Origin of the sequence: Streptomyces telluris (assembly GCF_024519335.1) — a bacterium.
GTDB classification, from domain to species: domain Bacteria; phylum Actinomycetota; class Actinomycetes; order Streptomycetales; family Streptomycetaceae; genus Streptomyces; species Streptomyces telluris.
The window spans coordinates 1-57,671 of sequence record NZ_JANIID010000037.1 but is presented as its reverse complement, the minus strand read 5'-3'; the positions used below and the strand labels follow the sequence as shown (position 1 = coordinate 57,671).

General features: G+C 72.3%; 46 protein-coding genes and 1 pseudogene (1 of these 47 running past the window's edge). 24 read left to right on the top strand and 23 right to left on the bottom strand.

Translation table 11 applies throughout. From position 1 onward, the window contains the following. The 3 genes from NQU55_RS30430 to NQU55_RS36960 form a co-directional block, all read left to right on the top strand. Positions 1-249, top strand: the 3' portion of a protein-coding gene (locus tag NQU55_RS30430; RefSeq protein WP_168096055.1) for an NUDIX domain-containing protein. 222 nt of this gene lie to the left of the window's left edge; 249 of the gene's 471 nt are visible here — the last part of the coding sequence; its start codon lies beyond the left edge, outside the window; it ends in the stop codon at positions 247-249. 408 nt (positions 250-657) lie between these two features. Further along, positions 658-1,071 (top strand): hypothetical protein, encoded by a 414-nt coding sequence (locus tag NQU55_RS30425; RefSeq protein WP_168096054.1) that lies wholly within the window; start codon positions 658-660, stop codon positions 1,069-1,071. Continuing rightward, positions 1,068-4,835, top strand: a complete 3,768-nt coding sequence (locus NQU55_RS36960; protein WP_256791536.1) for a caspase, EACC1-associated type — start codon at positions 1,068-1,070, stop codon at positions 4,833-4,835. The genes NQU55_RS30425 and NQU55_RS36960 overlap by 4 nt, the downstream gene beginning before the upstream one ends. Positions 4,836-4,970: 135 nt before the next feature. On the opposite strand, the gene NQU55_RS30415 is transcribed toward NQU55_RS36960, so the two are convergent. Both NQU55_RS30415 and NQU55_RS30410 read right to left on the bottom strand, forming a co-directional pair. Beyond that, on the bottom strand, positions 4,971-5,216 hold the full coding sequence (locus tag NQU55_RS30415; RefSeq protein WP_240976715.1) for a PIN domain-containing protein: 246 nt from the start codon (positions 5,214-5,216) through the stop codon (positions 4,971-4,973). Positions 5,217-5,242: 26 nt separating this feature from the next. Next, positions 5,243-5,578 (bottom strand): GNAT family N-acetyltransferase, encoded by a 336-nt coding sequence (locus tag NQU55_RS30410; RefSeq protein ID WP_240976713.1) that lies wholly within the window; start codon positions 5,576-5,578, stop codon positions 5,243-5,245. Between the two features lie 223 nt (positions 5,579-5,801). Here NQU55_RS30410 and NQU55_RS30405 point away from each other — a divergent pair, with 223 nt between their 5' ends. Then, on the top strand, positions 5,802-6,281 hold the full coding sequence (locus NQU55_RS30405; RefSeq protein WP_256791534.1) for a very short patch repair endonuclease: 480 nt from the start codon (positions 5,802-5,804) through the stop codon (positions 6,279-6,281). A 49-nt stretch (positions 6,282-6,330) separates the two neighbouring features. On the opposite strand, the gene NQU55_RS30400 is transcribed toward NQU55_RS30405, so the two are convergent. Together NQU55_RS30400 and NQU55_RS30395 are read right to left on the bottom strand one after the other, a co-directional pair. After that, positions 6,331-7,479 carry a hypothetical protein gene (locus NQU55_RS30400; protein WP_168094717.1) on the bottom strand — a complete coding sequence of 383 codons (1,149 nt, stop codon included), beginning with the start codon at positions 7,477-7,479 and terminating at the stop codon, positions 6,331-6,333. 177 nt (positions 7,480-7,656) lie between these two features. Continuing rightward, the gene (locus NQU55_RS30395; RefSeq protein WP_168094716.1) at positions 7,657-7,806 is read right to left on the bottom strand and encodes a hypothetical protein; all 150 of its coding nucleotides are present in this window, start codon (positions 7,804-7,806) and stop codon (positions 7,657-7,659) included. A 212-nt stretch (positions 7,807-8,018) separates the two neighbouring features. On the opposite strand from NQU55_RS30395, the gene NQU55_RS30390 reads away from it, so the two are divergent. After that, positions 8,019-9,683: an AAA family ATPase gene (locus tag NQU55_RS30390; protein ID WP_168094715.1), complete on the top strand. Its 1,665-nt coding sequence runs from the start codon at positions 8,019-8,021 to the stop codon at positions 9,681-9,683. Between the two features lie 268 nt (positions 9,684-9,951). Next, positions 9,952-10,137 (top strand): annotated as a pseudogene (locus NQU55_RS30385) (CorA family divalent cation transporter); the annotation flags it as partial. Positions 10,138-10,255: 118 nt separating this feature from the next. Here the strand turns inward: NQU55_RS30385 and NQU55_RS30380 are convergent. The 9 genes from NQU55_RS30380 to mgtA all read right to left on the bottom strand — a co-directional run bounded on the left by NQU55_RS30380 (position 10,256) and on the right by mgtA (position 24,880). After that, positions 10,256-10,969 (bottom strand): PaeR7I family type II restriction endonuclease, encoded by a 714-nt coding sequence (locus tag NQU55_RS30380; protein ID WP_168094714.1) that lies wholly within the window; start codon positions 10,967-10,969, stop codon positions 10,256-10,258. 246 nt (positions 10,970-11,215) lie between these two features. Next, positions 11,216-12,865, bottom strand: coding sequence for an N-6 DNA methylase family protein (locus tag NQU55_RS30375; RefSeq protein ID WP_256791533.1), 1,650 nt, complete (start codon positions 12,863-12,865; stop codon positions 11,216-11,218). A 215-nt stretch (positions 12,866-13,080) separates the two neighbouring features. Beyond that, the gene (locus NQU55_RS30370; protein ID WP_168093340.1) at positions 13,081-15,948 is read right to left on the bottom strand and encodes an NHLP bacteriocin export ABC transporter permease/ATPase subunit; all 2,868 of its coding nucleotides are present in this window, start codon (positions 15,946-15,948) and stop codon (positions 13,081-13,083) included. Position 15,949: 1 nt separating this feature from the next. After that, positions 15,950-18,154 carry an NHLP family bacteriocin export ABC transporter peptidase/permease/ATPase subunit gene (locus NQU55_RS30365; protein WP_256791532.1) on the bottom strand — a complete coding sequence of 735 codons (2,205 nt, stop codon included), beginning with the start codon at positions 18,152-18,154 and terminating at the stop codon, positions 15,950-15,952. Beyond that, on the bottom strand, positions 18,151-18,957 hold the full coding sequence (locus NQU55_RS30360) for an HlyD family efflux transporter periplasmic adaptor subunit (protein ID WP_168093339.1): 807 nt from the start codon (positions 18,955-18,957) through the stop codon (positions 18,151-18,153). The genes NQU55_RS30365 and NQU55_RS30360 overlap by 4 nt, the downstream gene beginning before the upstream one ends. Before the next feature lie 130 nt (positions 18,958-19,087). After that, entirely contained in the window at positions 19,088-19,306 is a 219-nt protein-coding gene (locus tag NQU55_RS30355; protein WP_168093338.1) for a hypothetical protein, read from the bottom strand. Between the two features lie 494 nt (positions 19,307-19,800). Further along, positions 19,801-20,985: an IS701 family transposase gene (locus NQU55_RS30350; protein WP_168093337.1), complete on the bottom strand. Its 1,185-nt coding sequence runs from the start codon at positions 20,983-20,985 to the stop codon at positions 19,801-19,803. A 314-nt stretch (positions 20,986-21,299) separates the two neighbouring features. Beyond that, entirely contained in the window at positions 21,300-22,094 is a 795-nt protein-coding gene (locus tag NQU55_RS30345; protein ID WP_206329409.1) for an MgtC/SapB family protein, read from the bottom strand. A 35-nt stretch (positions 22,095-22,129) separates the two neighbouring features. Further along, positions 22,130-24,880 carry a magnesium-translocating P-type ATPase gene (mgtA, locus tag NQU55_RS30340; RefSeq protein ID WP_168093336.1) on the bottom strand — a complete coding sequence of 917 codons (2,751 nt, stop codon included), beginning with the start codon at positions 24,878-24,880 and terminating at the stop codon, positions 22,130-22,132. Between the two features lie 475 nt (positions 24,881-25,355). Between mgtA and NQU55_RS30335 the strand changes: the two genes are divergently transcribed. Beyond that, positions 25,356-26,354, top strand: coding sequence for an endonuclease/exonuclease/phosphatase family protein (locus tag NQU55_RS30335; RefSeq protein ID WP_256791530.1), 999 nt, complete (start codon positions 25,356-25,358; stop codon positions 26,352-26,354). A 47-nt stretch (positions 26,355-26,401) separates the two neighbouring features. Here NQU55_RS30335 and NQU55_RS30330 read toward each other — a convergent pair whose 3' ends face one another. Both NQU55_RS30330 and NQU55_RS30325 read right to left on the bottom strand, forming a co-directional pair. Beyond that, positions 26,402-26,647, bottom strand: coding sequence for a hypothetical protein (locus NQU55_RS30330; protein WP_168093771.1), 246 nt, complete (start codon positions 26,645-26,647; stop codon positions 26,402-26,404). Positions 26,648-26,782: 135 nt separating this feature from the next. After that, positions 26,783-28,471: a PucR family transcriptional regulator gene (locus tag NQU55_RS30325; protein WP_168093772.1), complete on the bottom strand. Its 1,689-nt coding sequence runs from the start codon at positions 28,469-28,471 to the stop codon at positions 26,783-26,785. Between the two features lie 296 nt (positions 28,472-28,767). Here NQU55_RS30325 and NQU55_RS30320 point away from each other — a divergent pair, with 296 nt between their 5' ends. The 5 genes from NQU55_RS30320 to NQU55_RS30300 all read left to right on the top strand — a co-directional run bounded on the left by NQU55_RS30320 (position 28,768) and on the right by NQU55_RS30300 (position 35,431). Beyond that, entirely contained in the window at positions 28,768-29,655 is an 888-nt protein-coding gene (locus NQU55_RS30320) for an FAD binding domain-containing protein (protein WP_168093773.1), read from the top strand. Further along, positions 29,646-30,239, top strand: coding sequence for a (2Fe-2S)-binding protein (locus NQU55_RS30315; protein ID WP_168093774.1), 594 nt, complete (start codon positions 29,646-29,648; stop codon positions 30,237-30,239). The genes NQU55_RS30320 and NQU55_RS30315 overlap by 10 nt, the downstream gene beginning before the upstream one ends. Further along, positions 30,236-32,626: a xanthine dehydrogenase subunit D gene (gene pucD, locus NQU55_RS30310; protein WP_168093775.1), complete on the top strand. Its 2,391-nt coding sequence runs from the start codon at positions 30,236-30,238 to the stop codon at positions 32,624-32,626. The genes NQU55_RS30315 and pucD overlap by 4 nt, the downstream gene beginning before the upstream one ends. 151 nt (positions 32,627-32,777) lie before the next feature. Next, positions 32,778-34,238, top strand: coding sequence for an NCS2 family permease (locus NQU55_RS30305; RefSeq protein WP_168093776.1), 1,461 nt, complete (start codon positions 32,778-32,780; stop codon positions 34,236-34,238). A 23-nt stretch (positions 34,239-34,261) separates the two neighbouring features. After that, entirely contained in the window at positions 34,262-35,431 is a 1,170-nt protein-coding gene (locus NQU55_RS30300) for an XdhC family protein (RefSeq protein WP_168093777.1), read from the top strand. Between the two features lie 141 nt (positions 35,432-35,572). On the opposite strand, the gene NQU55_RS30295 is transcribed toward NQU55_RS30300, so the two are convergent. Continuing rightward, a complete protein-coding gene (locus tag NQU55_RS30295; RefSeq protein ID WP_240976490.1) occupies positions 35,573-37,642 on the bottom strand; it encodes an elongation factor G in 2,070 nt (689 codons plus the stop codon). A 350-nt stretch (positions 37,643-37,992) separates the two neighbouring features. On the opposite strand from NQU55_RS30295, the gene NQU55_RS30290 reads away from it, so the two are divergent. Continuing rightward, the gene (locus tag NQU55_RS30290) at positions 37,993-38,796 is read left to right on the top strand and encodes a hypothetical protein (protein WP_168093780.1); all 804 of its coding nucleotides are present in this window, start codon (positions 37,993-37,995) and stop codon (positions 38,794-38,796) included. A gap of 148 nt (positions 38,797-38,944) precedes the next feature. On the opposite strand, the gene NQU55_RS30285 is transcribed toward NQU55_RS30290, so the two are convergent. Further along, positions 38,945-39,787 carry a GntR family transcriptional regulator gene (locus NQU55_RS30285; protein ID WP_256791528.1) on the bottom strand — a complete coding sequence of 281 codons (843 nt, stop codon included), beginning with the start codon at positions 39,785-39,787 and terminating at the stop codon, positions 38,945-38,947. 117 nt (positions 39,788-39,904) lie between these two features. Here NQU55_RS30285 and NQU55_RS30280 point away from each other — a divergent pair, with 117 nt between their 5' ends. Then, on the top strand, positions 39,905-40,726 hold the full coding sequence (locus NQU55_RS30280) for a (2Fe-2S)-binding protein (protein WP_168096675.1): 822 nt from the start codon (positions 39,905-39,907) through the stop codon (positions 40,724-40,726). 198 nt (positions 40,727-40,924) lie between these two features. Beyond that, on the top strand, positions 40,925-41,968 hold the full coding sequence (locus tag NQU55_RS30275; protein WP_168096674.1) for a DUF2637 domain-containing protein: 1,044 nt from the start codon (positions 40,925-40,927) through the stop codon (positions 41,966-41,968). Positions 41,969-42,001: 33 nt separating this feature from the next. On the opposite strand, the gene NQU55_RS30270 is transcribed toward NQU55_RS30275, so the two are convergent. Together NQU55_RS30270 and NQU55_RS30265 are read right to left on the bottom strand one after the other, a co-directional pair. Then, positions 42,002-42,571 (bottom strand): ATP-binding protein, encoded by a 570-nt coding sequence (locus tag NQU55_RS30270; protein ID WP_256791527.1) that lies wholly within the window; start codon positions 42,569-42,571, stop codon positions 42,002-42,004. Positions 42,572-42,886: 315 nt separating this feature from the next. Beyond that, positions 42,887-44,848: a protein phosphatase 2C domain-containing protein gene (locus tag NQU55_RS30265; RefSeq protein WP_256791526.1), complete on the bottom strand. Its 1,962-nt coding sequence runs from the start codon at positions 44,846-44,848 to the stop codon at positions 42,887-42,889. 1,482 nt (positions 44,849-46,330) lie between these two features. Here NQU55_RS30265 and NQU55_RS30260 point away from each other — a divergent pair. Next, entirely contained in the window at positions 46,331-46,777 is a 447-nt protein-coding gene (locus NQU55_RS30260) for a helix-turn-helix transcriptional regulator (RefSeq protein ID WP_168094088.1), read from the top strand. A gap of 109 nt (positions 46,778-46,886) precedes the next feature. After that, positions 46,887-47,369 carry a DUF456 domain-containing protein gene (locus NQU55_RS30255; protein ID WP_168094089.1) on the top strand — a complete coding sequence of 161 codons (483 nt, stop codon included), beginning with the start codon at positions 46,887-46,889 and terminating at the stop codon, positions 47,367-47,369. A gap of 39 nt (positions 47,370-47,408) precedes the next feature. On the opposite strand, the gene NQU55_RS30250 is transcribed toward NQU55_RS30255, so the two are convergent. The 4 genes from NQU55_RS30250 to NQU55_RS30235 all read right to left on the bottom strand — a co-directional run bounded on the left by NQU55_RS30250 (position 47,409) and on the right by NQU55_RS30235 (position 51,981). Next, entirely contained in the window at positions 47,409-47,924 is a 516-nt protein-coding gene (locus tag NQU55_RS30250; RefSeq protein WP_168094090.1) for a methylated-DNA--[protein]-cysteine S-methyltransferase, read from the bottom strand. Between the two features lie 2 nt (positions 47,925-47,926). Then, complete coding sequence (locus NQU55_RS30245; RefSeq protein WP_168094091.1) at positions 47,927-49,399, bottom strand: DNA-3-methyladenine glycosylase 2 family protein; 1,473 nt, start codon at positions 49,397-49,399, stop codon at positions 47,927-47,929. A 144-nt stretch (positions 49,400-49,543) separates the two neighbouring features. Next, entirely contained in the window at positions 49,544-50,635 is a 1,092-nt protein-coding gene (gene rsgA, locus NQU55_RS30240; protein ID WP_240976533.1) for a ribosome small subunit-dependent GTPase A, read from the bottom strand. A gap of 161 nt (positions 50,636-50,796) precedes the next feature. Next, entirely contained in the window at positions 50,797-51,981 is a 1,185-nt protein-coding gene (locus NQU55_RS30235; RefSeq protein ID WP_168094092.1) for a YihY/virulence factor BrkB family protein, read from the bottom strand. 230 nt (positions 51,982-52,211) lie between these two features. On the opposite strand from NQU55_RS30235, the gene NQU55_RS30230 reads away from it, so the two are divergent. The 7 genes from NQU55_RS30230 (at position 52,212) to cysC (ending at position 57,649) form a co-directional block, all read left to right on the top strand. Further along, complete coding sequence (locus tag NQU55_RS30230) at positions 52,212-53,465, top strand: helix-turn-helix domain-containing protein (RefSeq protein ID WP_168094093.1); 1,254 nt, start codon at positions 52,212-52,214, stop codon at positions 53,463-53,465. 74 nt (positions 53,466-53,539) lie between these two features. Further along, the gene (locus NQU55_RS30225; RefSeq protein ID WP_311766111.1) at positions 53,540-54,115 is read left to right on the top strand and encodes a GNAT family N-acetyltransferase; all 576 of its coding nucleotides are present in this window, start codon (positions 53,540-53,542) and stop codon (positions 54,113-54,115) included. Positions 54,116-54,243: 128 nt separating this feature from the next. After that, a complete protein-coding gene (locus NQU55_RS37200; protein WP_353620284.1) occupies positions 54,244-54,327 on the top strand; it encodes a putative leader peptide in 84 nt (27 codons plus the stop codon). Between the two features lie 196 nt (positions 54,328-54,523). Beyond that, complete coding sequence (locus NQU55_RS30220) at positions 54,524-56,221, top strand: nitrite/sulfite reductase (protein ID WP_168096043.1); 1,698 nt, start codon at positions 54,524-54,526, stop codon at positions 56,219-56,221. Then, positions 56,218-56,409 (top strand): hypothetical protein, encoded by a 192-nt coding sequence (locus tag NQU55_RS30215; protein WP_168096042.1) that lies wholly within the window; start codon positions 56,218-56,220, stop codon positions 56,407-56,409. The genes NQU55_RS30220 and NQU55_RS30215 overlap by 4 nt, the downstream gene beginning before the upstream one ends. Further along, positions 56,406-57,095 (top strand): phosphoadenylyl-sulfate reductase, encoded by a 690-nt coding sequence (locus NQU55_RS30210; protein ID WP_168096041.1) that lies wholly within the window; start codon positions 56,406-56,408, stop codon positions 57,093-57,095. The genes NQU55_RS30215 and NQU55_RS30210 overlap by 4 nt, the downstream gene beginning before the upstream one ends. Continuing rightward, positions 57,092-57,649, top strand: a complete 558-nt coding sequence (gene cysC / locus NQU55_RS30205) for an adenylyl-sulfate kinase (RefSeq protein WP_168096040.1) — start codon at positions 57,092-57,094, stop codon at positions 57,647-57,649. Before NQU55_RS30210 ends, cysC begins: the two co-directional genes overlap by 4 nt. Positions 57,650-57,671 lie beyond the last annotated feature (22 nt).

The window sequence follows — 57,671 nt, the reverse complement described above, 5'->3', positions numbered from 1 at the left end:
CCGCTGAGGGAGTTCACCACCGTCCAGCAGAGAAACGTCGAACACCTCGGCAAGGGCCCGATCGCCATCTACACCGGCCACTGGAACGGCGACGCCCACGCCCTCCCCCTCACCGAGGGCATCATGCTCCACTGGTTCCCGGCCTCGGTGCTCCCAAGGCTCCGCGTACCCCCGTGGTGCCGAGAGGCGATCGCCCTCCACCAGAACGCGCGGACGAGCCTCCCCGTTTCGGAGGACGCCAGCCCGTGATCACCAGCAGCTGCGACCATGCGCGACGCTAGGGAGCGGGCGATGGTCCCCTTAACGATCTCGTGCATGGTTGGCCGTGGCGCATTGGCTTCTTGATCGTTGTGTTTGGCAAGGTCAAGTCGCTCCGTCCTCACAGATACCGCCATGCCTGCAGGGCCTTGTAGCAGACCGCACGAACTTGCTTCCACAATGCGGCCTGCAGGCGAGGTGGCGGCAATTCCTCTCTCCTTCCTCGATACCTGCGATCGCCCGGGAAGACGACAGTCGACGACTGAGACGCTGCTGCACATCGCGGAGGTGGCCAGATGCCGCCCCTCCCGTCGCCGCCGGGCTGTCACCAGGGAATGGCGTCGTGCCAAAGTCGCTGATCGGACAGGACAAGCCAAACATCGACGCGAGGAGCAGCACATGCGCAACGGGGGACCACAGTGGACACTCACCGTGCCCGCAGGCGGTGACACACTCCGGCAGGAGCGCCTCACCCGGGATCTCCACGAAACTCTGCGGATCACGGACGGCCTCGTCGTCGGCTTCCATGACGCCGACGGGCCCAGCGAACCGGGCCTTAAGGGCACCGGCGTTGGCGAGGTTGCTCTCTGGGCCACCACCGCCGCCGTCGCCCGTCCGGCGTCCCAGGTCTTGATCACCCTGATCAAGGAGTGGTGCGCCAAGGAGCGGCACCGCAAGGTCGTGGTCACCGTCGGGGACGACTCCATCGAGATCACCGGACGGCCGGACGCCGCACAGGAGCGCATGGTCCGCGAGTTCCAGGACCGGGTCGCCGGCGGCGACAGTCTCGAACCGAATGACGGCGCGGCGTGACCCGCTTCCACAAGCGCCGGGCTCTCCTGATCGGCAACGAGCACTACGACGACGGCTGCTTCTCGCCGCTGGCTTCCGTACGGGCGGATGTATGGGGACTCACCCAGGTCCTGAAGCATCGCAACATCGGCAACTTCGTCTCCGTCCAGACCGAATCTGATCTCACCGCCGACGACATGCGGGCGGCCATCGGCGAGTTCCTTCAGGAGCGCGACGAGGACGAACTCGCGCTCGTGTACGTCTCCGGGCACGGTGTGCGCACCGTACGCGACGGCGGCGAGTTCCACTTCGTCGCCAAGGACACCGACTACGGCCGGGTGGCCTCGACCGGTGTCAGCGCAGGGTTCCTCAACGACGCGCTGGAAGAGTGCGTCGCCCCCCAGAAGATCGTGATGATCGACTGCTGCCGCAGCGGCGGGTTCGCCATGGGCCTGCGCACATCAGACCGACGGCCCGAGAACTCTGTGTCCAAGTCCGGCGAGCGGCCCCCGCTGACCAGCAGGGGCGTATACGTCCTGTCGTCCTCACGGGCCGGGGAGGACTCGTATGCGGACGCGGGCGGCGGCGATGACGTGAAGCCGTCGGCGTTCACCGGCGAGGTCATCGAGGCGCTGCGCACGGGGAAGGTCAGCAAGGACGGCGGCCAAGCGGTAACGGTCAGCGACCTGTTCCACTACGTCAACCGGCGCATGCGTGCCCAGGACGGCGGACGTCAGGTGCCGGTGCACTCCGCGCTCGGCGTCGACGACCGCATCGTCATCGCGGACAGCCCCTTCGGCCGGGCCCCCATCCTTGACCCTCTGAGCTCTCGGCCTCGGGCTGCCGCCAGAGAAGCGGCACAACCGCGTGCCGCGAAATCCGCTCACGCGCAGCCCGCGTGGGCCAACCTGCTGGACTACTACCGCGAGTGCGTCCTGGCCGAGAGCGCCGAGACACCTCTGATGGAGGTGAGCCATCAGGACACGTCGTACGTGTGCCTGGGGGGCGCGGAGAGGTTCATCTCCGGCGACGTCGATGACGACGGCTGCGTCGCGCTCCCCGAGGAAGCGGCCCCGCTGGTGGACTCAGCGGCCGAGGAGAGCGTCGAGCTCTGGGCGGGCTACCCGGCCGTGGTCCTCACCGGGCCTCGCACCGGCGGCCCCTGGCGGCAGCCGAAGTTCGCGCCCCTGCTGGTGCGTCGGGTCGAGATCGTCCAGGACGAGGGCGAGGTACGGCTGAAGCCGTACGGCCCCGTCCAGCCGCATCCTCAGCTGGCGCACGACTGGCTGGGCGAGGAGGAAGCCAACCAACTCGTCGACACGTTTCAGCCGTCCTGGCATCGAGGACAGCACGACCGTATGGCGGTGGAAGTGCGCAACCTCCTCACGCAGGAGTTCGAGATACCGTGCGTGCAGGAGCTGCGTCCCGACCAGCTCGCCGACCGCATCGATGTCCGCACGCCCGGCCACGGGGCCCGCAACACCGCGGTCCTGTTCGCGGCACGCCCCCAGACAGGCTTCACGAAGGGGCTTCTTAACGACTTCGCCGACATCGCCAGAAAGACGGACCAGATCGGGAGGACCGCCCTCGGGGTCCTCGCACCCGACACCTCGCAGCGCGCCCGATCCCTCGCCCACGCGGACCCCGAACCGGTACGCCTCGTGACGCCGCTGCCCTGCAACGAGGCTCAGACGGCGGTTCTCCGGTCCGCTATGACCCGCCGCCTCACAGTGGCCACGGGCCCGCCCGGCACCGGCAAGAGCCAGTTGGTCGCCAATCTCGTAGCCACGGCGATCGCGGCAGGCCAGACCGTACTGGTCGCGTCCACCAACAACGATGCCGTGGACGAGGTCTGGCGCCGCTGTGACAGGCTGGTGCCCGGCAGCGTCGTGCGTACCGGCTCAGCGCGGAAGAATGGCAAGAACAACGCGGAGCACGAGGCCTCCGCGCTACACGCGCTGCGTACCGGCCCGGAGCCGTCCACCACCGTGGCCACGGCATCCATGGCCACCGCACTGGCCACCGACCGTCTGACAGAAATACGGCAGCTTCTGGCCCACATCGCGGAAACCGAGCTGCGGCTTCGCCAAGCAGGCGAAGCCCGCGCCCATCACGCGGAAAAGCTCGGGATCACCGTCACCGAACTCCAGGACCTGCTCGGTGGCCCGCCCCGGCCGAAGGAGCTGGAGGACAAGGCACGTCGCCTCGCCCACGCGCGTTTCCTAGGATCGTGGCGCCGAACCCGTTTCCTGCGCAAGGCCGGTCTGGAGGGGTACGCCGGTGATCCCGCCACGGGGTGCCTCGCGCTCGCCGACTTCGCCGCGGCCGAGGCGGAGTGGCGTGACGGGCGGAAGCATGCCGCCACCGTTGACGACACAGCTCTCACGGGTACCCTGCGCGATGCGGAGAGCACCATCCAGGACGCTTCACGCATGCTCCTCGCCACCACGGTCCAAGCCGCCGCCTGGGCCGGACGCCGCCGCATTCTGGAATTGTTGACGGCTCGGGACGGCAAACACGGCGACTGGCCGCAGTTGGGAAGGGTTCTCGGCCGCTCGGGAACGTCGACGGACGCCCCCGTAGTGGCCGGATGGGCAGTCACCAGCCTCTCCGCCCGCCGCTTCCCTCCGGACCCGGCCCTGTTCGATCTCGTCGTCATCGACGAGGCCAGCCAGTGCGCCATCCCCCACGTCCTGCCGTTGCTGTTCCGCGCGCGGCGCGCCCTGGTCATCGGCGATTCCATGCAGCTCACGCACATCACTCAGACCAGCCCGCACCGCGAGGCTCTCATCCGGCGCGGGAACGGGCTGCCGTCCGACTGGTTGGAGAAGCATCACCTCGCCTACCGGCGCCACTCCGCCTTCCACGCTGCCGAGCAGTCCGCAGGCGGCACATTGCTTCTCGACGAGCACTTCCGCTGTCATCCGCACATCGCCGGGATCTCCAACGAATTCTTCTATGATGGTGGGCTGACCGTTCTCACCGACACCCGTTGCCGTCCCGCTCTGGCGCGCCGCCCCGCCGTCATCTGGACGGATGTGACCGGGTGGGCTGCCCGCCCTCCGTTCGGCGGCTCCTGGGTCAACGATGACGAGATCCACAAAGTGCTCGCCAGCGTCACGTACCTGTTGGACCAGTTGCCGCCCGAGGCAACCGTCGGCGTTGTCACTCCCTTCACAGCGCAGGCTGAAACGCTGCGCAAGCGGCTACGACCGTACGACGAGGAGCGTCTGCGCATCGGTACGGTGCACACCTTCCAGGGAGGCGAACGCGATGTCATGGTGTTCTCCCTCGTCGCCGCGGAAGGCATGCATACGGGCGCCGTCGAGTGGGTCAGTGGGCAGCTGAACCTGTGGAACGTCGCCATCACCCGGGCACGCAGTCACCTCATCGTGGTAGGGGACAAGGAACTCTGGCGACAGCGAGGAGGCGTGGGCGCCGCGCTGCTGGAGGCTGCGGAGCGGAACGGCGTACCCCCGGGTGGCGGAGACGAGGACGTGCTACTCAAACGCCTGTATCAGACCCTCTCCCGCACGAAGGAAGCCACCGTCACGCTGAGCGAGACAGTCAACGGGCATCCGGCGGACGCTCTGGTGGGAGGCGTCGCCGCCACCGCACCGAGAGCTGTACTACTCGACAGGGGAATCGAAGAGGGCTCCGACGCAGGCCGCCACCTTCGGCTCATGCTGCATCGACGGAACTTGCTGGGCAGCGACGAGGGAGAAGTCGAAGCGATTCGATGGCCGGCTTGGAGGTTGTACGAGACAGACGAACAGCGGGGGTGAGCTCTGGCCCGTGCCCTGATCCGGCGCGGCTCTTGCTCCCCATGCGCCTGTCCTCATTGTGAGCCCGCCATCCTGCCGCTGGACGCGGAGAAGGGCCGCCCCTGCTCTTTGGGCCACCTGGCGGGACGGGCCAGCCTAGCCTGCCCCACCTACGAGCTCGACCAGGTCGGCGAGCCACCCGGCCTCAAGGGCCTGCGACTCTTCGACGGCAGCCTGGGCGCCGGCACCGCGAAGCCCCGAGAAGACGGTGTGGTCGACGGTCACGACCAGCAGGGCGTCGCTCTGCGCTTCGGTGAACAAGTCCTCGTGACCGTGGTCGAGCCACCAGGTGTCGAGGGTCTCCTTGTCGACGCCTCGCCCGAGGCCCTCGCCCTTCGGCACGAAACCGAGAGCACTCCGTGTGGCGCTCAGCCCGTAATTCCGCCGACACCTGGCACGGATCCCGAGCCGGTGTCCCTGGCGGCGGCGGAGTTCAAGAGGCTTGCGATCCCCCTGCCCCGGTGCTCCTCCGCCACGCACAGATGCACGAGACAAACGTGCTGGCTACGCTTGGGGAGGCCGAAGAGTGCGTAGCCGACGAGCTCGCCGCCGTCCATCGCGACCAGCAGCCCGCCACCGTCAGCGTACTTCCGGTACGCGGGCGGTGTGAGCAACCCCAACCACTTCGTGTACCGGTTGCCCAAGGCGATGGCCGCCCCCAGCATCTCCGACTGATCTCCAGTCACCGGCAGTACCTCGATCATCGCGCTCCCCCTCCGTTTCCCCGTGTGGCGGGCCGACCACGCCCACCGCATAGTGCCGAACCACGAGGACGCGGGCCACCGTTTGATCAAATTCGACTGGGTTGGCTCGAATCACTCCTCATGGGCACATCACCGGCGCCGCCACCGCGGTCGGGCTGTCCGGGTCGTACACGACAGCGGCGGACAGGCGGTCACCGAATGAGCACGAAGTAGTTGTCCCGACGTGGAGACCAGCGACAGTCACCAGGGCGTGCCGACGCCGCGGGACGCCAATGCCCGAAAGGTGATGGCGGCCCAACGCAGCCGGGACACCGCGCCGGAGCTCGCGCTGCGGCGTGCCCTTCACGCATTGGGCTTCCGCTACCGCGTGAACCTGCCCATCCCTGGAATGCCGCGCCGCCGCGCTGACGTCACCTTCACGAGGTGGCGGACCGCGGTGTTCGTCCAGGGCTGTTTCTGGCACGCGTGCCCGCGGCACCTGCGCGCCCCGGCGCACAACTCCGCATGGTGGCGACAGAAGCTTCAGGGAAACGTCCGCCGCGACGAGGAGACCGACGCCCACCTTGCGCTCCTGGGCTGGCTGCCGCTGCGCATCTGGGAGCACGAAAGCGTGGACGGCGCTGTCCGGAGGGTAACGGCCGCCCTCGCCACTCGGAACCACCCCCTAGCCGTACGGTTGGAGGCTCAGAACGTCAACGAGTGACTCCGGCCAGGAACAGCACTGCCGCGGTCGACGACGGATTGGTTCCCGGTCAGGTCGGCGGGGCTCCCAATGCGGCGTCCGGCTCGTCTGCCGCCGACGGATGCACGTACCTACCTTTGTTGAACGGCGTGAACCAAGCGCCGAACCCCATGGGCGCCACTCCCAGTGCCGAGCCGACCGCGTCCTCGTCGATACCATCCATCGAACCGTCGTACAGCCACTCGTGGTCCATGTCTTCGTAGACGTTGTCGGCGAAGGCGTCCAGGGCAGCCGAGACGCCTTCGTCAAGGAGCCCGAAGAGCTCCAGGTTGGCGCTCGCTTGGCGCAACAGCAGTCTCAGAGCCAGTTCCTCGGCGATACAACTCAGCTGGTCGAAGCTGCCGTTCGTGAAACGAGTGGTCATGGAGATCACGGTCACCAAGAAGCGGCGGGCGAAGCGGACGCCGTACTGGAGGGCGTACCTCTCGGGCAAGTCCTCCAAGTGCCACAACGCGCCTTCACACTCCCCGACAGTGGTTTCCTCCTCTTCCAGGGTGTGCACGTCGTCGAACAACTCATCGACCAAGACGTCGGTCGCGTAGACCAGGGCGCCGGCGGCCAGCTGGGCGTCCTCGGGCGATACGGCGAATCCGCAGTCTTCGCCGTCCTCGTCCTCCAGGCCCTCGGGCACACCAAACATTACGGGGGAAAAGGAACGCAGCTCGTCCGCCAGTACGAGCATCTGGGCACGCACTTCCTCGGCCTTCGCCCGAGCGTCGTACTCACCTTCTTCGGCCACTGCGGAGGGTTCGGTATGGCGTGCTTTCCTGGCCGAAGGATCGTCCGGAGGAACGTCCGGGCCGTCAGCCCCGGCGAGGCTCTCTTGGGCGAGCTCCGGGTGCAGCTCGACCTCGCACCGCTCGACCTTCCAGTCCGCGAGCAGTTCGGAGCGTTCCAGCAACTCGGCCACGACTTCCCGGACCGCGTCTTCCGCGAACTCGAGCGCCTCAGCATCGACGAACACTTTGAGCAGTGCCCCGCCCGGATACACGGCCACGATCGTGTCGAGCAGGTCGACCTCCATGCCGTCCGGCCCGTCGATGCCCTCGACCGAGTCGAAGCCGCTCTCGATCAGAGCCACGGCGCCGGCGCGCTGAAGCGGGTCCATCTCCGGAGTGCCCTCCGGGATGCAGATGTCTACAGTCACTGCGTACGTCACGAGCCTGAGCCTGCCAGACGGTACGAAGGCGAGGAGGGGGATCTGACTCGTTCGTGACGCGCCACCTCCACGGAGGCCACGGCTGATGCCCACCGCGCGCTCCTGGGCTGGTCGCCGCTCCACGTCTGGGAACGCGAAGCCGTTGCCTGCGCCCTTGCTGACAGCGAACGGGGAAGTTCACTTGCGGGCCGTGAGCTCGGCGAGGAGGGTCACCACCGTGGCGGCGCCCACGACAGCGGATCCTGCTTCAGGTGCAAACAAAGTGAGGCCGGTGATGAGAACACCGATCAGCAGGAGGACAGCAACGCGCACACTCACGTGTTCCATGAACATTCGCCTTCCGTGCGGGAGGGAACCGGGATGTGAACCCAGCGTGGGCCCCTCACCGAGGGCCTTGACGACCTGTGACGCCCTCTGACGGCTTCGGCCAAGATTCGCCGTCGCCTTACATGATCTCGGCCGAAAGCCGGGGATCTCGCACGAAACAGGCGCTAGATCTGTTTGACAGGACCTGACACAGGACGGCGAGAGGAGATCACATGGCGAGCGTCCAATCCTGGTTGAAGCCCGATTTGCGGGATCGCCCGGGGCTCATGAAGCTCAACGACGAGCTGCACGACCTACGTCTGGACGCAGGACTCCCGTCTGCGCGAACCATTCGCAACCGGATCGGAAAGGATGCTCAGGAGTACTGGATCGTGAACCATCAAGCCGTCTTGAACACCTTCCAGCGACCAGATCTCCCTAGATGGGGTCGCTTGGAGCTCATCGTCGCGGTCCTGTCTGAAGATGCGGGTCACAGCGACGCAGAACGTGAAGTCAGCCGATTCAAGAACCTTTGGAAGCAAGCGTTCGACGAGACAGTCGCGCAAGCATCGGTACAACCGCCAGCCGAAGCCGCTGCATCCCACGACGAAACGAAGGATTCTGCTCAGCCACATGAAGGGCAGCCGGAGCAGGGCATCGGAGACGACCACCAACAAACGGAGCAAGACCCGTCGGCCGACTCGGAGGCGCCCGTCGACGCAGACCAGGCCTCTGCTCGCATCAACTACGCCGAGGAGTCCCTCAAGGGGTTGATCATCAATGCTGCGCAGGCTCTCTGGGACGACAAGGATGCACTCCGGATCTTCCTGGGCGTCGTGCGCCGTGGTGAGGGCTTCGTCAGGCTGGCTGATGCGGTGGCCGAGCGCAGGCCGGCAAACGCAACATTCTACGGGGTCAAGAGCAGGGAGTTCGAGGTGGAGCCCTCACCGGCGCGGCATGAGCTGGTCAGCCTGCGCCGTTTCCTCCACGAGCACAGGATCAAACGGCAGTGGTCCTTCACCAACCTAGAGACACAGACGGGTGTCTCGTCAGACGACTGGATCCGTTGGTACACGCGGGACGAGTTGCCACGTCGTCAGGCGGTCGTCGCCTTCTCCCACGTAGCGCATCTAGGGCTTGAAGATCACGTCCTCCTGCTCGGGCTTTGGGAGGCAGCCCATGAGGCGCTGCAAGCACAGCGCCACTTCGAGGCTCTGCCAGCCCGGATCAGCTTCGACGAGGCGTGGTTGATGCGGGATGCGACGACACCAAGGTTGTGGGCACTCGCCGGGGTCGCAGCAGAGGAGCAGCACGCATACGGGCCCGACCTCGCAACTGGGACTGCTCCAGCGTTCGTCGTGGCGGGGCCACCCGGATCCGGACGATCCACGGCACTGGTGAACGTCGCACGCGCTCTGCTCGCCGCCAGTACCCGAGTCGTGCTGGCCGCCCCCAAAGCATCCCCACTGCGAGAACTTGACGGCCAGCATGGCGTAGTGGCCTGCTTCGTACGCGAGGACATCGGGTCGGACGAACTCGAGGCAGTCCTGGCGTCGGCATCCCCCGAAGAACCGGTCGTCGTGGTGATCGACGACGTGGAAGCCCTCCACAAGTGCGACGCAGGAGGCCTACTCAAGGGCCTGGTGCAGCACGGATTCGAGGAGGGCACCGCCCTGGTGGTGGGCTGCTGCGAAGACAAGCTTCCGTTTGGCTTCGGCTGGCTCGAGGAGACGAAGAAGGCCCATCGCGGTCTCCTGTTGTCCCCACAGGAGCAGAGCACTGGCGATGTGATCGGCATCAGAATCGGCCATTCCATCGCTGGCCAGCCGATCACTCTCGGCCGGGGCTGGTTGCATCTCGGAGACGGCGAGCTACTGCCCGTGGTGGTGCCAGGGTGAAGCCGCGCATTGACCAGCTGGAAGGTGATCAAATACGTAGCGCAACGTACACACCGGTACCGGTCTTCTCTCCCGACCACAGCCCCATCACCTGAGCCACCTGCTCAGCTGGGGAGAATCTGGGGAGAATGAAGCCCGTCGGGGAGCGGCTGGGGAGGATCGGCCGTACCAACAGGCAGCACGGCGAAAGAGCCGGAAAGGCGGATCGCCGCAGGTCAGAGGGCCTTTCCAGTCGATTCCCGCAGGTCAGCGCCCCGAGGGCGACGACTTCAAGAAGATCTCCTCCTGGGCCGCCATCCTCTTCGCCCCGACCCTGGTCGGCACGATCTACGGCATGAACTTCGACTACATGCCGGAGCTCCACTGGGCATTCGGCTACCCGTTCGCAATCCTGCTGATGGCAGCGGTGTGCACGAGCCTGTACTTCATCTTCAAACGACGCGACTGGCTGTAGCAGCGAGGGCGCAACCCCTTGATCGACTTCGCGTACGCGAATGCTGCCGAGGACGACTCCCAACCTCTGGGGAGAATCCGGGGAGAATACACCGAGGCCGCTAAGCGTCCTCCGACCCCTACCCCTGGAGGCCGGGCTCGCTTTCCACATGTCGAGTGAGCGACTCGATGAAGTTGCGGAAGGAAAGAGCGGAGTCAGGCTGACTGATGGGAAGCTCGGGGTCTTTGGGCGCGAGCACGAAGCATGCGGCATCGTAGAGTTCATCCTCGACAAGCCGCTTACACAGCACCTGATAACGGTCTGCGTAAGAAGGGTTCCCCTTGAACGCGTTGTCAACCTCGAACCTAGGATTGAAGGCCCTGTGCGAATTCTTCGTAGAGCCAGGCGCGTCCTCGAGGAGGAAGACATAGCCCAGCCAGGGGCGAGCCTCACCGAGAAGCCCCCTACTGATTGCGCGCCGCGTGTCAACAGCACTGCCAATCGCTTCTTCGGTTCTGTTATTGAAGTTATTACCGAATGACCCCGACTGTGATTTAAATTCAATGGCGGCGACCAGTTGATCGCCTTCCTTCACCACAAGGTCCCACTGCTTCGTCGGTCGATAATACCCGGGCAGCTCCGCTTTCTTCCCCAACCAAACGGAAGACTCAGGAAATCCCAGCTTCTCCACAAAGTGGTGGACAACGAGCCGAGTCAGAGCGTCAAGGTGGGCACCACCGGTGACGGCCCCACGCGTACCCGCATCCTGCGAGCCGTTCGCGATTTGCTTGGCGGCTTGCCGGTCACGCACTTCCCAGAACCCGCGAACCGCTGCCTCAAACTGCTCTTCCATGGTGCCCCCCTAGGCTTATTCATGGGACGAGTTGAACCTCGAATGCAAGCGCCATGCCCGTATCGCAGCTTGCCGACCGAAGCCGACCACTAGGCTAAGGCATCCCGAACCTCGGGATCACCAGGGGTAGACAAAAGTTAATTAACCCTATCCGGGCGGGTAGGCGTCTTTTATCTAAAATTCCCCAAATCATCCCTTTGGAGTGCCCCGAGAGAATGGTGGTCCACCCCTCTCGCTCAGAGGCCGTCAGTCCGGAATGCTCTCGATCCCGTAGACCCTCAGGGCAGCCTCGGTGGCAGACTCCACATCACGACGATCGAACGCCATAGCCAATGCCTCCGCATCGACCTCACTCACAGCACTCGGATATGGGACACGGATACGCCTTAGGTACTGAGCCTGAAAACGTAGTGTTCCGCCCCTCATCCTGACGGCGTACGCTTCAACGAACATCTGCGCCACTCGTGAGAGCAGAAGACCGCCAAGGACCTTCAGGTCCCAAGCATCCGACACCACATAATAGAGATTGTGGTGAGGATAGAATCCACCCTCATCCAAAACAGGGTGAATAGTAAGCTTCATGTCAGGGAGAAGAAGCTTGGGGCGACCAACCAGCTCGGCATCAACCTTGTCGATGGTCTTATACCAACGCTCGGGCTGGCGTTTGGCGACATAACGACCGGCTAGAACTTCTCGGTGTCGATCAAAATAAGCCCTTAGCCTTGGGTACGACTCCAGATCAACGAGCTCACCCGAGCGATCCCATGGATTGACGAGGTAGGTTCCCTGCCAATCCATGTGGCCACTTCTCGCGTCTTTCACCATCGCCATAGGAAGGAGTCGGTCCCCTTCTACGACGTTCTCATCCTTCGTGAGAAACACAGCGTCCGCCCCGGTCGCCACCCCAATACCAACCTTGGTCCGGGTTTCCTCAAGGACGGGAAAACGATCGTTGAGGTCTTCCAGAAGCGCCAGACGGGCCGGACTGCCTGACGGCCACGAGTCCTCAGCCGAGAACCAGTGAGGCAAGCGTGCCGCCTGGTAGCTGAAGGTAGCCACTCCCTCTGGACCGGAGTTACAAGCCCAGCGAAGCAGCTCATCGGCCTGGCCGGGACCGAAAGACTTGTTGGTCTCAACAGCGACGGTGCGGCCTTGCTCGCGATTCCGTAGGACAGTAACAGCCGGATATGCCGAGACTTGCTCCTCGAAGGCATCAACATCGTGCATCGTCGCCACAAATTCCATGCTGTACTTCTCGGCGACGATCCTTCGCAGCTCCCTGCCGTACTGATTCCTCATCCAGCGGTCGGCGCAAATAAACCCGAGCCTGCCATCCGGCACGAGGGATCGAAGGCCGCGCTCAAAGAACCCGACATAGATATCAGACCGGCCGATCATGGACGGGTGACTGCTTCTATAGAGCTTCATCCGACCATCCGGGACATCTTCCAGGCGGATGTACGGAGGATTTCCGACGACGAAGTCCGCCCGGCACTCTTCATCAAGAAGATAATCACCTTGACGGATCCAGAGACGGACGAGTTCTTCAACCCGAGATCGCTCCCAACCGTCTTCAATCAGCGCGTCGGCGACAGCAACCCTGCTGGATTCCACATTGCGGCCCAAGAGGTCCCGAGCGTAGATACCCTCCTCCGGCAACTCACGCCCATGCTTACGACATGCGGCACTGAGGCGCTCTGTGATGCCCAAAAGGAAGGCGCCAGCTCCGCACGCGGGATCGACGATCCTCATTTGGTCGAGTTCACGGTCAGGGGTGTATTCGACCAAATCCAAAATCATGTCGACGACCCATCGACGGGTGTAAACTTCGCCGTTCTCTACAGCCTGAGCAGGAATGGCATCGGTAACGGCACTGATCGGAGTGAGGGGAGGCACAGGGGTCAGCCTAGCGCCCGAACGAGCTTGGCCGTCTCGGGCCGGCTGTTTCCCTGGCAACCCGACACCCTTGGCGGGCGCCACCTACAGCCGCCAGCCGCGGGATTGTGAAGTTAAGGATGCAGGGTCACTCAGAGGGGGACAACATCGATCGGTTTCAAGAGCGTCTCGGTCAAAGCAAGAGTGACAGGCCGGGCTGATATCGCGCCAGGGAGTCACCCGAGCTGGCGGTTGACCAGTTCGTGGAAGAGGCCCGTGGTGTCGGACAGGAGGGTGGCCGGGGGGCCCTGTTGGGTTATTCGGCCTTCCGACATGACGATGACGCGGTCGGCGTCCATGACCGTGGACAGGCGGTGGGCGATCACGATGCGTGTGGATCGCAGGGTCCGGGTGGATTCGATGACCACGCGCTGGGCCTCGTTGTCCAGGGCGCTCGTGGCCTCGTCGAGGAAGAGGATGCGGGGCTTGCGGATGAGGGCCTGGGCGATCATGAGGCGCTGGCGCTGGCCGCCGGAGACGGTGCCGCCGCCGTCGGAGAGCATGGTGTGCATGCCCATGGGCATCGCCTTGATGTCGTCGGCGAGGCCTGCCGTCGCGGCGGCCTCCCAGGCCTCTTCGAGGGTGAAGTCGCCGGCGCCGCGGATGCAGTCGAGGATCGAGCCGGAGAAGGGCTGGGCGTGCTGGAGGACGACGCCGCACTGGCGGCGGACGGCCGGCCGGTCGAGGGCGGCGAGGTCCTGGCCGTCGTAGAGGACGCTGCCGGAGGCGGGCTTGTCGAAGCCGATGAGCAGGCGCATGAGGGTGGACTTGCCGCAGCCGCTGGCGCCGACGACGGCGACGAACTCGCCCGGGCGCACGTCGAGGGTGACGTCGTCGAGGACGAGCGGGCCGTCCGCGCTGTAGCGGTAGGACAGGCTTCTGGCTGCTACGGCGCCGCTGAGTTCGCCCGGCTGGACGCTTGCGCCGCGGGCCTCCACCTCGGCCCGGAGGATCGGCCTGACCTGTTCGAACATCGGCTGGACGGCGGCGGCCGACAGGAGGGCGCCGGTCAGCTGGGTCACGGAGGACAGCAGCATCGTGACGGCGGTGCTGAAGGTGAGGAAGTCCCCGGCGGACATGCTGCCCCGGGCCGGGCCCGCCAGGAGCATGAACATCACGAGCGTGCACAGGGGCAGGCAGACCGCGTTGAGCACGGTGACGACGTTCTTGAGCCGGCCGATGCGCTGTTGCAGTTCACGGGTGCGGGCGAACTCCCGCGCCCAGGCGGCGTAGGCGAAGCTCTCGGCCGCGGCGACGCGCAGCTTCGGCAGTCCCCGCAGGGTCTGGAAGGCCTGGTTGTTGAGCTTGTTGCTCAGCTTGATCAGCTGCCGCTGCCAGCGCAGCTGCCACAGCCCCAGGCCCAGGAAGACCGCCGCGATGACGGTGAGCATGGCGGCGGCGGCCAGCGCCAGCGGCACGCTGTAGACGAGCAGCAGGGCGAGGTTCATGGTGCCGACGGTGGCCGCCTGCAGGACGACCGGGCCGATGCCGGACAGCGTCCGGCGGACGGCGCTGACGCCCATGGCCGCACCGGCCAGTTCGCCGGTGGAACGGCCGGTGAAGAACGTCGTCGGCAGCCGCAGCAGCCGGTCCCATACGGCCGGCTGCAGGGTGGCCTCGATGCGGCCTTCCATGCGCAGGACGGAGACGTTCTGCAGCAGCATGAAGACCGCCGAGACGACGCTCGTGACGACGAGCGCCAGGGCGGTCTGCACGATGAGGCCGGTCTCGGCGGCGGGTACGTACGTGCCGAGCACCCGCCCCGTGGCGACGGGCACGAGCGCGCCCAGGGCGACGGAGACCAGGCCGCCCAGCAGGATGCCGCGCAGGTCCCTGCCCGTGCCGCGCACGCTGAAGCGCACCAGCCCCAGCGGCCCCAACGGCACGTCCGGCAGCGGACGGTAGAACATGACCGCCCGCGGCTCGAATGAGGACCCGGCGTCCTTCCCCACGCGCTCCCGCCTGCCGGTCGCCGGGTCCACCGCCTCGTAGCGTCCGCGCCGCCACAGCAGGGCGACCGGTGCCCCGTCCCCCGCGCGCCGGGCCACCAGGGGCCCGCCGTCCTCCTGCCACCAGCGACCGCTCAGCCTGACGGTACGGGTGCGGATCCGCGAGGCGAGCGCGATGCGTTCGACGGGGTCCGTCAGACCCTGCGAGGCCGCGCCAGGCTCGGACAGGGCGATGCCCGCCGCTCCGGCCACCAGCCGGCACACCTCGAACACCGCACTGTCGTCGCCGGCCCCGCGCCCTCCGCGGGACCTCCTGCCGGAGCGGCCGATGGAGGCGAGCAGCACCCGGTCCGCCTGGGTGCGTGCGGCCTCGCCCGCCTCGATGCCGGCGGCCGTACGGTCCTCGTGGGCGCGCTCCAGCTGCTCGATCCAGCGGTCGAGGGCGTACAGCAGGCGGTACTGCTGGTCGACCATGCCCTGCCACATCGCCGCGTCGACGAGGAGGCTCCCGGCGGCGTACCCCTCGTACGCGGCGCCGTACTGCACGCTGCCCGGGGCGATCTGCATCCACAGGACGTCGTCGGTACCCCTGCTCCCGGCACCCCCGGCACCCCCGGCGCTCCCGGCACCCCCGGCACCCCCGGCACTCCCGGCACCGGTCCTGTTGTTGTCCAGCGGCGCCTGGTACAGCACGTGCAGGCCGCGGCCGACGCCCAGGGCGAAGGCCTCTTCCAAGGGGCTCAGCACGCCGTCGGACGAGCCGTGCCACATGTCGCCGTACGCGTACAGCTCCCCCAGCTCGATGCGGCGCAGCCGGCAGCCCTGCCGCGGGCGGCCGGTCAGCGTGTGCGCGGGGCCCTCCGCCGGGCCCAGCAGCAGCGTGCCCGGTTCCAGCCGGCCCAGGAAGTGCCAGTGGCCCGCCTGTGCGACGTCGACGGCGAACAGGTCCAGCTCGCCGTTCTCGACGAGCCACAGCACGTGCGGGCCTTCCAGCGACAGGCTGCGCAGGCCCGTGCAGTCGACCGGCGCGCCCAGAGCGCCCATGGCCGCCACCACCGGATCGGCGGCGGGGGCGTAGGAGTACCCGGTCGTCATCTCAGTGCTCCTTGACCAGTTCCGCGTACGCGCCCCGCGCGGCCGCCAGGTACTCGTGCCGCCCGCGTTCGACGACCGTGCCCCGGTCGAGTACGACGATCTCGTCGCTGTCGCGCACGGTGCTCAGCCGGTGGGCGATCACGACGCAGGCGCAGCCGCGGCGCCGCAGGTTGTCCATGACGGTCTGCTCGGTGACGGCGTCCAGGGCGCTGGTCACCTCGTCCAGGACCATGACGCTGGGGCGGCGCACCAGTGCCCGGGCGATCTCCAGGCGCTGGCGCTGGCCGCCGGAGAAGTTGCGGCCGTCCTGTTCGACGCGGCTGTGGATGCCGCCGGGGCGGCGCGCGACGACGTCGTGGACGGCGGCGTCCTCCAGGGCGGCGACGACGGCCTCGTCCGGGATCGAGGGGTCCCACAGGGCGACGTTGTCGCGCACGGTGCCCTCGAAGAGGAAGACGTCCTGGTCGACGAAGGAGACGGAGGCGGCCAGTGCGCCGCGCGGGATGTCCTCCAGGCGCATGCCGTCGATGCGGATGGCGCCTTCCCAGGGGGCGTAGAGGCCGGAGATGAGGCGGGAGACGGTGGACTTGCCGCTGCCGGAGCCGCCGACGAGCGCGATCTGCTGCCCGGGGCCGACCGAGAGGGAGAAGTCCTTCAGCAGCGGGGCGTCGAGGGGGCTGTAGCCGAAGGTGACGCCCTCCAGCTCGACGTGGCCCTTGAGGCGGCGGGTGCCGGCGGGGGCCTCGCGTCGCGCGTAGACGGGGTCGGCGGGGAAGTTCTCGACGTCCTTGAGGCGGGCGACGTCGGCCGCGAAGTCCTGGATCCGCCCGGCGACGCCGTTGAGCCGGGTGATCGGCGCGGTGAAGCCGGTGACCAGGGCCTGGAAGGCGACGAGCAGGCCGACGGAGAGATGGCCCTCGACCGCCCGCACGCCGCCGATCATCAGGATCAGGGCGCTGTTGAGCGCGGCCAGCGCGGGCGCGACGACGGCCAGCCACGCGCTGGGCACGCCGAGCCGCTGCTGCACGTCGAGCGTGACCGCGTGCTGACCGGCCCAGCGGCGGAAGAAGCCGTTCTCGCCGCCGGTGGCCTTCATCGTCTCGATGAGGGTCAGGCCGCTGTAGGAGGTGTTGGTGAGCCGGGCGCTCTCGGCGCGCAGCTTCTGCGTCCCGGTGGCCCGCACGCGGACCACGATGCGCATGGCCACGACGTTGAGCAGCGCCATCAGCACGCCGACGACGGTGAGTTGCGGGTCGTACGTCCACAGCAGCACCGCGTAGAGCAGCACGACGACGGCGTCCACGCCGGCCGCGGCGAGGTCGCGCGCCAGGGTCTCGGCGACCGCGTCGTTGGACTGCAGGCGCTGGACGAGGTCGGCGGGGTTGCGCTGGGAGTAGAAGGTGACCGGGAGCCGGAGCAGGTGCCGCAGGAAGCGGGCGCTGCCCAGGGTGGAGGAGATGATGCGCCCGCGCAGCAGGTTGGCCTGCTGCAGCGCGGTGAGCGTCGCGGTGAGCACGAGGGCGGCCGCCATGGACGCGAAGAGCACGCCCAGCAGGGACGTCCTGCCGCCGATCAGGAACGTGTCGATGTACGTGCGGCTGAGCGCGGGGACCGCCGCGCCGACGACCACCAGCAGGAGGCTGGAGATCACGGCGGCGAGCAGGGTGCCGGAGGTGCCGCGCAGGCGGGCGGGCAGGGCGCCGGCGACGCCCGGCCTGCGGCCGGTGCGGCGGAAGTCGTCGCCGGGTTCGAAGGTGAGGACGACGCCGGTGAAGGCGTCGTCGAACTCCTCCATGGGGACGAACCGCCGCCCCTTGGCCGGGTCGTTGACGTACACGCCGCGGCGGCCGAAGCGGCGGCCCGTGCCGTCGTAGACGACGTAGTGGTTGAACTCCCAGAAGAGGACGGCCGGCGCGCGCACGCCGGCGAGCGCGCCGACGTCCATCTGCATGCCCTTGGCCTTCAGCCCGTGGCTGCGGGCGGCCTTGAGGAGGTTGCTCGCGCGGGAGCCGTCGCGCGAGACGCCGCACGCGATGCGCAGCTCCTCCAGGGGGACGAAGCGGCCGTAGTGGCCGAGCACCATGGCCAGCGCGGCGGCGCCGCACTCCACCGCCTCCATCTGCAGCACGGTGGGGGTGCGGACGGGCCGGGGCGTGCGGCCCCGGGGGGCGGGTGCGGGGGCGCGGCGGCGGCGCGGGGCGGTCACGGCAGCAGCCAGTCGACGGGCCGCTCGTCGGCGAGGTGGACGGATGCGGTGACCGGCGTCGTGGAGTCGACGGCGTACGGGGGGCCGTCCGCCGAGGACCAGCGGTAGCCGGACCGGGCGGCGGGCGAGCGCTCCAGCCGTACGAGCACGGCGACGGGGCTGCCCTGCCGGGTGAACTGCGCGGCGAGCCGTGCGTCGCCGAGGAAGCCGCCGATCTGCGCCGGGGTCTGTGGTGCGCGTCCGACGGCCTGGACGCGGCCGCGCAGCACGCCGAACTTCTCCCGGGGGACTGACTGGACGCTCAGGTCGACGGGGGCGCCCACGGGGATCGTGCCGCCGCTCCCGCCGGGCACGTAGAGCATGGCCACCAGCGGCTCGTCGGGGTTCGTCACCTTTTCGACGGTCGCGACGTCCGCGCCGGTCGCGACGACCGCGCCCGTCTTGGCGACGAGCGTCGTGACCCGCCCGCCGGCCACGACGCGCACCGTCCGCTCGCCCCGGTCCGTGCTGAGCTGCAGCAGGGGGGCGCCCGGCGCCAGCAGCTGGCCCTCGCGCGCGAGGACTCCGGTGACCTGTCCCGCGTACGGGCTCTGCAGCAGATAACTGCCCTCGGCCCGGGTGAGAATGCCGGGTGCGCTCAGCCTGGACGACACCGTTCCGGTGAACGCCCAGAAAGCCGCCGCGGCGACGACGGCGACCGTGACGGCCAGCACGAGCCGGCCCTGCGGGCGCGCGAATCCTATGGGCAGATCGAGCTCTTCGGGCGATTGCAGCTTGGAAAGCGCCTGCTGGCGGAACTGCACGGACTATTCCTTCTACTGCAGCGGTGAATCGGCTGCCGATAACCGGGTACTGAAAGGTGCGGCGGGAATTCGGGCAGCCGTGAACCCCGGAACAGGGGAGGAGTTCCGGGATTCACGGGTGGCGGTTTTCTCAGAGACCGGCGACGCCCGCGCGCACGCCGACGATGCCCTCGACCTGACCGGCCGCGCCGGGCACGGCCTGGACCGTCTGCAGCGAGGTCACGGTGTCCAGCACGTTGTGAACGTCGCCGGTCACGGCGCCGAGCAGGCCACCGGAAATGCTCACACCGCCGGAAACGGCGTCCAGCTCGGCGTCGGCGATCTCACGGGTCTCAAGGTTGTCACGCATGATGGCGCACCCTTCGTTTGTGTCTGAATGTTTCTCAATCGACCGCGTCGGCCCGGCCGTCACCGGCCACCGTTCAAAGAGCCGCCGCGATGCCGCAGATATAAGCACGCGAACGGGCGGCGCGGCCAACCGCATTGACGCCCGGAGCCTCATTCCGAAGGTGCGCTTTCGGATTCCTCCGCATGATCATCACATGTTCTTCACAGGATCGAGTAACAGATACACAGGCGCCATGATCCGCGCGGAACATAAATGGACACACGCCCATCAAGCGCGTCGGGCATAACCGGCATATCCAGGGCCGGCGCGAGGGGGCTACCCGCGGTACTCACAGAATGTGGAGATTTACTGGAACGACGTTCGGTGACGGGTGCGGCACGTGGCGTGCGGGGCCGGGCGGGGGGGTGGGGCACGGACACGCCCGCCCGTGCGGCCCGCCGCTCGCGCAACGCTGACGTTTCACCGTCGTCCCCGAAGCCTGTGTTTCCCGGCGATCAGGCCACGCCCTGCAGCAGCGTGCGCGCGGCAGGGGCCCGGTCCGGCGCGGAGGCCGTCACGGCCAGGTGCGCCACCGAGGCGAGGGTGATGTGCCGGTGCCAGCCCTGGAAGGAGCGCCCGGCGAAGTCCGGCATCCCCACCCGCTCGGAGACTTCGGTGAAGTCGCGGGCGACGGTGTCGGTGAGCCGGGCCAGGCGCAGCAGGTGCGCCGGCGGGACGCCGGTGCCGCCGGCCTCCGTCAGCCAGAACCGCACGGGCCCCGGGTCCGCCGCCGCCCACTCGGCCAGCAGCAGCGCCTGCAGGGCCGGTGCGCCGCCCGCGCCGCAGCCGCCCCCGGAGGCCCGCACGGGCACGGCCGCGATCAGGCCCGCGGTGCTCCCGCCGCGCGGGTCCTGCCATTCCGCCCGGCGCCTGAAGCGCTTCATGGACTCGACGATCCGCCAAGCGGGCAGCTGCCGGGTGCTGCACCCCGGCAGGGCCGCGTCGTCCACGCTCAGGACGGTCTCGCGGCAGATGCGCATGACGAGGGGCCGGTCCGTCCCGTCGCGCATGCGGACCAGATCGCCGGGGTGGAGGCCGGGCGCGTCCAGCACCACGGGAAGAGCGGACGTCTCCCACGGCACGGGGGCCCGCAGCACGGCGTCACGGGCGTACTCCCCCACCGTGGCGGCGCCCACGCCCGCCGGGATGTGCGCGCGGGCGCGGCGCACCGGGTCGTCCAGCCAGGGCCCGGACAGGACCAGGCTCCAGTCGACGGGCACGCCGGCCCGCTCCGAGACCAGCCACGCACCCAGCGCCTGCTGGGCGTTGACGGTCCGCCCCAGCTGCGGCAGGAAGCGCCGCCCGGCACCGACGGCGTGGGCCCCGGACTTGGGGATGAGCGTGGTCCTGACCACCCACGCCTGCGGTTTCACCAGTTGCTGCGCGTACCGCGCCAGCGACCGCCGGACCGGCTTCCACCCCCAGGAGGAGCCGCTGATGAAGTGGTGCACGCTCTGCTGGGCCGGCTCCCCGCCCAGCTGGGCCGCGATGTTGCTCAAGGTCTTGCGGCCCTCGGCCGCGAGCAGGCCCTGGACGTACTGTTCGGCCTTCAGCCGCTGGTCGTTCCTCGGCAGTGACATGAACAGGTGCGGGCTGAGCTGCCGGAGCAGCCCGGCCGGCCCGTCCGAGCGCTGTTCCATCGGACCCCCTCCGGTGTGCCGCCGGGCCGCCGCAGCCCGGCACGAAGCGACAGTACCGACCGGCCGCCCCGTTTCTTCAGTCACGAATTTCTGCCACGGGGCGGTCCGGGCCCGCCCTTGAAGGACACGGCACGCGCCGGCTCCGCGGGCCCTCCGCGAGCCCTCCGCGGGCCCCTCCTGCGAGGCGGAGCCGGCCTGGTGCGCGGGGAGACGGCGGCGGTCCTGAGCCGTACGGAACCGGGCGCCATCGAAGCGGAACACCCGTTGCGGCTTCTTCGTCGAGGAAGGCCGGTTCCCGCGCCCGGGGGCCGTCGTCAGCGCCCCGTGAAGAAGTCCCGCACCCGGCGCCGGCCCCGGCGCTCCGCCGTGTAGTCGTCGTCCGCGTCGTCGTCGGGGCCCTGCAGGACGGTCCAGCTGACGGCCGAGACCGCGGGTTCCAGGGAGAGGCGGCTGACGGCCTCCTCCAGGAGGCTGTCGTCGCGGCGCTCCGTGGTGAGGTCGGCCGAGACGGTGACCTTGCCGGGGGCCTCGGCGTCCGCGCTGTAGACCGAGCGCAGGCGGAAGCCGGGGCGGGCGACGGCCTGGACGGCGAGGGTGCGGACGTGGGCCTCCTCGGGCTCGGTGCACACCACCTCGAAGTGGTAGTCGGTGGCCACTTCCGCGCCGCCGTGCGGCCCCCGGTCGAGGCCGCGCGCCAGCGGCCTCAGCAGGGTGTTGGCCCCGACCACGCCCACCGTGCCGAGGGCGGCCACCACGTACAGCCCGGTCCCGGCGAGGGCGCCGACGGCGGCCGAACACCACAGGGTCGCCGCGGTGTTGAGGCCGCGCACGCTCAGCCCGTCGCGCATGATGACGCCCGCGCCGAGGAAGCCGATGCCGGAGACGATCTGCGCGGCGACGCGGGAGCCGTCGTAGCCGGTGGTGCTGGTGGCGGAGGCGAAGCCGTACTGGGAGAGGAGGACGAAGAGGGCGGATCCGGCCGCGACCAGCGCGTTGGTGCGCAGCCCCGCCATCCGGGCCCGCCACTGGCGCTCCAGTCCGATGATCGCACCGAAGCCCAGGCCGGCCGCGATGTTGGCCGCCATGTGCCACTCGTTGACCACAACCATGATCCACCTTCCTCGTCGGTATCTCTATCGGCCGGTCACAGCCAGGTGTTGAATCGCCGGACGTACCAGGTCTTGACCGCCTGGGTCAGGGCGCAGTACGCGAGCAGGATCGCGATCAGCCACGGGAAGTAGCCCATCGGCAGCGGCTCCATCGAGAGCGCCGGGGCCAGCGGCGAGAACGGCAGGAAGAGGCCGAACGCCATCACCACGGCGGTCATCACCATCACCGGGACCGAGGCCCGGGACCCGGTGAAGGGCACCTTGCGGGTGCGGATCATGTGGACGACGAGGGTCTGGGACAGCAGGCCCTCGACGAACCACCCGGACTGGAACAGCGTCTGGCCCGCCTCGCTGTCCGCCCCGAAGACGTGCCACAGCACCAGGAAGGTGGTGATGTCGAAGACGGAGCTGATCGGGCCGATGCAGAGCATGAACCGGGCGATGCCCTTGGCGTCCCACGTGCGCGGCTCGCGCAGGTACTCCGGGTCCATGCGGTCCCAGGGCGTGGCGAGCTGCGAGACGTCGTAGGCGAGGTTCTGCACCAGCAGGTGGATCGCGAGCATCGGCTGGAAGGGGATGAAGGCGCTGGCGACCAGGACCGAGAAGACGTTCCCGAAGTTCGAGCTCGCCGTCATCTTGATGTACTTGATGGTGTTGCCGAAGGTGGTGCGGCCCTGCTCGACGCCCCGCTCCAGGACCGTGAGGTCCTTCTCCAGCAGGATGATGTCGGCCGACTCCTTGGCGATGTCGACGGCCGTGTCGACGGAGATGCCGACGTCGGCGTCGCGCAGCGCCGCGGCGTCGTTGATGCCGTCGCCCAGGAAGCCCACGGTGTGCCCCTCGGCCTGCAGCGCCCGGACGATGCGGGCCTTCTGCACCGGGTTGGTCTTGGCGAAGACCGTGGTGGCGCGGACCAGGGCGCGCAGCTCCGCCTCGTCCAGGGTGTCCACGACGGCCCCGGTCACGACGGCCCCGACGTCGATGCCGACGTCGGCGCAGACGCGCGCGGCGACGAGCTCGTTGTCGCCGGTGACGACCTTGACGGCGACGCCCTTCCCGGCGAGGGCCTGCAGGGCCGCAGCGGCGTCCGCCTTCGGCGGGTCGAGGAAGGCCAGGAAGCCGACGAGGGTCAGCCCGTCCTCGTCCGCGACGCCGTAGGTCTCCCGCTCGGCGGGCAGCGTGCGCGTGGCGACCGCCAGCACGCGCAGCCCCTGCCGGTTGTGGTCCTCGGCGGTGCGGGTGACGCGGCGGCGCAGCCCGGCGTCGAGCTCGGTGCGGCGGCCGTCCTCGGCCATGTGGGTGCACAGCGCGAGGACTTCCTCGACGGCGCCCTTGGTGATGATGCGGTGTTCGCCGGCCGCGGGCCCGCCGGCCGCGGGCCCGTCCAGGTCGTTGCGCCTGAGGACCACCGACATGCGGCGGCGGGCGAAGTCGAAGGGGATCTCGTCGACCTTGGTGAAGCGGGCGTCGACGACAACCTCCTCGGCCTCGAGCACGCGGTCGATGACCGCCTGGTCCATGAGGTTGCGCAGCCCGGTCTGGAAGTGGCTGTTGAGGTAGGCGTATTCGAGGACCTCGGCGTCCTCCCGGCCGTGCGCGTCGAGGTAGCGGTCGAGGACGATGCGGTCCTCGGTGAGCGTGCCGGTCTTGTCGGTGCACAGCACGTCCATGGCGCCCAGGTTCTGGATGGCGTTCAGGCGCTTGACGACGACCTTGCGCTTGGACATGGCGACGGCGCCGCGCGCGAGGTTGGTGGTGACGACCATCGGCAGCATCTCGGGCGTGAGCCCGACGGCCACGGCGACGGCGAACATGAACGCCTCGTTCCAGTCGCCCTTGGTGAAGCCGTTGACGGCGAACACGAGCGGCACCATGACGAGCATGAACCGGATCAGCAGGAAGCTGACCTTCTTCACGCCGGCGTCGAAGGTGGTCTCGGGGCGCTCGCCGACGAGCGAGCCGGCCATCGACCCGAAGTAGGTGTCCGCGCCGGTGGCCACGACGACGCCGGTGGCGGTGCCGGAGGTCACCGAGGTGCCCATGAGGCAGAGGTTGTCGGCCTCTACGGGGTCGGTGGTCGTCGACTGGCCGTAGTCGTGGGTGCGGGTATCGGCCTTCGCGACCGGCAGCGACTCGCCCGACAGCGCGGCTTGACCGACCATCAGGTCCTTGGCGGTGAGCAGGCGCAGGTCCGCCGGGACGAGGTCGCCCGCGGCGAGGTGGACGACGTCGCCGACGACGACCTGGTCCATGGGGATCTCGGCGGTGACCGGCGCCGCTGTGCGGTCGGCGCGGCGCTGGACGGCGGTGGTCGTGGTGACCAGGGCGCGCAGGGCGGCCGCGGCGCCCGCCGAGCGGTGCTCCTGCCAGAACCGCAGCAGGCCGCTGACCAGCACCATCGCTCCGATGATGGGGATCTTGGGGTCGAAGGGCTCCTCGTCGGAGACCTGCAGCCACTGCACGTACATGATCACCAGCAGGACGGCCAGGATCATGATGAAGGGGTTCCAGAAGGCCTTCGCGAGCTGCGCGTACCAGCGGGGGCCGGTGTCGTGCGCGACGACGTTCGCACCGTCGCGGTCGAGCCGCAGTTCGGCGTCGTCCCGGCGCAGGCCGTGGGGCGTGGCGCGGGTGTCCTGCAGGACCTGCGCGGCGGGCCAGCCGCTGATCCGGGCCAGCCGGTCGCCGGCGGCGCGGGTGCGGGCCTCCAGCTCGGCGGCCTTGCGCTCGCGGCGGGTGCGGCCCGGCGGGGCGAGCTTGCCGGGCGTGAGGGTGGTGTTGGTCATGGCGGAACCTCTCTCCGGGCACGACGGCGCAGCGCACGAACGCATGGCGGCATGGCCTCATGGCGGCATGGCGGTGCGGCCGGGCCGTGGGCACGGAAAAGTCGGTGGTGCTATGGAGTCGCTACGGCTACCGAAAGGCAGGAGAAAGCCGTACGGGCGACCGAAGACATGGCCCGATAAGGGCCTGATACCCGATAAGGGTCTGATAAAGGAAGTGCGCGCACCGGCGCCCGGGGTACACGACCCCGTACGTCAACTCAGTGGATCAGAGCGCTGCGCGAGCAGAAACCGCACTGGAGCGAGGACTTCCCTCGGGACTCCGACTGGTCATCCCGATCACCTCCTCGCTCGTACGAACAATGCAGGCACCGCGCGAAATGCACGCCAAATGCGGCCGGAGCGGCACCTTCAGCGTCTAGCTTGCCATATGACGTCAAGCCGTCCGCAATCAGTAGGTAATACAAGGGTCAAAACCATGGAGGAGGCCGGCCCGGTGCCCGTGGCGGACCAGGCGCCGCCGCCCCTCGTCCGGCACAAGGCCGCCCGCTGGGGCGCGGGCTTGCTCCTGCTGCTGGTGAGCGGGCCGCTGCTGTGCCGCGCCTGCGACGTGGACGGCGTCACGCCGATGCCCCAACTGCTGGCGTTCCTGCCGTGGTTGCTCGCTCCGGCCGCGACGGCGCTGGTCCTCTCGGCGGGCACCCGGTGGCTCGCGGGCTGCGCGTGGGCGCTGACCGCGGTCCTCGGCACGCTGTTCTTCCTGCCCCCGTACGCGGCCGGCCGCGCGCCCGTCTCCGGCCCGGTGGTGGCCCGGCTGCGCATCCTGACGGCCAATCTGGAGTTCGGCGGGGCGACCCCGGCCCTGCTGGAGGCCCTGCGGCGCGAGAAGCCGGACCTGGTCTCGGTGCAGGAGTGCGCGCCGGAGGAGTGCGCACCGGCCCTGGAGGGCGCGCAGGTGCGGGCCGCGTTCCCGTACCGGGTGATCGTCGGGGGCGGGCGGGCGCAGGGGTCGGCGCTGCTGAGCAGGTTCCCGCTGCGGCCGGACGGCGCAGTGCCGGGCACACTGGCGATGCCGCGGGCGCTGGTGCGGCTGCCGGGGGCGCAGCTGCTGTTCCAGGTGGTGCACCCGATGCCGCCGGTGGCGGGCGGGCTGGAGCTGTGGCGGACGGAGCTGGGCCGCGTCCGCGCCATGGCCGCGGGCCGCGGCAGCGGTCCGACCGTCATCGCGGGGGACTTCAACGCCTCGCAGGACCACGCGGCCTTCCGCTCCGTCCTGGACACGGGGATGCGCGACAGCGCGGCCGTGGTGGGCCGCTCCCGGACGCCCACCTGGCCGTCGCTGACGGCGCCCCCGCTGGGCGCCCAGATCGACCACGTCCTCCTCAGCCCCGCCCTGCAGCCCGACCGGGCCCGCTTCCTGGACCTGCCGGGCACCGATCACCGGGCGCTGGTGGTGGACGCGACGCTGCACGGGTGAGGGCGGCCCTCCCCGGACGGCCCCGGACGTCCCGGTCGCCCCGGACGTCACACGGGCGGCAGGACGTCCGGGCCGATGACGGGCGTGTCGTCGTCGTGCAGCCCGCCGCACGGGGGGTGGTGCTTGCAGAAGAAGCCGCGCCCCGTGCAGTACGGGCAGAGGTGAGCCCCCGTCATGTGGCCGCCCTGGCCGGGCTGGGTCAGGTAGAGGACGGCCGCGTGGTAGTCGCCGCTCCCCCTGCACCCCTTGCAGAAGGCGTGGGGGCCGGGGCACGCCTCTTCAGGCTCACTCATATCCGTGATGATGCGCGCCTGCCGCAGGAGCCGTACCCCACTTGGGCACGACTCCTCCTTTCTGCGTACGGCCCCCGCCTTTCGTCGTACGTCCGGCACGCCGGCAGCCGCGGCCCGGGAGCCGCCGGGCCGCGCTCAGCTCATCCGCAGCGCCAGGAAGAAGTCCAGCTTGTCCTCCAGGCGCGACAGGTCCCGGCCCGTCAGTTGCTCGATCCTGCCCACCCGGTAGCGCAGGGTGTTGACATGCAGATGCAGCCGCGTCGCGCACCGGGTCCAGGAGCCGTCGCAGTCGAGGAACGCCTCCAGCGTCGGGATGAGCTCGGCGCGGTGCCGGCGGTCGTAGTCGCGCAGCGGGTCCAGGAGCCGGGCCGTGAAGGCGCGGCGGACGTCGTCGGGGACGAAGGGCAGCAGCAGGACGTGCGAGGCCAGCTCCTGGTGGCCCGCCGCGCACACCCGGCCCGGGCGCGCGGCGGCGACCCGGCGGGCGTGGCGGGCCTCCTCCAGCGCCCCGCGCAGGCCCTCCGCGGAGTGGACGGCGGCGCTGACGCCCAGCGTGAGGCGGCCGTCGTCGTCGAGCCCGCGGGAGAGCGGCTCGCGGACGGCCGCGAGGATCCGGTCCGCGTGCAGGCCGGGGATGCGGCCCTCCTCGCCGCCCTCGGCGCCGCCCGGCACGGCGGGCAGCGGCACCAGCGCCACGGCCTCGTCGCCCATGTGGGCGACGGCGATGCGGTCGGACGGCTCGGGCCCGGCCGCCTCCGGGGCGACGAGCATCTCCTCCAGCAGGGCCTGGGCGACGGGACCGCCCGGGATCTCGCCGTCCTCCCACTCGACGCGGGCCACCACGACCTGCCAGTGCGGCGCCGTGCCGAGGCCGGGCAGCAGGACGGGCGCGGCGACGCGCAGGCGGGCGGCGATCTCGGCGGGGGCCGCCCCGGCCTGGACGAGTTCGAGGACCTCCTGGGCGAGCCGGCGGCGCACGGTGCGGGCGGCGTCGCGCCGGTCCCGTTCCACCGCGATCAGCTGGGTGACGCCGTCGAGCAGGTCGAGCCGCTCCGGCGACCAGTCCCCGGCGTCGGCCTCGACGGCCAGCAGCCAGTCCGACAGGACCGTCTCGCGCACGTCGCGGGCCGCCAGGGCGCGGCTGCTGTGGCTGATGGGGAAGAGCGAGTACGTGTCGCCGGCGACGGTCACCCGGTGCGGGCCGCGCCGTCCCGTGCGCGAGGCGGCCAGGTGCTCGCCGGCCAGGGTCGCGCTGACCGCGGCGGGCAGCTCGGGCCCGGCGCCCGCCAGCGAGGAGCCCGCGATGGGGCGCCCGGTCGGCGAGAGCACCCACGCCCGCAGGTCGAGGTCGGAGCCGAGCAGGTCGAGGACGACCTCGGGGCCGCCGCCCGCCGGGCCCGACGTCATCAGCCGGCGGTGCCGGTCGACGACGGCCGCCAGGTCCCCGGCGCGCTCGCTCGACACCTGCCGGACGACGTGCTCGGTGATGGACGCGAAGGAGACGTTCTCGTTCACCGAGAACAGCGGCAGGCGGTGGCGGGCGCAGGCCCGGATCAGGTCGTCCGGGATGGAGGCCATCTCGGCCTCGCCCGCCGCGAGCCCCGCCACGCCCGCGCCCGTGAGGATCCGCACGAACCGCTCGGAGTCCTCCGGCTCCCGCCGCCAGGCGAGGCCGGTGAGGACCAGTTCGCCGCCGGAGAGGTAGCGGCTCGGGTCGCGCAGGTCGGTCGTCATCACGCCGCGCACCGTGCGGTCGAGCTCGTCCTCACCGCCGAGCAGTCGGAGGCCCAGCGCTTCGGTCTCCAGGAGTGCGCGCAGCCGCATCGTGGTCGCCGCCGATCTGTCTTGTTGTTACCAGTGGAATGCAGTGAGGTTTCCCAACCCCGTCTTTCGTTCGAATCTACAAGATGGGCGCTCTGGCCAGCCAACCGCTTCATGTTTTCGGTGACTGCACCGTCCCGCCGGGCGCTCTGTGTACTGGGCCCACAGCGTGCGGCACGGCCGCGGAGGGCGGCGGGCCGCCACGCGGAATCCCCCCGCCGGACCACCCGGCACGCCCCCGGCACACCCCGGCACATCCCTCGGACGACCCTGTGAGACCGATCGAGAAGAGAAGCCCCATGGAGTTCCTGCGCCCCGGCAGCTGGGAGGAGGCTCTGGCCGCCAAGGCCGAGCACCCGGAGGCCGTGCCCATCGCGGGCGGCACGGACGTGATGGTCGAGATCAACTTCGATCAGCGCCGGCCGGACCACCTGCTGGACCTGACCCGCATCGGCGATTTGTACGAATGGGAGACCGGGGAGGACGAGGTCCGGCTGGGCGCCTCCGTCCCGTACGCACGGATCATGGAGGAGCTGCGGGCCGAGCTGCCCGGCCTGGCGCTCGCGGCGCACACCGTCGGCTCGCCGCAGATCCGCAACCGGGGCAGCGTCGGCGGCAACCTCGGCGCCGCCTCCCCCGCCGGGGACTCCCACCCGCCCCTGCTGGCGGCGGGCGCGCGGGTGGAGGCGGAGTCCGTGCGCGGCACCCGGCTGATCCCCGCCGAGGAGTTCTACACCGGCGTCAAGCGCAACGCCCTCGCCCCGGACGAGCTGATCCGGGCCGTGCGCATCGCGCGCGCCGACGGGCCGCAGCAGTTCTCCAAGGTCGGCACCCGCAACGCCATGGTCATCGCCGTGTGTGCGTTCTCCCTCGCCCTGCACCCGCGCAGCCGCACGGTGCGCACCGGCATCGGCTCCGCGGCCCCCACGCCGGTGCGGGCCCGCGCCGCGGAGGACTTCCTCGCCGCGGCCCTGGAGGAGGGCGGCTGCTGGGAGTCCGGGCGGCCCGTGCCGCCCTCGGCCGCCCGCCGGTTCGCCGAGCTCGCCGCCGGGGCGTGCAACCCGATCGACGACGTGCGCGGCAGCGCCCGCTACCGCCGGCACGCGGTCGCCGTGATGGCGCGCCGCACGCTCGGCTGGACGTGGGACGCCTACCGCGGCGGGGGGAGGGAGCGCCGGTGCGCGTGAACTTCACGGTCAACGGCCGGCCGCAGCAGGCCGACGACGTGTGGGAGGGCGAGAGCCTGCTCTACGTCCTGCGGGAGCGGCTCGGGCTGCCGGGCTCGAAGAACGCCTGCGAGCAGGGCGAGTGCGGCTCGTGCACGGTCCGGCTGGACGGGCTGCCGGTGTGCGCCTGCCTGGTGGCGGCGGGCCAGGCCGAGGGGCGGGACGTCGTCACCGTCGAGGGCCTGGCCGAGCACGCCCGGCGGCGCGCCGCGGGCACCGCCGCGCCGACTGAACCGGCTGAACCGGCCGGGACGAGCCCGGACGAGGCCCTGCGCTGGACGGCGGCGCCGGACGCCGGCACGGGCGCCGTGGCGCTCTCCCCCGTCCAGCAGGCCTTCGTCGATGCCGGCGCCGTCCAGTGCGGCTTCTGCACCCCCGGCCTGCTCGTCGCCGCCGACGAGCTCATCGAGCGCAACCCCGAGCCCTCCGACGCGGACATCCGCGAGGCCCTGTCGGGCAACCTGTGCCGGTGTACCGGCTACGAGACGATCCTCGACGCGGTCCGCCTCGCGGCCGCCCGCGCCGGAGAGGCGGGCCCGCGATGAGCACCGCGCACACCCCCGCCGGCCTCGGCCCGGCCACCCGCGCCGGCACCCACGCCCACGGGGGCGTCGGCGAGTCCGCCCCGCGCCCCGACGGCACGCTCAAGGTCACCGGCGAGTTCGCCTACGCCTCCGACCTGTGGCACGAGGACATGCTGTGGGGGTTCACCCTCCGCAGCCCCCACGCCCACGCCAGGATCCTCTCCGCCGACGTCGCCGGGGCGCTCGCCACCCCGGGCGTGTACGCGGTCCTGACCCACGCCGACCTGCCCGCCGCGACCCGCTACGGGCTGGAGATCCAGGACACGCCCGTCCTCGCCGACGGCGTCGTCCGCTACCACGGCGAGCCCGTCGCCCTCGTCGCCGCCGACCACCCCGAGACGGCCCGCCGCGCCGCCGCCCGGATCCGCGTCGCCTACGAGGAACTCCCCGTCGTCAGCGACGAGGAGAGCGCCACCGCCCCCGGCGCGCCCCTGCTGCACCCCGCCCGCGACGACCACCACGCCGCCCACGTCCCCCACCCGAACGTCGTCCACCGCCAGCCCGTCGTCCGTGGCGACGTCGCCGCCGCCCGGGCCCGCGCCGACGTCGTCGTCACCGGCGACTACGAGGTCGGCATGCAGGACCAGGCGTTCCTCGGCCCGGAGTCCGGGCTCGCCGTGCCCGCCGCGGACGGCGGCGTCGACCTCTACATCGCCACCCAGTGGCTCCACGCCGACCTGCGCCAGATCGCCCCGGTCCTCGGCCTCCCCGAGGACAAGGTCCGCATGACCCTCTCGGGCGTCGGCGGCGCCTTCGGCGGGCGCGAGGACCTGTCCATGCAGGCCCACGCGTGCCTGCTCGCGCTGCGCACCGGCCGGCCCGTGAAGATGGTCTACAACCGCTTCGAGTCCTTCTTCGGCCACGTGCACCGCCACCCCGCCCGGCTCCACTACGAGCACGGCGCGAGCCGCGACGGGCGGCTGCTGTACGTGAGGGCGCGCATCGTCCTCGACGGCGGCGCCTACGCCTCCTCCTCCCCCGCCGTCGTCGGCAACGCCGCGTCCCTGGCCGTCGGCCCGTACGTCGTCGGCGCCGTCGACGTCGAGGCCCTCGCCCTCTACACCAACAACCCTCCCTGCGGGGCGATGCGCGGCTTCGGCGCCGTCCAGGCCTGCTTCGCCTACGAGGCCCAGATGGACCGGCTGGCCGGACGGCTGGGCCTGGACCCGGTGGAGTTCCGGCAGCGCAACGCCATGGAACAGGGCGCCGTGATGCCGACCGGGCAGGTCGTGGACGCCCCCGCGCCCGTCGCCGAACTGCTGCGCCGCGTCAAGGCCCGGCCGCTGCCGCCCGAGCGGCCGTGGGAGACCGCCGGGGGAGCGCCCGACGTCCGCGCCCTGCCGGGCGGGCTGTCCAACACCACCCACGGCGAGGGCGTGGTCCGCGGCGTCGGCTACGCGGTGGGGATAAAGAACGTCGGCTTCTCGGAGGGCTTCGACGACTACTCGACGGCCCGCGTGCGGCTCGAAGCCGTCGCCGGGCAGCCGGTGGCCACGGTGCACACCGCGATGGCCGAGGTCGGCCAGGGCGGGGTGACCGTCCACGCCCAGATCGCCCGCACCGAACTCGGCGTCACCCGGGTCGTCCTGCAGCCCGCCGACACCCGCGTGGGCTCGGCCGGCTCCACCTCCGCCTCCCGCCAGACCTATGTCACCGGCGGCGCCGTCCGGCACGTCTGCCAGGAGGTGCGCGAGCGGGTCCTCGCCCTCGGCCGCGCCCGGTTCGGCGCCCAGCACCCGGCCTGGGAGCGCGCCGAACTCGTCCTGGAAGGAGGCAAGGTCGCCACCGGCGCGGGCGAGGTCCTCGCCTCCCTCGCCGACGTCCTGGAGGACGAGGTGATCGACGTCGAGAGCGAGTGGCGGCACCGGCCCACCGAGCCCTTCGACCTGCGCACCGGGCAGGGTGACGGCCACGTCCAGTACTCCTTCGCGGCCCACCGGGCCGTCGTCGACGTCGACACCGAGCTCGGGCTGGTCAAGGTCGTGGAGCTGGCCTGCGCGCAGGACGTCGGCAAGGCGGTCAACCCGCTGGCGGTCACCGGCCAGATACAGGGCGGCACCGTCCAGGGGCTGGGCCTCGCGGTCATGGAGGAGATCGTCGTCGCCGCGGACGGGCGGGTGCGCAACCCGTCCTTCACCGACTACCTGATCCCCACGATCCTCGACACCCCCGCCATCCCCGTGGACGTTCTCGAACTCGCCGACGAGCACGCCCCGTACGGGCTGCGCGGCGCCGGCGAGGCGCCCACGCTGTCCGCCACCCCGGCCGTCGTCGCGGCGATCCGGGCGGCGACCGGGCTCGCGCTCAAGCGGGTGCCGGTGCGGCCCGAGCACCTCACCGGCACCTGAGCCCCCGCCGTAATCCGCGATCCGCAAGCCCCTCGCAGGGCACCGCCGGCCGCGCGCCCCCCAGCGGCCGGTGACGTGCCGTCCTTCGTCTCGGGCCGTCCCCCGGGTCGTGCAGCCGAACCACCCGCCCGGACCATGGGAGCAGGCACTCATGACCCAGCCATCCGTGGAGCCGAGAGGCACGGCGCAGGACGCGGGCACGGGCCCGCGCCGCGCCGCCGGCACCTCGCGGCTCGACCGCTACTTCCGCATCGGCGCACGCGGATCCACCGTCGGACGGGAGGTGCGCGGCGGCGTCACCACCTTCATGGCGATGTCCTACATCCTCCTGCTCAACCCCCTGATCCTGTCCGGCCCGGACGCCGCCGGGGACCGGCTCGGCCACGCCGGCCTGATCACGGCCACCGCGCTCGCCGCGGCGGTCTGCACCCTCCTCATGGGCCTCGTCGGCCGGGTCCCGCTCGCCCTGGCCGCCGGGCTGGGCGTCTCGGGGGTGCTCTCCACCCAGGTGGCGCCCCACATGACGTGGCCGCAGGCCATGGGGATGTGCGTGCTGTACGGCGCGGTGATCGTGCTGCTGGCCGTCACCGGCCTGCGCGAGCTGATCATGAACGCGATACCGCTCGCCCTCAAGCACGCCATCACCATGGGCATCGGCATGTTCATCGCCCTGATCGGGCTGGTCAAGGCCGGTTTCGTGCACGCCTCCAAGGGCGGCGGGCCGGTGACGCTCGGCCCCGCGGGCGAGCTGGCCGGCTGGCCCGTGCTGGTCTTCTGCGTCACCCTGCTGGCCGTCCTGATGCTGCAGGCCCGCGACGTCCCCGGCGCGATCCTGATCGGCATCGTCGTCGGCACGGTGCTGGCCGTCGTCGTCAACGCCGCGGCCGCCCCGGGGGCCGCCGCCTGGCGGAGCGGCGCGCCCGAACTCAAGGGCGGTGCCGTGTCCGTGCCGGACTTCTCCCTCTTCGGGCACGTGGAGTTCGGCGGCTGGGGGTCGCTGGGCGTCGTGAGCGTCGGAATGATCGTCTTCACGCTCGTCCTGGCCGGTTTCTTCGACGCCATGGCCACGATCATCGGCGTCGCCACCGAGGCCCGGCTGACCGACGAGCGCGGCCGCCTGCCGGGCTTGAGCAGGGCGCTGTTCATCGACGGCGCGGGCGGCGCGATCGGCGGGGTCGCGGGGGCCTCGGGGCAGACCGTCTTCATCGAGTCGGCGACCGGTGTCGGCGAAGGCGCCCGGACGGGCCTGTCGTCCGTCGTGACCGGGCTGCTCTTCACCGCCTGCCTGTTCTTCACCCCGTTGACGCGCATCGTGCCCGGCGAGGTCGCCGCCGCCGCGCTCGTCGTCATCGGAGCGATGATGATGAGCAACGCCCGGCACGTCGACTGGAGCGACCGGGCGATCGCCGTACCGGCCTTCCTGACGGTGGTGCTCATGCCGTTCACGTACTCCATCACCGCGGGTGTCGGCGCCGGCGTCATCGCCTACACGGCGATCAAGGCCGCTCAGGGCAGGTGGCGCGAGCCGGGCGTCTTCATGTGGCTGCTGACGGCCGTGTTCACGGGGTACTTCGCCCTGCACCCGATCGAGAGCTGGCTGGGCGTCAAGTAAGTCACGTAGGGAGAGGGCTGGTCATGCTGGACATCGCCGGGGAACTGCACCGCTGGTGCGGGGAAGGGCGCGCGTTCGCCGTCGCCACGGTGGTCGCCGTGGAGGGCAGCGCGCCCCGGCAGCCGGGCGCGGCCCTCGCCGTCGACGCCGGGGGCACGGTGGTCGGTTCGGTCTCGGGCGGGTGCGTGGAGGGCGCGGTGTACGAGCTGTGCCGCGCCGCGCTGGAGAGCGGCGAGAGCGTGCGGGAACGATTCGGCCAACCGGGCGACCATCCGGGCGAGGACGCCTTCGCCACGGGCCTGACCTGCGGCGGCGTCCTTGACGTCCTGGTCGTCCCGGTCCTGCCGGACGCCCGCGGGCGCGCCGTGCTGGCCGAGGCGCTGGCAGCGGCCGCGGCGGGCGGGCCGGTGGCGCTCGCCCGGGTGATCGCGGGCCCGGCCGGGCTGCTGAGCCGCGCCCTGCTCGTACGGGCGGACGGCACGTACGCGGGGACGCTCGCGGAGTCCGGCGGGCCGGACCGCGCGGCCGCCGCGGAGGCCGCCGCGCTGCTGGCCGCCGGCCGGACGGGGACGGTCACGGTGAGGCTGGAGAGCGCGGCCGGGGTGCGCTGCGGGGACCCGGTCACGCTCCTGGTGGAGTCGTGCCTGCCGCCGCCGCGCATGATCGTCTTCGGGGCGGTGGACTTCGCCGCGGCGCTCGTCAGGGCCGGCAAGTTCCTCGGCTACCACGTGACGGTGTGCGACGCGCGGCCCGTGTTCGCGACGGCGGGGCGCTTCCCCGAGGCGGACGAGATCGCCGTCGACTGGCCGCACCGCTACCTCGACGCCCAGCAGGCGGCCGGGGCGCTCGACGCCCGGACGGTCCTGTGCGTGCTGACCCACGACCCCAAGTTCGACGTGCCGCTGCTGGAGCGGGCCCTGCGGCTGCCGGTCGCCTACGTCGGCGCGATGGGCTCGCGCCGCACGCACGAGGACCGGCTGGGACGGCTGCGCGAGGCGGGCGTCACCGAGCCCGCCCTGGACCGGTTGCGCTCGCCGATCGGGCTCGACCTGGGGGCGCGCACCCCGGAGGAGACGGCCCTGTCCATCGCGGCGGAGATCGTCGCGCTCCGGCACGGGGGCACGGGAGCACCGCTGACGGGCGCACGGACGCCGATCCACCGCGAGCCGCGGGGGCTGGGGTCGGTGGCATGAAACCGGGGCGGTGGGCCCTGGCCACCGGCGGCACGGGACCAGGACGCAACAGTCTCCTCGCGCCGGCCGGACGGCGCCGCAGGACGGCGGACCATCGGCGCGGCGCCGCGGGGAGGGCCGCCCCGCGGCGCCGCGCGCCGTCTACGCCCGGTCCGCCGGGGCAGCGCCGTCCGACGCGCCCGACGGCGCCCCGTTCCGCGCCGCCGTCAGATGCCGCAGGTACGCGGCCCGGTTGAGCGGGTTGCCGTCCGTGCGCGGGCGCACCGGCGGGCGGCCTTCGCAGGGGCGGTCGGCGGCCGGGAGGGTCCACCAGACGCCCTCGCCGCGGGTCAGGGCGGGCAGGCGGCGTTCGGCGTCGGGGGCGCTGCGGGCCGGGACCGTGCCCTTCAGAACGCACACCTCCGGGCCGACCGCCGTGTCGTGGACGGCGGCTCCGAGCCCGGCCAGCAGGCCCGTGACAGCACTCAGGGTGTCGGCGGGGGCCTCCAGTTCGTAGGCGTGACAGGGCTCGTACACCCGTGTGCCCGCCTCGGCGAGGGCGGCCATCAGGACCAGCGGGGTCAGCCGGCGGAAGTCGGCGGCGGTGCTGACGGGCGCCGCGAAGCCCGAGCGCGTCAGCGTGACCACGCAGCCGGCGACCGGCCAGCCGTACAGGCCCTGGGCGAGGGTGCGGTGGACGGTCTCCTCGATCGCGCGGTCGAAGGCCAGGGGCAGGGCGCCGAGTTCGGTCTCGCGGCGGAAGACGGTGCCGGCGTCCGGCGCGCCCGGCTCGACGCGCAGGCCGACCGTCGCCCAGAAGGCCTGCCCGCCGTGCCGGCCGATCTCCTCGTACGCCTCGCCCGTGCCGGTGACCCGCTCGCGGTGGACGGTGCTGCTCGGTTCGAAGACGGCGTCGACGCCGAACTCCTCGGCGAGCGTCGCCGCGACGATCTCCTTCTGCACCTCGCCGTAGAGCAGCACGGAGGTGCCGCCGCCCGCCGGCAGGGCGCGGGTGCCGATCAGCGGGTCCTGGTCGGCGAGGGCCGTGAGGGCGGCGTGCAGCCGGGCCGCGTCCCCGGGGCGCACGGGCCTGACCACCGCCTCCAGGCCCGGCGGCGCGAAGTGCGGCGTCTGCGCGCCCTCGCGCGCGGGGCCGAGGCGGTCGCCGACCCTGACCTCCGCCAGGCCCTTGATCCGGGCGATGTCGCCGGCCGTGGCGCGGCGCCGTGCGGTGCCGGGTTCCCCGGCCTCGACCGCCACGAGGGACGTGACGCGGCCGGTGTGCTCCGTGCGGCCTCCGCCGGGCTCCTGCCGGTGGAGCGTGACGCGGTCGCGCTCGGAGACCGCGCCGGAGAAGAGGCGCAGGTAGGCGGTCTTCTCGCCGGAGGGCCCGCGGTCGACGGCGAAGACCGTGCCGGTGGCCTCGCGGCCGGAGCCGCCGCGCGCGGGCGGGAGGTGGTGCACCATGCCGTCGATCAGCCCCGCCACGCCCTCGCCGGAGACGGCCGAGCCGAAGTGGACGGGGTGGACGAGGCCCTGGGCGGTCTGCCGCGCGAGGGCTTCGCGCAGTTCGAAGGGCGTGACCGGCCGGTCCTCGACCAGCGCGGCGAGCAGCGCGTCGTCGTGCTCGGCCAGCACCTCGGCCACGGCCTCGCGGAAGGCGGCGTCCTCGTACGAGCCGGGGACGGTGCGGGCGCCGGGGGTGCCGATGCCGCGGACGGTACCCATGGGGATCACGTGCGGAGTCAGCCGGCGGCGGACGGCGGCGAGCGTCTCCGCCTCCCGGGCGCCCGCGCGGTCGGTCTTGTTGACGAAGAGGAGGGTGGGCAGGCGCAGCCGCCGCAGGGTCTTCATCAGCACGCGCGTCTGCGCCTGGACCCCCTCGACGGCGGAGAGGACGAGCACCGCGGCGTCGAGGACGCCGAGGGCGCGCTCGACCTCGGCGATGAAGTCGCTGTGGCCGGGGGTGTCGACGAGGTTGACGCGCAGGCCCCCGACGCGGAAGGGCGCGACGGCGGTGCGGATGGTGATGCCGCGGCGGCGTTCGAGCTCGCCGCTGTCGGTACGGGTGCTGCCGGCGTCGACGCTGCCGAGCCGGTCGATGGCGCCGGTGTCGAAGAGCAGGCGCTCGGTGAGGCTCGTCTTACCCGCGTCGACGTGCGCGAGGATGCCGATGTTCAGAACGGGCCGCACGGGCAGGCAGAGCCCGGACAGCAGGGTGTGCGTACGCAAAGAAGTCCTCGGAAGGAGTCGTCCGGTCAGGGCGCTGGGGTTGACCGAGGCTCTGGCGCATGGGCGTGTCTCCCGAGGTGTGTGGGGTTCCGCGGCGCGCGTTCGAGGGCGCGCGCGGCCATCCTGGCAGCCGCCCGGCGGGGTGATCCAGCGAATTTCCCGGGAGCGCATATGAGCGGCACCGCGCTCAGGGGCCGCTCACTCTTGGTAATGTGCACGTACCGCTGGGAGAGCATTTGTGAATTGGTTCACACCTGACCCTTGGCCGGGCCCTCGTCTTCGTGCTGAGATGCGGTCACGGCTTCCAGCTCGACGGCGCGCTTGGGGAGGGCACTGTGGCGGACACCGCCATGCGTAATGCGGGGTTGCCGGAGCCGCGGGGACCGCAGGGCGGGGATCCGCGGGGGGACGATCCACTGGAGCGGGCCGTGTGGCGGTTGCGCTCACGCGCCTGCTGGGACGACGCGGCGGCCCTGCTCGCACCGCGCGCGGCCGCCGAGCCCGGGCGGGCCCTGCAGCGGACGGCGGTGCTGATCGAACGGTGCATGTTCACCAAGGAGGGCTGGGGGGCCGCCGAGGACGCGCTGCGCGCGGCGGAGGCCCTGGCCACGGACGACGAGGAGCGCGGGGCGGCGGCCTGCGAGCGCGGCCACCTGGCCTACGCGTCCACCCTGCTGGGCGTCCGCGACCGGGCCGACGAGGCCCGCTCCGCCCTGGGCAGGGCCGCGGCCCTGCTCGCGCCGGGGTCGCCGAACCGCCCCCTGCTGCACTTCCGCCGCGGCCTGATCGCCCAGCACCTGTCGGACAACCCGTCCGACGCGACGGCCGCCTTCGAGCGCGCCCACGCGGGGGCGACGGCGCAGGGCCAGCGCCTGCTGCTGTCCTTCACCTGGCGGCACGTGGCGGCCATGGCCGAGCACGAGGGCAGGCTCACCGAGGCCCGCTACGGCTTCGCGGAGTCGCTTCGCATCCGGGAAGAGCTGGGCTATCTCGTGGGCATCGCCCCGGCGCTGGCCTCGCTCGCCGCCGTCCTGGACGACCCGGGCGAGGCCGCCCGGCTGCGGGAGGAGGCCGCCCGGCTGGTCCGCCTGCTCGGCGGCGTCCCGGGCTGGCTGGCGGACCAGCTGACCGCCGCGGCGGCGAACCCGGACTGACCGCAGCACCTCACTGATCCGCAGGTCCCCCGCGCCCGGCCGCGGGGCTCGGCGCCGACGCGTAAGCCGTCGCCCGTCCGTGAGCCGTCGCCCGTCCGTGAGCCGTCACCCGGGCGCCCTCCGGGCGCCCCGCCGGCTCCTGTTCCGTTCACTCCGCTCCCGCGAAGTGCCCCCTCACCAGCGCCTCGGTCCGCTCCACGTCGTGCGCGGCCAGCGCCGCCAGCAGGGCGTGGTGTTCGGCCGCGTCGGCGACGAGGTCGGCCGCGCGGTGCGGCCGGCCGTGGGCCGTCGGCCACTGCGCGCGGCGGTGGAGCTCGTCGGCGACGGCGACCAGCTGGCGGTTGCCCGCGAGGCCCAGGAGCGCGCGGTGGAAGGCGCGGTCGGCCTCGGCGTAGAGCGCGCGGTCGCCGGTGGCCGCGGCCACGCACGCGGCCTCGGCGAGCGGCCGCAGCCCGTCCCAGCGGGCGGCCGGGACCGTACGGGCCAGCCGCAGCAGCACCGGCACCTCCAGCAGGGCGCGCACCTCGGCGAGCTCGGCCAGGTCGCGCGCGGTGCGCGAGGTGACGCGGAAGCCGCGGTTGGGGACGACCTCGACGGCGCCCTCCAGGGCCAGCTGCTGCATCGCCTCCCGCACGGGCGTCGCCGACACGCCGAAGCGCTCGCCGAGCGCCGGTCCGGAGTACACCTCGCCCGGGGTCAGCTCGCCGCTGACGAGGGCCTTGCGCAGGGCGTCCAGCACCTGCCCGCGCACGGAGTGGCGCTGGGGCATCCGGGGGGCGGGAACGGGCACGGGAGCGGCGCGCCGGTCCCCGTACGCCGGGTAGTCCTGCTCGGCGTGGACGTGCTCGCCGCGGGCCCCCTCGCGGCGGACGGCGGCACGGCCGGCGGCGGGAGCGGCTGCGGGAACGGCCTCGCCGCGCGCGGCCTGCGGCGCCACGCCGGCGAACGGCCCCGCGGCCGGTGGGGCGGTGCGGGATCTTCCCTGCTCCATTGGGGTCCTCCTGATGTCCTTTCTGAACCATAGGCGGCGCCTCCTGCAGTTCAAACCCCGATCAACCGGGGTAAGGTAAGCCTTACCCGTAGAACGATCGCGATTCGGTGGTCCCGCATGACGTCCGCCCCGACTGCCCCGCCCTCGCTCCCGGACTCCTACGCCCGCCTCGCCGAGGTCTTCCCCGCCCTGACCGTGACCGCCGGGCCCCCGTGCACCGGCGAGGGCTGGGTGAGCACCGCGGGGCTCGCGGAGGGCGGCGCCGAGCTGGACGCCTTCCTCGCGTGGGACGACGAGCAGATCCGGCGCGACCACGGGGCGCGGGGCCGCCCCGACGTCGTCGCGAGCGTCGGCCTGCACCGCTACGCGTGGTCGGCCTGCCTGCTCTTCACCGTCCCGTGGTTCCTGCACCGCAGGGTCCCGCGGCTGTCCGCCGAGGATGTCTCCTTCCACCGCGCCCGGGGCCGGATGACGGCCCGGGTGGCGGAGTTCGCGTGTTTGCCCGGCGACCCGGCGGCCGGCCTGCCGGGCGCCCGGACCGTTGCCGGCGAAGAGGCGATGCGCGCGGAAGTGCGCGCTTCCATTGCCGCGCATTTCACCCCCGTACTGGTCGGCTTCCAGCCGCGGATGCGGCGCGGTCCGCGCGCCCTGTGGGGCATGGTGACGGACGAACTGGCCGAATCGCTGTGGTATGTGGGCCGGCTGCTCGGCGAGGAGGAACGGGCGCGCCGCGAACTGGCCCTGCTGCTGCCGGGGGTGACGCCGCCGTACGCCGGCGGCGCGGCCTTCCGGATGCTTACCGGCCGCCTGGGAGAGCCGATCCCGACCCGCGACCGCGTCAGTTGCTGCCTCTTTTACACCGTGCGCCCCGAGGACGCCTGTACGACCTGCCCCCGTACGTGCGACACGGACCGGGTACAGCGGCTGTCCGTAAGCTGACCGGCCTCACACCACTCGATCGGGTGAGGTGAAGGGAACGCAATTCCCTCTTCCCTTAATGACGTTCGAATTTCTTCGCACCTATCCGTATGCCGTTGCCCTCCATTGGCAGGCAGTTGGCGCGAAACCCCTTGGCGAACGGGCCGATTCCGCGAGGATGGCGCGCGAAAGGCTGTACAGCTATGCAAGGGACGCAAGATGAGAGTGACCGATATACCGCTGAATTGGATGCTCCCCAGTGTCGTGGCGCTCGCCGGGGCCGTGGTGGCGGTGACGGTGCTCGCACGCGGCCGGCACGGCGCGGACGACGCAGGAGGCGGCGCGGACTCCTGGGAGCGCAACGAGGAGCGCAGACGGCGCAAGGAGGCCATCTACGGAAGCGCCTCGTACGTCCTCCTGTTCTGCTGCGCCGCGGTGGCCGCCGCCCTCTCCTTCCACGGCCTCGTGGGGTTCGGGCGGCAGAACCTGGGGCTGACGGGCGGCTGGGAGTACCTGGTGCCCTTCGGCCTCGACGGGGCCGCCATGTTCTGCTCGGTGCTGGCGGTGCGCGAGGCGAGCCACGGTGACGCCGCGCTCGGCTCGCGCATGCTCGTGTGGACCTTCGCCAGCGCGGCCGCCTGGTTCAACTGGGTGCACGCGCCCCGGGGCCTGGACCACGCCGGTGCACCGCAGTTCTTCGCCGGCATGTCGCTGTCCGCGGCCGTCCTCTTCGACCGCGCGCTCAAGCAGACCCGCCGGGCCGCGCTGCGCGAACAGGGCCTGGTGCCCAGGCCGTTGCCGCAGATCCGGATAGTGCGCTGGCTGCGGGCTCCGCGCGAGACCTTCGGCGCGTGGTCCCTGATGCTCCTGGAAGGCGTCCGCTCGCTGGACGAGGCCGTGGAGGAGGTCCGCGAGGACAAACGGCAGCGGGAGCAGGCCAGGGCCCGCAGAAGGGAGGCCGGCAAGCTGGAGCGCGCCCGGCTCAAGGCGTACAACCGGCAGAACCGGGTGTGGGGCCGGGTCCGGGGCGGCCGGCAGGTCGAGGTCGGCGGGCCCGCCGTGACCGCCGCCGCACAGCCGGCGCAGATCGGGTCGGACCCTTCCATAGTCGACCAGGGACAGCTTCCCGTCCGTGCACGTCCGCTGCAGGCGGTCGGCCGCCCTGATCCGATCGACCTCACCGCGGAGGACGACACCCAGGCGATCCCCCGCCTGGACTCGCTCGAGGCCAAGCTGGCCCAGATCGAGCGGCAGTTCGGCTGAGCCCTGAGCCCTGGGTCGCCGCGCAGCGGCGGTTCAGGGCTCTTGGGCTGCCAGTTCGAACCAGACCGACTTCCCGACGCCGTGGGCGCATACGCCCCAGCCGTCCGACAGGGCGTGGACGAGCAGCAGCCCCCGCCCCGACGTCGCCGCCTTCTCGATGTCGTTCATCTCCGGGACGACGTCCCTGACCGGGCCGATGTCCGTGCCCGGGCCGCCCAGCGCGGGATGGCCCGCCATGAAGTCCCGCACCTCCACGCGCAGCCGCCCCTTCGCGCGGCCCGCCGCGCCCCCGAACGCCGCGCCCGTGAACACGGCCTTGACCACGGCGCCCCCGTCGGTATGCACCAGCGCATTGGTGACGAGCTCGCTCGTGAGCAGCTCGGCGGTCTCCGCCCGGCCCGGCGCGCCCCAGCGGGCCAGAAAGCGCCGCAACTCGGCCCGGACTTCCCGGACGCCGGTGAGATCCCGGCGGCGGAGCCTCCTTTCGAATTGCGGCCCGGAATGCGCCGCGCCGTCCCCGAAACCGCTCCTGTGGTCCGTACGGTCCTCCCGCTCCCCCGCGTAACCCTCCGCGCCCGCCCGGCCTGCTGCCTGCCGTTTCATCCTCCCTGCCCCGACCCCTCCCCGGCGCCCCGGCCTCGAACACGCTCGCGCTCACTCACCGCAATGCATGCCCCGGACCACGCTGGACAACGCCTGTTGAGCCATCAACATGGTGATATGACCAAAATCCCGGAGCCTCTTGCGCGGTGCGCGAATATGCCGTTGGCGTGCGCCGGTCCGGGAATTTGTGCAGGGCTGGAAGGAATTCCCGGCGCACCGGTCCGTACCTTGCCGCCGCAACTGCGGCGCACCGGGCCCGGAGACGGCCGGGCGGGGCGGTGACCGCGTCACCGCCCCGCCCCGGAACCGGCCCGGTTACGCCTCCCAGAGGGCACACGCCGTACGGTCGTCGGCGTATCCCTTGACCCGCAGCTGGGTGTCGGCGAGGAACGCGGCGAGCCCCGGCGGGCGCTCGCCCGCCCAGCGCTCGGCCAGCCGGCCGCCCAGCTCCTCCTCGCCGCGCATGGGATCGGCGAGACCCGCCGTGCACAGCATCAGGGTGTCCCCGGGCCGGGCCACGGAGGCCCGGAAGCGGAAGGGCTCGCCCGGCGGCTCCACCTCGACGGGCTCCACGGGCGGCGTGAGGCCCGGCGTCGGGATGCCGAGGTCCATCGTCAACGGGTCGGCGGCCGCCGATCCGTAGCCGATGACCGGCTCGCCCGTGCGCTCCGCAGGCGGGTCCGGCTCCAGGTCCTGCCAGACCCCGTCCCGGAGGCGGAACAGGCCGCCCGCGCCGACGCCGAAGAACACCCGCGTACGGCACTGCGGGTCGGCGGTCAGCAGCAGGCAGCGGACGGTGGCCGTGTACGCGTCCGGCCGCAGGCCCAGTTCGGCGGCCCGGGCGCGCAGCCGCCCGTAGGAGCGGTCGGTGAGCCGGTGCAGGCCCGACTTCAGCTCGCCGCGCCGGCCGCCGCGGATGTCGTCGGCCAGCCGGGCGTGGCTGCGGCCGACGGCGCCGGCCAGCCACACGCAGGCGTCCCGCGCCGCGCGCGGCGCCACGTCCGAGCCGCGCGGGCCGCTGGCCATCGCGACGAGCAGCAGCGCGCCCTCCCCCTCGCCGAAGCGGGCGGTCAGCAGCGCGTCCCTCCGGGGCTCGCCGCGGTAGCGGGCGGAATCTCCGCGCAGGGACAGGGCCCGCAGCGTGACGGCGCCGTACTGCGCGCCGTCCAGGACCGTGTCCGGCACGAGGCCGTCCAGGTCCTGCGGGTCGGCGGCGGGCCAGGACGTCGGCTCCGCGTCGTACGTGGGCGGCCGCTCGCCGACGTACTCCGCCGCGCGGCCCGCCCGGCCCGGCGGCTGCGGAGGCGCGGCCAGGGGGTGGCGCCGGGGCGGCGTGGACTCGCGGGAGACGACGGGCGGGCGGGAGGCCGGCTCCAGGGACGCCGCCCCGGCGGCGGGCTCCACCGGCTCGGCGGGCTCGCCGCCGGGCCCGGGGACGGCCGGGCGGGCGTCGCGCGCCGTGATGCGGGCAGGGCTCGCCCCGGGCGTCCTCCGGGCCGGTACGGCCGAGGACGTGGACTCCTCCCGGGGCTCCGGGAGTTCCGGGCGCTGCTGGGCGGGGATCCCGGAGAACTCCGGCCGCTCGTACGGCTCGGGCGGCTCCGGCGGCTCCAGGAGGTGCCGGGGCTGCGGGGCGGGCGGTCCGGGCGGCGGCTCGGGAAGGGAACGCCGCGGCGGCCGCAGGGGGCGTTCGGTCCGCACCGGCCTGGTCGGCCTTTCGAGCCGCCCGGACCGTTTGAGCCGCTCAGGCGGCCGCGGTTCGTCCGCCCGCTCGTACCCCTCCTGAAGCTCCCGCCGCGCGGGCGCCTGCGGCGGGGCGAGGACGTCCGGGTCGCCGGGGCCGCCGGGCAGGTCAGCGGGGTCCGGGCGGCGGCCGGGGACGTCCCCGCCCTCGGGGCGGTCCACCGGCTCCGCACTGTCCGCAGAGTCGAGGCCGTCTGTGCGCCCGGGCCGGCCCGGCTGTGCGGAACGGCGGGAACGGACGAGCGCGTCCCCGCCGCCGGGGCGGTCCGCCGGCTCGGGAGCGTCCAGGCCATCGGAACGGTCCGGGCGGTCCTCAGGATTCACCTGCGCGGAGCCGCCCACCGGCTCCAGAGCGTCCGGACAGCCGGAGGCGTCCGCAGATTCCGTACGGGTCACCCGCGTCATACGGTCCGGGCGGCGGCCCGGGGCGTCCTCGCCTCCGGGGCGGTCCGCCTGCTGGGGAGCGTCCAGGTCACCGGAACGGTCCGGGCGGTCCACCGGCTCCGCACCGTCCGGATACTCGGCACGGTCCACGCGCCCTGTACGGCTCACCTGCGGGGAGCGCTTCGCGCTGCCGGGGCGGTTCGCCTGCTCCGCCTCGGGGGCGGCCGGGGCGTCGGAACGGCCTGTCCGTGCCGGGCGGTCAGGGCGGTCGGGCCCGCGGTCTGAGCGGGTCCGGCGATCGCCGCCGAAGAAGAGGTCCGCGCCTTCGCAGCGGTCCGAACGGGCCGGTCGGCCGGGGCGTTCCCCGGCGACGGGGCGGGCGGGGCGCCGGGAGCGGTCCGGGGCCGGGGCCGCCGTGCCCTCCGGCTCACGCCCGGCCGGGCGGGCGGGACCCGATGCCCCCAGGGATCCCGGCGGCAGGTCCGGCCGGGCCTCCGGCGGGCCGTCGGCGCGGCTCCGGGGATCCTGCCGCTCCGGACCGGAGGGCCGTGCCGGCCGCCCCGGCTGCCGCGGTACCTCCGCCTGCCTGCGCGGATCGCTCTGCCTGCGGGGGTCGCTCTTGCGCCACTTCTGCGGTTTCTCCAGGAGCTCCGGAAGGAGTCCCGCCGAATGGAGATCCGGCGGTTTCGGAATCCTCGGCAGCGGGACCCTGGCCGCTCGTCCGGGCACGGGCCCGTCGGCGAGCCGCTCCGCGCGCGAAGGCGGGGGCAGTTCGGGCGGCGGCTCCGCTCCGGGCGGTGGTGGCGTGAATCCGGAACGCCCGGGCACCCCGCGCGAACGGGGCGCCCCGTATCCCTTCGGCAGCGAGGGAAGCCCGCTCGGGGGAACGGCGACGGGATCCGGGGGCCGCGGCGGATCGGGAGGCTCCGCTCTCGGCGCCCTCACCGTCCTCTGCGTCCTTTTCGGCCGTTCGCCGCCGGCTTCCGCCCTCACCACCGCCGAGGCGGAGGTGAAACGCTCGTCCAGGCTGCTGTCGTCCCCGGCGGCGGAGCCGATATCCGGTGCATTCTTGTCGTACAACTCGCCCCACCAGGCGTCCTCTTGGCCGGTGTGCGGGTCCCCCTGCTGGCTCATGCCCTTATTGTCCATACTCTTGGGCATACGGGAAGAGTGCACGGCAGACCTCACCCGGGGATGATGACCGAGTCGAAAAGCGGTCGCGGGGAGGGATGTCGTGTGCTCGGTGCCATTGGACTGGAAGGGCCTGCCGCAGTCCGGGAGATGGGCCGTTGCGGGGGGACGGAAAAGGAACGGCCGCAGCCCGCGGGACACAGCGGTGTGGAACTGGTGACGGGCGCACGCTGTGTTGACGAACGGCTGCTGCGCATACGCCGCGGCGCCTCCGTGGAGATATGCGCACTGCTGACGGGAAGACCCTGGCGGACGGCCGGCCGGGCCGCAGCGGGCGGAGCGGACGCAGCGGACGGGCCGGACGGATCGGGCGGCTCTGACAGCTCGGGAAGCACGGACGGCTCAGCCGTTTCATCGGACACAGCGTCCGGCATACCCCACCGCACCGTCGTCGAACGCGCCGGCCTCGCCGCACTGCCGGAATCCGGGGATCCGGCCCTGATGCGCGTCTCGGAGCGCATTCCTGCCGAACTGGTGATCGCCGACCGCGCAGTTGCCCTGCTCCCGCTCACCCCGCGCACGGCCGGGCTCGCCGCGCTTCCCGAACTGCCGGAACCGGCGGCCCTGGTCGTCCACCCCGGCCCGCTGCTCGCCTCGCTGGTGAACCTGTTCGAGGACATCTGGAACGAGGCCCTTCCCCTCCGGGTCTGTGCGGACGCGGCCCGGCGCGCGGCCGACGGCCCCGCGGCCGGGCCCGACGCGCTCGACCTGGCGGTGCTCTCGCTGCTGATGGACGGCCTGACCGACGCGAGCGTCGCCAAGCAGCTCGGGCTCGGGCTGCGCACGGTGCAGCGCCGGGTGAAGCGGCTGATGGGGCTGGCCGGGGTGACCACCCGGCTGCAGCTGGGCTGGCACGCCGCCGCGCACGGCTGGACCACAGGCCGCTGACGCGGACCCCATGGGCATCCCCGCAGGTGGAAGGCGTGGGGCAGGTATCGGCCACCATGGCCGTAATGGTCCGGGGGCGCCGCCGCCCGGCTTCCGGCAACCTGGGTGCATGGGGACGTGGCAGCTGGTCCTGGTCGGCCTCGTGATGCTGCTCGGCCTGCTCGGCGTCGTCACCCCCGGAGTGCCGGGGCCGCCGATCGTGTGGGCCGGCGTGCTGTGGTGGTCGATGACCGACCGGACCGCCCTCGCCTGGGCCGTGCTGGCGGGGGCGACGGGCGTGCTGCTGCTGGAGCGGGCCGTCGGCTGGCTGCTGCCGCCCCGCCGCCTCCGGGGCGCGGGCATCACGCGCCGCGCCTTCCTGGTGGCGGGGGTCTGCGGCATCGCCGGCTTCTTCGTGCTCCCGGTGCTGGGCGCGGTCCCGGGGTTCGTCGGCGGGCTCTACGGCGTGGAGCGCAGGCGCCTGGGCGGGCACGGCGCGGCGTGGGCGTCCACCCGGAACGTGATGCGGGCGCTGGGCACGAGCGTCCTCGTGGAGCTGTTCGCGTGCCTGCTCGTGGTGGGGGTGTGGATCGGCGCGGTCACCGCGGGGTGAAGCGGGCGCCGGGGCCCGGCCGGGGCCCGGCGCCCCCGCTCACCGGCCCGCCTCGCCTCCGGCGCCTTCGAGGGCGAGCAGGGCGCGCTTGCGGTCCAGGCCACCCGCGTAGCCGGTGAGCGAGCCGTCCGCGCCGATCACCCGGTGACAGGGGCGCAGCACGAGCAGCGGATTGGCGCCGACGGCCCCGCCGACCGCGCGGACCGCGGCGCGGGAGGCGCCGATGCGGGCGGCGAGCTCGCCGTAGGTGGTGGTGGCGCCGTAGGGGATGGCGTCCAGGGCGTCCCAGACGCGGCGGCGGAACTCCGTGCCCTCCGCTGCGAATTCGAGGCGGAAGTCCCGGGACTCGCCCGCGAAGTAGGCGGTGAGCTGCCGCTCGGCCTCGGCGAAGGCGGCGGTGTCGCGCCGCCAGCCCGGTGCGACGGCGGGGGCGTTCTTCTGGCCGGGCACGGACAGGGAGGCGATGGCGGTCCCGCCGGGGGCGCCGGCGGAGGGCCGGCCGGTGACGAGGAGCGGGCCGAGGGGGCTGGCGATCTCGCTGTAGAGGGTGGTCATGGTCAGGAGTCCTTGCGGGTCGGGGCGGCCGTGGCCGCGAGGTGCCAAAGGTGGTGGAGGGCGTAGCTGCGCCAGGGGCGCCAGGCGTCGGCGGCGCCGGGCTCCGCGCCGAGCGCGGCGAGGCCGTGGCGGACGCCGGCGTCGTCGCCGAGGAGGACGTCGGGGTCGCCGAGGGCCCGCATCCGGATGTATCCGGCGGTCCGGGGGCCGACGCCGGGGAGGCCGAGGAGGGCCCGGGCCGCTTCTTCGCGGTCCGCGCCGGGGTCGAGGCGGACGGTGCCGTCGGCGAGGGCCGTGGCCGTGGCGCGCAGGGCGCGCTTGCGGGCGTCGGGCATGCCGAGCTCGTCGAGGGCGGCGTCGGCGAGGGCGGCGGGCTCGGGGAAGAGGTGCGTGAGGCCGCCGTCGGGGGCGGGCAGCGGCTTGCCGTAGGCGGCGACGAGGCGCTCGCCGAGGCGGGCCGCGGCGGCCACGCTCACCTGCTGCCCGAGCACGGCGCGCACGGCCAGTTCCTCGCCGTCGGCCGCACCGGGCGAGCGCAGGCCGGGCCGGGCCTCGACGAGCGGGCGCAGCAGGGGGTCGGCGCCGAGCCGCTCGGCGACGGCGTAGGGGTCGGCGTCGAGGTCGAACAGGCGGCGTACGCGCTGGACGGCGGTGGCCAGGTCGCGGGGGTCGGTGAGGTGGATCCGGCAGTCGAGCCAGGCTCCGTGCCGGCCGTCGCCGGGGCGGGGTTCGTGCACCTCGGCGATGCCGGTGCCGTAGGGCAGCCGCAGGGTGCGGCGGTAGAGGCGGGCGCCCTCGCCGCCGAGGACCTCTTCGACGCCGGGGACGGCGCGCCGCTGCAGGAAGCCGAAGATCTCGGGGGCGGCGTACGGGCGGCGGTGGGCCAGCCGCAGCGGGATGCCGGCGCCGGCGGGCCTGCGGCTCCTGCAGCCGCGCAGGCCGCTGGGGGTGGCGGCGTAGATCTCGCGGATGGTGTCGTTGAACTGGCGCACGCTCGCGAAGCCCGCGGCGAACGCGATCCCGGTGACCGGCATGTCGGTGGTCTGCAGCAGGACGCGTGCGGTGTGGGCGCGCTGGGCGCGGGCGAGGGCGATGGGGCCGGCGCCGAGCTCCTGGGTGAGCTGGCGCTGCACCTGCCGGGCGCTGTAGCCCAGGCGCGAGGCGAGGCCGGCGACGCCGTCGCGGTCGACGACGCCGTCGCCGATCAGGCGCATGGCGCGGCCGACGAGGTCGGCGCGGACGTTCCACTCGGCGGAGCCGGGGGCGGTGTCGGGGCGGCAGCGGCGGCAGGCGCGGAACCCGGCGCCCTGCGCGGCGGCGGCCGAGGGGTAGAAGCGGGCGTTCCGGCGCTTGGGGGTCACGGCGGGGCAGCTGGGACGGCAGTAGATGCCCGTGGTCTTCACGGCGAGGAAGAACTCGCCGTCGAAGCGGGCGTCCCTGCTGTGTACCGCCTGGTAGCGGGCCTCGTCGTCCATGCGTCCAGTCTGCGGCACGGGGCCGCGTGCGACTGGCGGAAATCGGACGGGGCCTTCGGGGCGGAACCCCCGCCGCGACGGCGCTCGGCCGTGCCGGCAAGGGTTCCGCCCCGGGCCGTGCGGAACCCGGCGGGGGAGCCGTGTCTACAGGCCCCGCTTGCGGGCGTACGCCTCCCGCCCCTCCGCCGACTTCTGCTTCCAGTCGCGGCGGATCTCCGCCCGCAGCCGGGCGTCGGTGCGGGAGGCGATCCACGCGTTCTCGCGCTGCAGCTTGCGGTAGCTGTCGAGGCGCCGCTGCCCCAGCTCCCCCGAGCCGACCGCCGCGAGGACGGCGCAGCCGGGCTCGGCGGCGTGCCCGCAGTCGTGGAACCGGCAGCGGGCGGCCAGCTCCTCGATCTCGGCGAACGTCTGCGAGAGGCCGCTCCCGGCGTCCCACAGGCCGACGCCGCGCAGGCCCGGCGTGTCGATCAGGACGCCTCCGGAGGGCAGCTTGAGCATGTTGCGCGTGGTGGTGGTGTGGCGGCCCTTGCCGTCCCGGTCGCGGGCGGCGTTGACGCCCTGGACGTCCTCGCCGACGAGGGCGTTGGCGAGGGTGGACTTGCCCGCGCCGGACTGGCCGAGCAGCACGGACGTGCCCCCGGTCAGGGAGGCGGCGAGGACGTCGACGCCCTCGCCGGTCTCCGCGCTGACGGCGAGCACCTGGGCGCCCGGCGCCACGGTCTCCGTGTCGGCGACGAGGTGGCCGAGGACGACGGGGTCGGGCACGAGGTCGGCCTTGGTGAGGACGACCACCGGCTCGGCGCCGCTCTCCCAGGCCAGGGCCAGGAACCGCTCGACGCGGCCCAGGTCCAGCTCCACGGCCAGGGAGACCGCGATGACCGCGTGGTCGACGTTGGCGGCGAGGACCTGGCCCTCGGAGCGCTTGGAGGACGTGGAGCGCACGAACGCGCTGCGCCGCGGCAGCAGGGCGAGCACCATCGCGCGGTCGGTGTCGACGGCGGCCCAGTCGCCGGTGCACATGATGTTCAGCGGGTCGCCGGTGGTGACGAGCGCGGTGTCGGCCTGCACGGTGTGCACGCCGGTGCCGTCCGGCGCGGGCACGACGACGTCGCAGCGGCCCCGGTCGACGCGGACGATGCGGCCGGGGACGGCGCCCCCGGCGGCGTGTGCGGTGAAGCTGTCAGCGAACCCTTCGTCCCAGCCGTAGGGGGCGAGAGGGTGTGAGAGCTCGGTCAAGACGGTGTTCCTTAAAGGAGGAGAGGAAGGAAGTGACGGACTTCTGCTGGGTGCGGGCCGTGACAGTCATCGGTCCTCGCCTCCTCTCCTGGGAACACGCGTCCTTCGCGCTGCGGTGAGCTTAAGCAGGGCGGGCGGGTGAGCGCGAAGGGTTTTTCTCGCTAATCGCGCCGCTTCGCGTGCCGCGCGTGCTTGGGCTGGTGGCCCTCCTTCTGGAGGCGCGAGCGGACGTCGTCCGGGGGCAGGAACTGGGCCCACCGCTCCGGGAACTCCGAGGGCGGCTCGCGGTCCTGGCCGATCACGCCCTCGTCCGGGCCGTAGTCGTCGAGGTCCTCCTCCAGGCTCGTCTCCAGCGCGCGGGCCGCGCGCTCGGCCGCCTCCTGCGCCGCGGCCGCGGCCCGCAGCCGGTCGACGTCGGCGCGCGCGGCGGCGGTGGCCACCGACGGCCAGACCCGGTCGAGCGCGGCGTTGACGGCCGCGCCGACGAGCACGGCGAAGGCCGAGACGCCGATCCACAGGAGCACGGCGACGGGCGCGGCGAGGGAGCCGTAGATGGTCAGCCCCTCCACCGTGTGGGTGAGGTAGATGCGCAGCAGGAAGCTGCCGAACACCCACATCGTCAGGGCGACGAGGGCGCCGGGGATGTCCTCCTGCCAGGGCGAGCGGACCGGCACGGACACGTGGTAGAGCGTGGTCAGGAAGGCGATGCACAGCAGGATGACGACGGGCCAGTACAGGAAGCGCACGACGTCGGCGCTCCAGGGCACGACGTCCACCACCGCCTCGGGCCCGGCGACCATCAGCGGCAGCGCCACCGCCCCGATCAGGAGGGCGACGATGTAGAGGAGGAAGGCGAGCAGGCGGGTGCGGACGATGCCGCGCTTGCCCTCCAGCCCGTACATGATCGTGATGGTGTCGACGAAGACGTTGACGGCGCGCGAGCCGGACCACAGCGCGATGGCGAAGCCGACGGAGATGACGTCCGGGCGGCCCTTGGTGACGTCCCGCAGCAGGGGCCGGGCGATCTCGTTGACGCCCTTGTCGCTGAGGACCGTCGCGGACGCCTTGAGGATGTTCTCCTGGATGGAGCCGATGGTGTTGGTGCCGGTCCAGTCGTCCAGGTAGCCCAGCAGACCGAGGAGGCCCAGCAGCAGCGGCGGCAGCGACAGCAGGGTGAAGAACGCGGCCTCCGCCGCGAGCCCGGTGACGCGGTATTCGATGCAGGAGTTGACCGTGTCCTTCAGAAGAAGCCACGCCATCCTGCGTTTCGAGACATTTCGGTACAGGACGCGAGCCCTGTGCAGCCGGCCGGCCCGACGCCCCGGTGATTCGTTTGCTGCCTGCACGCTCTAACCGTATCCGCCCTGGCAGGGTCGGCTCGCACGCCCGCCGAACAGACGGGCGACGCGGGGCGGACGGGCGTCCGGTGGAGGGTGATGCTGCGCCGACTCGGCACCACCCTCCGGCCGCTCTCCCACACCATCCGCCCGCGGCGGACCCCCGCGCAACGGTTGCATGGAGTTGCAATCCTGCGGATGCCCCGCCGGACGGGCCCGCGGGACGGCACCATGGCAGCGTGAACCGCGGAACCACCGACGAACGCCTGCTGCCGGCCGTCCGGGAGGCCTGCCTGGGTGACGCACGGCCTCCCGTGCCCCCGCGCCCGGTCATCGGGCAGTCCTGGCACCGCGTCCGGCTGCGGGGCGTCGATCCGGAGAAGGGCGGCTCGTCCCCTCCGCTGCCGGCCGACGAGGTCGAGCAGCGGCGGCAGCGCTCGCCGCTCGCGGCGCTGCTCGGCCAGTTGCACGAGGGCCTGGGCTCGGTCGTCGACATCGAGCGGCACCTGATGGCCGTCACGGACGCCGAGGGCCGCGTGCTGTGGCGGCAGGGGAACCCCGGCGTGCTGCGCAGCGCCGACCGGCTCGGCTTCGACGTGGGGGCGTCCTGGGCCGAGGAGCTCGTGGGCACCAACGGCATCGGCACCTCGCTCGTCGAGCGGCGGCCGGTGCAGGTGCGCTCCGCCGAGCACTTCGTCCGCACCCACCACGCGTGGACGTGCGCGGCGGCCCCGCTGCACGATCCGCGCGACGGACGGCTGCTGGGCGTGCTGAACGTCAGCGGCCCGGCGCAGGCGTTCAACCCCGCCACGCTGCCGCTGGTGACGGCGGTCGCGAAGCTGGGCGAGGGCGAGCTGCGGGCCCGGCACTGGGAGTCGGTGGAGCGGCTGCGGGCGGTCGCCGCGCCCATGCTGGCCCGGGTGAGCGGGCGGGCGCTGGTGGTGGACCGCGACGGCTGGGCGGCGGCGGTGACCGGCATGGGGCCGGTCGGCCGGGTCGCCCTGCCCAAGTCCGTGCAGGCAGGGCGGGCGTGGCTGCCCTCGCTCGGGCTGTGCTCGCTCGCGCCGCTGCCGGACGGCTGGCTGGTGCGGCTGGAGGAGGCGCCGCGCGGCGAGCTCGTGCCCAACCGCGTCGTGCTCGACGTGCGCGGCCCGCGCCGCTGGACGGTCACGGTCGCGGGCGCCGCCGGCGAGTGGTCGCAGGAGCTCAGCCCGCGCCACGCCGAGCTGCTGTACGTGCTGGCGCGCCACCCCGGGGGCCGCTCCGCCGCGGAGCTCGCGGCGGACCTGTTCGGCGACGCCTCCCGGACGGTCACGGTCCGGGCGGAGATGTCCCGCATGCGCCGCACCCTGGGCGGCGTGCTCGGCCACCGCCCGTACCGCTTCGCGGACGGCGTGGAGGTCCACCTCCTGACCCCGCCCCGAGGCGAGGACCTCCTCCCCCCGTCAACGGCCCCGGTGGTCCTGACGGACCGCGGACGCCTGCCGGTCTGACGCCCCCGGGGTGCGAGCCCCGCGGGCCCCCGTGCACCGCGCGGTCCCCGCCGTGGTTCGCTGGGCGTATGAGCATCCGTACGACCACCGTGACCACCTGGTCGCTGGAACAGACCTCGTCCGCCGACCTCGTGCCCGTCCAGGTGCCGGACGCCGCGTCCGGCATCCGGATCGTCCGCTCCGAGGTGCCCTCGCCCGAGTTCAGCCGGTTCCTCTACACGGCCGTCGGCGGCGACGTGACCTGGCTCGACCGGCTGCCCTGGAGCTATGAGCAGTGGCGCGCGCACCTGGAGCGGCCCGGGGTCGAGACCTGGGTGGCGTACGAGCACGGGACGCCGGCGGGCTACATGGAACTGGAGGCGCAGCCCGGGGGCACGGTCGAGATCGTCTACTTCGGGCTGATCGCCGCGTTCCGGGGCCGCCGCATCGGCGGCCACCTGCTGGCGTACGGCACCGCGCGCGCCTGGGACCTGGCCGACCGCTGGGAGGGCCTGGAGCCGACCAGGCGGGTCTGGCTGCACACCTGCAGCCTGGACGGCGAGCACGCGGTGGCCAACTACGAGAAGCGCGGCTTCCGTTTGTTTGCGACCACGACCGAGGAGCAGCCGGAGGCCGCCCCGCCCGGCCCCTGGCCGGGCGCCCACTCCTGATCACAGGCACCGCACCCGTCACGGGCGGCACGGACCGCCGAGCGATCCCGTCCCGCATTGCGGGACGGGATCGTCCATATTACGGACAATGGTGGACTGGCCTGATCCCGCCGTGCCACGCTTCCCCCATGTCCGGAGCTGGAATCGTCTTGGTGAGTCGGCGTCACGTCGACCTCGTCCGCGTGTCCAGCGCCATCTGTCCGGCGGGCTGACGTCTCAGCACCAGCACTGCCGTTTCCTGACTTTCGCCCGCTCCCCCGCCGTCCCCGATGCCGCGGACGAGCGTCCCCCTTGCGCACCCACGCAGCCCCGTGAGCACCCGCACCGAACCGGGTCACCACCCGTACCCGTACGCAGGCGCCGGGGCCCCCGTGGGCGTACCCGCAGGCCACCGAAGGACATACCGCCATGGCTGCCACCTCGCACACCCCCTCCGCCGCCACGTCCCGCCGCAAGGCCGGCCGCCACCGCGGCGAGGGCCAGTGGGCCGTGGGCCACTTCACCCCGCTCAACGGCAACGAGCAGTTCAAGAAGGACGACGACGGTCTCAACGTGCGGACACGCATTGAGACGATCTACTCGAAGGCCGGCTTCGCCTCCATCGACCCCGCGGACCTGCGCGGACGGATGCGCTGGTGGGGGCTGTACACCCAGCGCAAGCCGGGGATCGACGGCGGCAAGACCGCGATCATGGAGCCGGAGGAGCTGGACGACGAGTACTTCATGATGCGGGTCCGCATCGACGGCGGCCGGCTCACCGTCGCCCAGCTGCGCGCCATCGGCGAGGTCTCGCAGACCTACGCCCGCGGCACGGCGGACATCACCGACCGGCAGAACATCCAGCTGCACTGGGTGCGCATCGAGGACGTGCCGGCGATCTGGGAGAAGCTGGAGGCCGTCGGGCTGTCGACGACGGAGGCGTGCGGCGACTGCCCGCGTGTGATCATCGGTTCGCCGGTCGCCGGGATCGCCGCGGACGAGATCATCGACGGCACGCCGGCGATCGAGGAGATCGAGCGCCGCTACATCGGCAGCAGGGAATTCTCCAACCTGCCGCGGAAGTTCAAGTCGGCGGTCTCCGGCTCGCCGGTGCAGGACGTGGTCCACGAGATCAACGACATCGCGTTCGTCGGCGTCGTCCACCCCGAGCACGGGCCCGGCTTCGACGTCTGGGTGGGCGGCGGGCTGTCCACCAACCCCCGGCTCGGGGAGCGGCTCGGCGCCTGGGTGCCGCTGGAGGACGTGCCGGACGTGTGGGCGGGCGTCGTCGGCATCTTCCGCGACTACGGCTACCGGCGCCTGCGCACCCGCGCCCGGCTGAAGTTCCTGATGGCGGACTGGGGCCCGGAGCGCTTCCGCGACGTCCTGGAGAACGAGTACCTGAAGCGCAAGCTCGCCGACGGGCCGCCGCCGGCCGAGCCGAGCAGCCGCTGGCGCGACCACATAGGCGTGCACGAGCAGAAGGACGGCCGCTTCTACGTGGGCTTCGCCCCGCGCGTCGGCCGGGTGGACGGCGCCACCCTCACCAGGATCGCCGAACTGGCGGCGGCCCACGGCTCGGACCGGCTCAACACCACGGTCGAACAGAAGATGATCATTCTGGACGTGGCGCGGGAGCAGGTGGACTCCCTCGTCGCCGGGCTGGAGGCGCTGGGCTTCCAGGTCACGCCCTCCCCTTTCCGGCGCGGCACGATGGCCTGCACCGGCATCGAGTTCTGCAAGCTCGCCATCGTGGAGACCAAGGCGCGCGGCGCCTCCCTGATCGACGAACTCGAGCGCCGGATGCCGGACTTCGAGGAGCCGGTCACCATCAACATCAACGGCTGCCCCAACGCCTGCGCCCGCATCCAGACCGCCGACATCGGCCTCAAGGGCCAGCTCGTGCTGGACGCGGACGGCCGCCAGGTCGAGGGGTTCCAGGTGCATCTGGGCGGCGCGCTGGGCCTGCAGGCCGGCTTCGGCCGCAAGGTCCGCGGGCTGAAGGTCACCTCCGGGGAACTGCCCGACTACATCGAGCGGGTGCTGACCCGCTTCGGCGAACAGCGCGAGGACGGCGAGCGGTTCGCGGCCTGGGTCGCGCGCGCCGGCGAGGCGGACCTGTCATGAGCGGACGCGCCGCCCCCTTCTACTGCCCCTACTGCGGCGACGAGGACCTGCGCCCCTCCGAGGAGGGGCACGGGGCCTGGGAATGCGCCGCCTGCAGCCGGGCGTTCCGGCTGTCGTTCCTCGGGCTGCTGGCCCCGCGCCACCGGGGCCCCGCGCTCGTACCCGGCGAAGGGGACGGCACCTCATGACCACCACCGATCTGCGGGCGCTCGCCGAACGGGCGGGCCGCGAGCTGGAGGAGGCCCCGGCGCCGGAGATCCTGCGCTGGGCCGCCGAGAGCTTCGGGGAGCGCTTCTGCGTCACCTCCTCCATGGAGGACGCGGTCGTCGCCCACCTCGCCTCGCGCGCCCTGCCCGGCGTCGACGTCGTCTTCCTCGACACCGGCTACCACTTCCCGGAGACCATCGGCACCCGCGACGCGGTCGCCGCCGTGATGGACGTCAGCGTCATCACGCTCACGCCCCGCGCGACCGTCGCCGAACAGGACGCCGCGCACGGCCCCCGGCTGCACGACCGCGACCCCGACCTGTGCTGCGCGCTGCGCAAGGTCGAGCCGCTGGAGCGCGGGCTCGCCGCGTACGACGCCTGGGCGACCGGGCTGCGCCGCGACGAGTCCCCCACCCGCGCGGGCACCCCCGTCGTCGGCTGGGACGAGCGCCGGCGGAAGGTGAAGGTCTCCCCCATCGCCCGCTGGACCCAGGAGGATGTGGACGCGTACGTCGCCGAACACGGCGTGCTGACCAACCCGTTGCTGATGGACGGCTACGCCTCCGTCGGCTGCGCCCCCTGCACCCGCAGGGTCGCCGCGGGCGAGGACGCGCGCGCCGGCCGCTGGGCCGGGCTGGCCAAGACCGAATGCGGGCTGCACGGATGACACAGGAGCAGGAGCAAGCGATGAGCGGGGCCACCATCTGGCTCACCGGCCTGCCGAGCGCGGGCAAGACCACGATCGCCCGGGCGCTGGCCGGGCGGCTGCGCGACGAGGGCCACCGGGTGGAGGTGCTGGACGGCGACGAGATCCGCGAGTTCCTCTCGGCCGGGCTGGGCTTCTCCCGGGCGGACCGGGACACCAACGTGCGGCGGATCGGCTTCGTCGCGCAGTTGCTCGCCGCGCACGGCGTGAAGGTGCTCGTCCCGGTGATCGCGCCGTACGCGGACTCCCGCGAGGCGGTGCGCAAGCACCACCAGGAGCGGGGCACCGGCTATCTGGAGGTGCACGTGGCCACGCCCGTCGAGGTGTGCTCGGTCCGGGACGTCAAGGGCCTGTACGCGCGGCAGGCGGCGGGCGAGATCTCCGGGCTGACGGGCGTCGACGACCCCTACGAGGCGCCGGCCGACCCGGACCTGCGGATCGAGACGCACGGGCAGAGCGTGGCGGAGTCGGCAGGGGCGCTGCACGCCCTGCTGGCGGGACGGGGGCTGGCATGAGCGCCGCGGGAAGCCCCTTCGC

What these genes read in the sequence shown, in the direction of transcription:
- NQU55_RS30425 (WP_168096054.1), top strand. Translation starts at nt 658, where the DNA reads ATGCGCAACGGGGGACCACAGTGGACACTCACCGTGCCCGCAGGCGGT.
- NQU55_RS30410 (WP_240976713.1), bottom strand. Translation starts at nt 5,578, where the DNA reads ATGATCGAGGTACTGCCGGTGACTGGAGATCAGTCGGAGATGCTGGGG.
- NQU55_RS30395 (WP_168094716.1), bottom strand. Translation starts at nt 7,806, where the DNA reads ATGGAACACGTGAGTGTGCGCGTTGCTGTCCTCCTGCTGATCGGTGTT.
- NQU55_RS30390 (WP_168094715.1), top strand. Translation starts at nt 8,019, where the DNA reads ATGGCGAGCGTCCAATCCTGGTTGAAGCCCGATTTGCGGGATCGCCCG.
- NQU55_RS30380 (WP_168094714.1), bottom strand. Translation starts at nt 10,969, where the DNA reads ATGGAAGAGCAGTTTGAGGCAGCGGTTCGCGGGTTCTGGGAAGTGCGT.
- NQU55_RS30370 (WP_168093340.1), bottom strand. Translation starts at nt 15,948, where the DNA reads ATGACGACCGGGTACTCCTACGCCCCCGCCGCCGATCCGGTGGTGGCG.
- NQU55_RS30355 (WP_168093338.1), bottom strand. Translation starts at nt 19,306, where the DNA reads ATGCGTGACAACCTTGAGACCCGTGAGATCGCCGACGCCGAGCTGGAC.
- NQU55_RS30350 (WP_168093337.1), bottom strand. Translation starts at nt 20,985, where the DNA reads ATGGAACAGCGCTCGGACGGGCCGGCCGGGCTGCTCCGGCAGCTCAGC.
- NQU55_RS30345 (WP_206329409.1), bottom strand. Translation starts at nt 22,094, where the DNA reads ATGGTTGTGGTCAACGAGTGGCACATGGCGGCCAACATCGCGGCCGGC.
- mgtA (WP_168093336.1), bottom strand. Translation starts at nt 24,880, where the DNA reads ATGACCAACACCACCCTCACGCCCGGCAAGCTCGCCCCGCCGGGCCGC.
- NQU55_RS30335 (WP_256791530.1), top strand. Translation starts at nt 25,356, where the DNA reads ATGGAGGAGGCCGGCCCGGTGCCCGTGGCGGACCAGGCGCCGCCGCCC.
- NQU55_RS30330 (WP_168093771.1), bottom strand. Translation starts at nt 26,647, where the DNA reads ATGAGTGAGCCTGAAGAGGCGTGCCCCGGCCCCCACGCCTTCTGCAAG.
- NQU55_RS30325 (WP_168093772.1), bottom strand. Translation starts at nt 28,471, where the DNA reads ATGCGGCTGCGCGCACTCCTGGAGACCGAAGCGCTGGGCCTCCGACTG.
- NQU55_RS30320 (WP_168093773.1), top strand. Translation starts at nt 28,768, where the DNA reads ATGGAGTTCCTGCGCCCCGGCAGCTGGGAGGAGGCTCTGGCCGCCAAG.
- pucD (WP_168093775.1), top strand. Translation starts at nt 30,236, where the DNA reads ATGAGCACCGCGCACACCCCCGCCGGCCTCGGCCCGGCCACCCGCGCC.
- NQU55_RS30305 (WP_168093776.1), top strand. Translation starts at nt 32,778, where the DNA reads ATGACCCAGCCATCCGTGGAGCCGAGAGGCACGGCGCAGGACGCGGGC.
- NQU55_RS30300 (WP_168093777.1), top strand. Translation starts at nt 34,262, where the DNA reads ATGCTGGACATCGCCGGGGAACTGCACCGCTGGTGCGGGGAAGGGCGC.
- NQU55_RS30290 (WP_168093780.1), top strand. Translation starts at nt 37,993, where the DNA reads ATGCGTAATGCGGGGTTGCCGGAGCCGCGGGGACCGCAGGGCGGGGAT.
- NQU55_RS30285 (WP_256791528.1), bottom strand. Translation starts at nt 39,787, where the DNA reads ATGGAGCAGGGAAGATCCCGCACCGCCCCACCGGCCGCGGGGCCGTTC.
- NQU55_RS30280 (WP_168096675.1), top strand. Translation starts at nt 39,905, where the DNA reads ATGACGTCCGCCCCGACTGCCCCGCCCTCGCTCCCGGACTCCTACGCC.
- NQU55_RS30275 (WP_168096674.1), top strand. Translation starts at nt 40,925, where the DNA reads ATGAGAGTGACCGATATACCGCTGAATTGGATGCTCCCCAGTGTCGTG.
- NQU55_RS30270 (WP_256791527.1), bottom strand. Translation starts at nt 42,571, where the DNA reads ATGAAACGGCAGGCAGCAGGCCGGGCGGGCGCGGAGGGTTACGCGGGG.
- NQU55_RS30260 (WP_168094088.1), top strand. Translation starts at nt 46,331, where the DNA reads ATGCGCGTCTCGGAGCGCATTCCTGCCGAACTGGTGATCGCCGACCGC.
- NQU55_RS30255 (WP_168094089.1), top strand. Translation starts at nt 46,887, where the DNA reads ATGGGGACGTGGCAGCTGGTCCTGGTCGGCCTCGTGATGCTGCTCGGC.
- NQU55_RS30250 (WP_168094090.1), bottom strand. Translation starts at nt 47,924, where the DNA reads ATGACCACCCTCTACAGCGAGATCGCCAGCCCCCTCGGCCCGCTCCTC.
- NQU55_RS30245 (WP_168094091.1), bottom strand. Translation starts at nt 49,399, where the DNA reads ATGGACGACGAGGCCCGCTACCAGGCGGTACACAGCAGGGACGCCCGC.
- NQU55_RS37200 (WP_353620284.1), top strand. Translation starts at nt 54,244, where the DNA reads ATGTCCGGAGCTGGAATCGTCTTGGTGAGTCGGCGTCACGTCGACCTC.
- NQU55_RS30220 (WP_168096043.1), top strand. Translation starts at nt 54,524, where the DNA reads ATGGCTGCCACCTCGCACACCCCCTCCGCCGCCACGTCCCGCCGCAAG.
- NQU55_RS30215 (WP_168096042.1), top strand. Translation starts at nt 56,218, where the DNA reads ATGAGCGGACGCGCCGCCCCCTTCTACTGCCCCTACTGCGGCGACGAG.
- NQU55_RS30210 (WP_168096041.1), top strand. Translation starts at nt 56,406, where the DNA reads ATGACCACCACCGATCTGCGGGCGCTCGCCGAACGGGCGGGCCGCGAG.
- cysC (WP_168096040.1), top strand. Translation starts at nt 57,092, where the DNA reads ATGACACAGGAGCAGGAGCAAGCGATGAGCGGGGCCACCATCTGGCTC.